Here is a 55943-nt window from a genome sequence, read left to right as displayed (position 1 = left end):
AGACAGGCCGCCTGGTCATCACCCACGAGGCGCCCCGCACGGGGGGCTTCGCCGGAGAAATCGCCGCTGCCATTCAGGAGCGCTGCTTTCTTTACCTGGAGTCGCCGATCCAACGGGTGACCGGCATCGATACACCTTTTCCGCTGACGCTGGAGAAGGAGTATCTGCCCGACCATCTGAAGATCTACGAGGCCATCAAGACCTCACTCCACTACTGAGACGGCGCCGGGAGCCAAGACATGACAGAGTTCAAGCTGCCTGACATCGGCGAGGGCATCGTCGAGTGTGAGGTGATGGAATGGAAGATTGCCGAGGGTGATACCATCGCCGAAGACCAGCCTGTGGTCGAGGTGATGACGGACAAGGCGCTGGTGGAAATCACCGCCCCGGAAGCCGGCGTCGTTACCAGGCTGCACGTGGCGAAGGGTGAAATGGCGCGAGTCCATGCGCCCTTGTTTGCCTATCGTGGCGAGCCTCAGGGCGGCGATGGGCAGGGCGGAGAGGCCCAGCGTGATGAGGGTCAGACTGAAAGCGAAGACAACACGCCGGTGCAGGCGGAGAGCGCCGCAGAGGCGTCTGTCCAGGAGCCGGCAGAGCCAGTAGAGCCGCCGTCGAGCTCCAGCGAAAAGGGCGGTGCGGGGCGACGGGTAGACTTTATTCTGCCCGATATCGGTGAGGGCATCGTCGAGTGCGAGATCGTCGAATGGCACGTGGCCCAGGGTGACGAGATCAGCGAAGACCAGCGACTGGTCGATGTCATGACCGACAAGGCCATGGTCGAGATCACTGCGCCGGAGGACGGGGTCGTTGCCGAGCTGTATGTGGCCAAGGGCGAGATGGCCAAGGTCCATGCGCCGTTGTTTGCCTATCAGGTTGCGGGTGCCGCCGCTGGTGAAACGCCGGCGGTCGAGGAGGCGTCGCCCCCGACCCCGACCCCAAAGAGTGACTCTCCCGTGCACAAGGCTGCGTCCGAGGGGGGCAAGGGCCCCTACGGGCGCATCCCGGCGAGCCCGGCGGTACGCCGACTGATCCGAGAACACCAGCTGCGACTCGAGGACATTCCCGGTAGCGGTCGCCAGGGCCGCGTGTTGAAGGAAGACGTGCTGAACTTTCTCGATGGCGCTCGACACAGCGGTGCCGCTTGCGCGGCCGATTCCGGGTCCGATTCCGGGGTCGAGTCAGCAGGGGCGGGCTCTCCCGCCGGCACCGATGCAACAGCCCGCGACGAAGGAGAGGTGCGAGTGGAACCGCTGCGCGGGGTCCGGGCGGCCATGGCGCGCCAGATGGTGGCGGCAGCCAGCAGCGTGCCGCACTTCCAGTACGGTGAAGAGATCGACGTCACCGACCTGCTGGCCTTGCGCGGCCGGCTCAAGCCCCAGGCCGAAGCCAGGGACGTCAAGCTCACCCTGATGCCGTTTTTCATCAAGGCGCTGGCGCTGGCGATCGATGAACATCCCCTGGTCAATGCGCGTCTCAATGACGAGGCCACCGAAATCCACTATCCGCCCCACTGCAACGTGGGCATGGCGGTGGACGGCAAGGCCGGCCTGATGGTGCCCAATATCAAGGGCTGTGAGCGCCTGAGCCTGCTTGAGATCGCCGCCGAGGTGCAGCGCCTGACCGAGGCCGCGCGCGAGGGTCGGGTGACTGCCAGCGACCTCAAGGGAGGCACGATCAGTATCTCCAATATCGGTGCCCTCGGCGGGACCTATGCAGCCCCCATCATCAATATCCCCGAGTCGGCGATCGTGGCCATCGGCAAGACCCAGTGGCTGCCGCGCTTCGACGAGGCAGGGCAGGTCGTGCGTCGGGGCATCATGACGGTGACCTGGGCCGGTGATCATCGCTTGCTGGATGGCGGCACCATCGCGCGTTTCTGCAATGCCTGGAAAGGCTATCTCGAGGACCCTGAAAGCATGCTGCTTCACCTGTCCTGAACGGTTGTGACGGCGTGCGCCCGAGGCGCCGCCGTGGCATCGTGTATCGGTGGAGGATACCGCCATGCCCCAGGCCCCGTTGCAGCAGTTCTACATCCCGGAAGATCAGTCGATCTACCTGCTCAGCCAGGACGACGCGCGCAAGCTCAAGGAGTGGGTCGCGCTGTGTCGTACCCAGCTCGAGCAGCTGGGCTATCGGCGCATCGAGCTGGTCGGCAAGGGCGCCTACGGTTTCGTGTTTGCCGGGGTCAGTCCCGACCAGCGCCATCACGTCTTCAAGTTCAGCCGGGTCACGTTGCCGCAGCACCTGCAGGATCGCCTCGAGGAAGAGGCCTTCATGCTCGAGCAGGTGGTGCATCCCCGCGTGCCGGCGCTGGTCGCCTATCAGCGGGTGCGCCACCAGGCGATTCTGGTGATGGAGCGGGCTCCGGGGCTCAATCTGGAAGAGGTATCGCTGCGTCAGGGTCGGCTGTCACCACGGCTGGTGGTGCGTATCGCCACCCAACTGGCCGATATCCTGCGTGAGCTGAGGCGTGAAACCACCCCCGCCGGCGCCCCGAGAAAGCCGGTGGTCCATGGCGACATCAAACCGTCGAATCTGGTGTTTGACGCTCGCGACGAAACGGTGGCGCTGATCGACTGGGGGTCGTCGGTATTTGCACAGCTCGACGCACGGCTGCAGTTCGTCACCGCCAACGTGATGGAGCTTATGTCCGACAATCTGCAGCAGACCAATGCCAGGCTCGGGGACGTCTATTTCATCGGCGAGGACCAGCTTGGGGGCGCGCTGTCATCACCGCGCTTCGACGAGCAGGGCGTCGCCGGGACCCTCTACGCGCTGGCCTCGGCGCAGTCCTGCCGTTTCGGACATCGCGCCATTCCCGCCACCTCGCTGGGTCTGCCGATGGAGTTTGCCAGGACCCTGGACGGGATGCTCGATCCCGACCCCGAGGTGCGATTGAGGGCCGGCGACCACTTCATTGCCGAAATGCCGCGTCTGGGACGGTTGGTGATGCTCGATCTGCCGCGGCCCCAGGAAGTGGCACAGGTGCCGGTGTGGAGCCGCGCGCTGAGTCGCGAGATCGATACCGTGGTGTACAGCTCGCGCAAGGCATTTCTGAGGGAAGAGGGCGTGGAGGAGACGCTCAATGACGTCAACGATGTTCAGCTGGACCGCTACTATCGCAACTTCATGCAGGGCATGGGGGAGACCGAAAAGGCCTTTCTGGCCGCCGTCAGCCGGCTGGGCAAGTACCCGGTGGTCGGAGGACTGGCGGTGCGCTGGGAGGCCGATGGCGTCTATATCGACTCGTCATTGAATCTGCACGATGCAGGGCTCAAGCGAGCCTTCGTGGCGGCGGTCAACAACATGGTGACCCTGGCGCGGGCGATCCATCGGCGGGGCATCTTCAAGAGCTGCCTGTTCAATGCCCGCGATACCCTGCACCTGGAACGGACCAGTCCGGATCACCCCTTCGTGGTCGATCCGTCGCTGAAACTGTCCTATGAGGTCAGCGCGGTGCCGGAACTGGAGGATCGTTCCCGTCTGCACAGCTATTTCGAGGACGGTCCCGACCCTGAGGAATTGCTGATACTGCCGGAGGCGATCATCACCTCGTTGCAGGCGCTCAATGATATCCACCACACCGGCATGATCATCTTCGAGGTGCTGCCGTCGCATCTCAAGATTCACCACCACTATCGGCTGCTCGATCCTTCAAGGGAGCAGGAGTTCCATGACTGTCTCGAGGACATCGTCGATGCGGTGAAGCTGATCGAGGGACTGGGTATCTCCGGCTTTATGAAGATGCCCTACAAGGACACGCGGTTCTTTCCCCACGTGGCACGCCAGCCGGAACGCTACTATCCTCGCGACCCCAGAGCGGCGCTGGCAAGAGCGATGTCCGAGCAGCCGGTCGGGGGGGAGTCAGAAGCGCTGCGAGAAGGTCTGCACCAGGCGCAGCGCTAGTCTCTGTCCGAAAAGTTGACGAGCGAAGGTTAGACAAGGCAAAAATCGGTGAGAAAGCGCAGTTTACGGGGTGTAAATGAGCATTTTAACCGGGCTGGCGCACCAGCCGATTTTTAACGCCGTATTACCGAGCGCAGGCACTTTTCAGGCGAGTCGTCAGGCGCCGAGCCCGCTTTCGCGCAGAAGTTGATCGATGGAGCGCTCTGCACGCTGGCTGCCGGCGCCCTCGTGGGCCAGCTCGGCTTCGAGGACCTCGGCGCCTTCGCTGACCAGACGTTCGATCAGTGCAGCCTTCGACAGGCCGGTCTTTTCGGCCAGGAAATCCAGGCGTGCCTCCAGGTCCCGCGAGAATCTGAGTAGATGGGGCATGGTATTCCTCCGGTGGCAACGCGTACGGCTATCAGATTTATGAAAAGTCTAGGTGTTACGGGTGACAGTCCGGTGACAATCCCGGGCCCTGTCTAGACGGTGCCGCGCCCATCGAGGTTCAGGACCAGGCCCGGTGCACTTCCAAGTGTGCAGCTATCCGTCTGGCGCTGTCGCTCTCCCTTGGGGAGTAGCTCACTGCGCGCCGAGGCGGGAGTGTGGCCCTTCTTTGAGCGCAGGTGAGCGCAGGCCAACTGCCTTGCTCAAGCGTAAGCGCCGTCATGGTGACTCAATCCAGGCCGCGCCGGGCCATCACTTCGGTGATGATCGGTACCGGCGTCATCAGATGGTCACGCATCATGCGCCGGGCCTTGCCGGCGTCCCGACTCAATACCGCCTCGGTCAGTGCCGCATGTTCGTCACGCTTGACCGCCAGGGCCTCGCTGGAAAACACCGTCTCGCGAAGCCACAGGTGACGGTAGCGCTCGACCTGGTCGAACAGGGTGTCGCGCACCTGCATCAGATGAGGCGAGTTGCAACCGGCCACGATGGCACTGTGGTAGGCCTTGTGGCGACTGTCCCAGATATCGAGCAGCTCCTCGGAAGAGCTGACGCTTTCGACCTTGGCCAGGGTGTGCGCGGTAGCGATGATATCGGCTTCCCAGCGATCGTCACCGCGTTGGATGGCCAACTCCAGCATCAGCCCCTCGAGCTGGGCGCGGGCATCGTACAGATCCTCGAGCTCCGCCAGCGACATGGGGGCCACCCGATAACCGCGTTGACTGATGGCAACCACCAGACGGTCGGCAACCAGCTGGGACAGGGCTTCGCGCAGCGGCCCCACGCCCAGGTCGTAGCGTTCTTTCAGCCTTGCCATCAACAGCTTTTCGCCCGGGGCGAAGACGCCACGAATGATGTCCTGCTTGAGCCAGCGGTAAGCGCTGATGGCGAGGTTCTGCTTGGGTGAGTCTTCCATCTCGTGGCCCGTCCATGTATCACCGGGCCATCTTACCGCAATGCCGACAATGTCGATATTCTCCTAAGGCATCGGTCGGCACCCAGTTGTGTCGATGGCAGCAGGTCCGGCTTTTCTATCTGCGGCAACGATGGCTCGAGGCGGGCCCTTTGACCCGCAAGATCGACACGGCTCCAGCCTCGCCTGGTGGTTGTCGGGCAGCTACCGGGCAGATACCGGGCAGCTACCGGGCAGCTACCAGGCATCGTCCGGCGAGGCGAGTCTGGTGGATCAGTCCCGGGTGCGTCGAAGCTCCGTCCAGGCGGCATAGGTACTCAGGAACACGCGGCCGGTCAATTCATCGAGAAAGTCGGAATGCTTCAGCCGGTCCATCACCGGCCCCTTGACCTCGGCCAGGTGTAGGGTGACGCGAGAGTCCTTCAGACGGGCATTGATCGCGTCCAGGCTTTCCAGCGCCGAGGCGTCGATCAGATTCACTGCAGAGCAGATAAGTACCACGTCGCTCAGCTCGGGGCGCTGGGCCACCAGTGTATAGAGGGTGTCTTCGAGATAGCGGGCGTTGGCGAAATAGAGGCTTTCGTCGACCCGGAATAGGGCGAGATGGCTGACGGTCTCGACCTGATGCCGGGTGATCGAGCGGAAGTGCTCACTGCCAGGGATGCGACCGACGATGGCGCTGTGGGGGCGACTGGTACGGTACAGGAAAAGCGCAATCGAGAGACCTACCCCGGCGATGATGCCGGCTTCGACGCCCTCCACCAGCGTCAGCAGCATGGTCACCGCCAGGGCCGAGAAGTCGCTGCGGGAGTAGCGCCAGGTCTGGCGAATCAGCGGGATATCCACCAGCGTCAGTATGGCCACGGTGATGGTGGCGGCGAGGGTGGCGATCGGAAGATGTTCCAGCAGGGGAGTGAGCGCCAGGGTCACCACACCGATACCGATGGCGGCAAACAGACCGGCCATGGGGGTGCGTGCACCAGACTGCTGATTGATCACGGTGCGCGACAGTCCGCCGGTGACTGGCATGCCGGCGGTGACAGCAGCGGCCAGGTTGGCGCCGCCGAGTCCGATCAACTCCTGATTGGGGGAGACGCGCTCGCGGCGCTTTGCGGCCAGCATCTGGGCCATCGAGATGGACTCGACAAAGCCCACCACACTGATCAATAGCGCCGGCACCAGCAGCGCGTGCCACAGGCCCAGCTCGAATGTCGGCAGACCGAAGGCTGGCAGGCCGGCGGGGATCTGCCCCACGGTCGCAACCCCCCTGGAGGCAAGATCCCATCGCCAGCTGATCAGCGTGGTGATGACCACCGCCGCCACGGGACCTGCGCGTACCAGCATGCTGGCAGGCCCCCTGGGCAGGCCCAGTGCCGTCAGAGCGTGTTGCCCATAGCGGCGGGTCGCCCACAGGAAAAGCAGGGTCGAGGCGCCCATCGCCAGGGTCATCAGGTTAGTCTGGTCGAGGTGGGATAGCTGGCTGTAGATCAGTGCCAGGGCGGTATAGCCACCGGCCTCGATGCCCAGCAGGTGAGATAGCTGACTGATGGCGATCAGCAGTCCCGAGGCCGAGAGAAAGCCACCGATGACCGGGTGGCTGAGAAAGTTGGCGAAAAAGCCCAGGCGCAGCATGCCCATGGCGGTCAGCATCAGTCCCGACAGCAGTGCCAGCACCAGCGCCGCCTCGACGTACGCGGCGCTACCGGGAGTGGCCACCTTGGTCAGAGCGGCGCCAGTCATCAGAGCGATGATCGCCACCGGGCCCACCGCCAGCGACCGGCTGGTGCCCAGCATGGCGTAGACCACCGCCGGTAGCAGACTGGCATAGAGTCCGACCACGGCAGGCAGACCCGCCAGAATGGCGTAGGCCAGCGACTGGGGGATCACCATGACGGTGACGATGATACCCGCCAGCAGATCGCCCCCCAGCAGACGCGGCGTATAGTGTGGCAACCAGGCAAGAATCGGAAGGTAACGCTTGATCATGGAAATGCCGACGTCCTAGTCAGGGTATTGGAGGGCCTGGCGCAGGCGCTTGCCGAGAAACCTCTAGCCTAGCCGAAAGCGGTGAGCGAGTAGAGTCTTGTCAGCGCAGACGCCTGGTACGCTGCATGAAATTCAGGTCCAGATGACGTTTCAGGCGGCTGGCCAGTCGTCCGCCCCACCAGGCGTTTCCGTAGAGCGCCAGGGCTTCGCCGTGGCCGAGATTGACGATGGACAAGGCCCGCGCAGGCGGGCGGTAAGAGGTCAGTGACGCCTGCGGGTCCAGCGATGCGATCAGGTTCCGGGCCAGTACGGGGCCCTGACGAACCCCGTGGACGCCCAGCCGTGGCAAGGGATGGTCGATCAGTGCAGCACAGTCTCCGCTGGCAAAGACGCCGTCGGTCCCCTGGACCTCAAGCGACGGGTCGATAGCTATGCCGCGACCATCGATCGTCGGCAGGCCGAACCTCTCGAGTCCTCGCGGAGGACCCAGCCCAGTGGCGTCGACGATGTCGGACGCCGGCAGATGTCGGTCATGGCGGCTGTCGACGACAAGGATTCCGCGACGCTCCAGGGCTGCCAACAGGTAGCGTCGGGCTCGCGCGGGCGCTTCTGGCAAGGGGCCAGAGCCGCGATGTCGCAGGCGAATGGTCAGAGCACCAGCGGTGAGCTGGTGGCGGCGGCCGAGTGCTTCGATGGCGCAGGCGATCTCGACCCCGCTGGCGCCGGCACCGAGAATCTCGACGCTCACCGACTGTCGGCGCTGAAACCGACGCTCGAGGCTGCGCCGCAGCCGGACCAGATGGGGGATGGGCTTGATCTGCCAGTGTGTCTGCTTGTCGCCTGGTAGCGAGGCTGCGCTATCGCTGCTGGCTTCATCATCGCTCGACCGCAACACAGGAGCAGAGCCCAGATTCAGCCCCAGTCGATCAAACGCCAGAGAGGTCCCGTTGGACAGCAGCGCCTGGCGCGCGTCGGTGTTCAGCGCACAAAGACGCGCCCTGACCAGTGCAACCCCTCGCCCATGACAGAGCGTCGCAGGATCGATCCTGTCGGTCGCAGGTGAATGGTCGCCGGCCAGCACGCCGCTGGCCAGGCCCGAATACCAGAAGGCGCCGGGGTCGACCAGGGTGACATCGAAGCGCGACAGCAAGGAGCTCTGATGCAGCAGATGCAGATGGGCGTGGCCTGCCCCGATCAGCAGCAGCCGTGGCTTGCTGCCGATAGCGGTAGGGCGGGATCGCGCGGTGGTCGAGGACATGGGCGGCCGTCATCCTGAAAGCGAGTAGCGATCATCCCGGCTGACATGCGCGAGGTCAAAGACGGTGCGCGCTGGACCTATCCCTATCTTCAGTCCATCGCTACCTCCAAAGGGAGCGCGAGGGGAACATCGGTGGCTTCTAGGCTTCATCTACGGGGCGAGACAGCACTTGATCGAACGTCGCCAGCAGACGCTCCCGTGGGAGCCTTACTCATGCACATCCTGCTCGGGCCGTGCCCTCTCCCGTGGTTGAGGTCACTGCTACTGGTGAGACTCAGGAGACTTGTGCCGACCACCCTTGGCCTGGTGGCCATGGTCGCTTCTGCGATGCTATCGGGTGATGAACTGGACGAGTCGCAGGGTGCTTCACTGACACTGTTGACCTCTTACCACCAGGGGTACCGGTGGAATGACGATGTGGTCAGCAGTGTCGAGGCGCGTTTTCGTCACGAAGCCAGCGCAGACCGACAACTGCTGGTGGAGTATGTCGATGCGCTGCGCCTGGCGCGGCCGCTGGCCCATGAGGCCCTGCTCCAGCGATTGACCGCCAGCACCTTGAATGAAAGCGGCAGTCTGATCATTGCCGATGACCCCGCCATGGCCTTCTATCTGGAGTATCGTGACGAGCTCCCCTGGCCGCGCAAGGTGGTAGCACTGGGACTCAATGATGACCGCTTCAGGGAGCAGGCCCAGGCGCTTGGAGTGAAACTGCTCAAGTCCTACCCGGTCATGGCGCAGTCGCTCAATATGCTGGTGGAAACCTTTGGCTCACCGGTGCCTTTGATGCTGCTGGCCGAAGACTCCGAACACGCCTTCAATGTCGTCGATGACATGGTGGAGGTGATCGGCAGTGTCGCCGATGTGACCCTGGTCGATGTGGTCACTGGCTGGACCCCGGAAGAGGTGATCGAGCGATTATCGCGAAGCCCGCCGGGTACTCGACTGTACATGCAAGGGGGGCAGGACTCCGGTTGGTCCGAAGGGGCGGGAAGTACCGCCCATCGACTGGAAGCGCTGGCCGCCCAGGGCTATCCGGTGTTCTGCCATTTCGAATTCCAGATGGCGATAGGCTGTGCCGGCGGGGCGATTCTCGATGTCGACTTCCTTGCCCACGCCGCCGTGGAACTGGCGCTGACGCCAGCCTTTGACCTGGTACCGGCCAGTTCCTCGGTGATGGCCCAGCGTCACCTGATCGATGCCCGCTGGTACCGTCTGTTCGAGGGCCATGACAACCTCCCGTTCCAGTGGATCGGCGTTCGCGGACGGCTGGAGCAGGTCGCGCGGGAGTATCGTCAGGCGTTGTACGGGGTGTCGGTGGTGGCGGTTGGCTCGCTGCTGGGCGTGGGGGCCTTGCTGGTGGCGCGCAACAGGTCGCGACGTCTTCGTCGCAAGTTGATGGTCGATCAGCGTTTTGGGTTGCCTACCAGGCTGGCGTTGGTAAGCGACTATCGAGGCAGTCGATGCGAGGAGGTGGAGTGGCTGTTTGTGCTGGTCTCACCCGAACTCAGGAGCTATCGCAGGCGCTTTGGCAGCGGCAGTCTGGAGGGTCTTCTGCGGATCAGTATCGATGTCTTCAAGGCGCACCTCCCCAAGGGCTGGCGGCTGTATCTGGGGGGCGAAGAGCAGCTGATCGGCATGGTCCCTGCCCAGGCCCACGGACCCGACGTGGAATCCCAGCTCGATAGCTACCTGGCCTTGGTGGGGCAGTTTCAGCAGCGCGACAGCGCACGGGTCCTGCGCTGGCATGCCAGTGTGGTGGTGGTGCCCGGACACTCCACGGACCTGAGCAACTGTCTGGCTTCGCTGGAAGAGGGGGTGCAGCGGCTGGAAAGCGAAGGTTGGGTACGTCCGGTGCTCAGGGTGACCGCGGCGGGTCCCTATCACGAGACTCAGCTGCGTTGGCTGTGCCGGCAGGTCAGTCTGCTGATCGAGAATCCCGGCAATCAATGGCGTCTGGTGGCCCAACCCAAGATGGCGCCCTCGAGCAGAACCCTGGTCGGTGCCGAGGTGTTGATCCGCTGGTGTCATCCCGACGCGGGCAATATTCCGCCGCCGGAGTTTCTTCCGGTCATTCTGATGCTCGGCCTGGCGGAGCGTTTCGACCGTTGGGTGATCGGCCGCACCCTCGACTGGCTGATGGAACTGCGAGGCGCGGCCTGGCTCGGTACCGTCTCGGTCAATGTCCACCTTTCGACGCTCGTGGCCGATGACTTCCCCGATTTCATGGTGACTGAACTGGCGCGACGTCGGCTGCCTCCACGCTGCCTGGCACTCGAACTGGTGGAGCACGAGCATGTCGATGACGTCGAGCGGGTTCAGCGACAGATGAGGCGGCTCCACGAACGCGGTATTGGCGTCGCCCTGGACGACTTCGGTAGCGGCTACACCGCCTTCAACCTGCTTCAGCGCCTGCCCCTGGCGGCGATCAAGCTGGATTATTCATTACTTCACGCCGCGCGGCGTTTCGATCAGGCGCGTCAGGCTTATGCGGCGCTGGTGGGACTCTGCCATCGCATGGAACTGACGGTGGTGGCGGAAGGCGTCGAGACCGTCGAGGACGCAAGTTGGCTGATCACCCTGGGGGTCCAGGAAGGGCAGGGCTACTTCTTCGCGCCACCGATGGAGCTGGAGGATCTGGTCGCGGTCTATGGCGAGAAGCCAGCGGGCCCGATGCCGACGACGGTACTGCGTCAGGTGGGCACTCGGCGCTGCTGACGCAGGCTCGACCAGGAGTAGAGCGCCAGCGCGATCCAGATCAGCACGAAGGTAGTAAGCTGCTCGACCGCCAGGGGCTCGTTGAACACCCACAACGCAATCAGAAACTGCAGCGTCGGATTGATGTACATCAGAAATCCCAGAGTACCGAGGGTCAGCCGGCGCGCAGCGCCGGCAAAGGCCAGCAGCGGCAGGGCCGTCAGCACCCCGGAGGCCATCAGCAGCGCGGCGCTGTAGGGGGCGGTGAAGAATAGCGCCCCATCGAAGTGGCTGACCGGCAGCTGTTGTATCAGCAGCAGCGCCAGTGGAAGGAGCAGCAGCGTTTCGATGAACAGGCCCGACAGCCCGTCCAGCGCAAGCTGCTTGCGCAGCAGTCCGTAAGTGCCGAAAGACACCGCCAGGCACAGGCTCAGCCAGGGCAAGGTGCCCAACTGGAATAGCTGCAGCACGATGGCACCGAGGGCAAGGCCAATGGCCAGGCGCTGCGTCGGCGCGACGCGTTCCTTGAGCACCACCACGCCCAGCGCCACGTTGACCAGCGGTGTCATGAAATAGCCCAGGCTCGCCTGCAGCACCCGGTGAGTCTCTACCGAGTAGATATAAAGGCCCCAGTTGGCGCCGATGAGCAGAGCGCAGGCGAGCGCCGGCAGCAGTTGCCGAGGTGCCTGGCGAATATTGGCGATGACCGACCAGCGCTTGAGCAGACTGATGACCAGTGCCAGAAACAGGCACGACCAGATGACGCGATGGGCGAGTATCTCGAGTGCACCCACGCCGTCGAACAATGCGAAGAAAAGGGGAAATCCACCCCAGGTGCCATAAGCCAGCAGCGCAAAGGCGACGCCCTGGGCCGAGGGAGTGGAGAGTCCTTTCATGCCGCGAATTCCCGTTCAGAGTTGGTGCCGAAGTTGGTGTCGACGTTGGTATCGATGTTGATAGCGAAGGTTGAGCTGATCGCCGCGTCGCGTCAGGCCGGATGACGGTGGGGTTTTCCGGGGCCTGGGGCATTCGACCGTTGCCACCTGCTGCGACAAGGCGCTGTGTCGTTTAGGCTAGGGGGACGACGTCAATTGATGAGATTACCATGACACAGCTGCGTACGACGCTTGTCCAGTGCAACCTTCACTGGGAAGATCCCGAGTCCAACTGCCGGATGCTGGAGGACAGCCTGGCGGACCTGGGCGCCAACGATACCGACCTGATCGTGCTGCCGGAAATGTTCGCCACCGGGTTCACCATGAACTCACGCGAGATGGCCCAGCCCATGGCGGACAGCAGCGTGGTGGCATGGCTTGTGGATCAGGCTCGCCAACGAGGCTGCGTGGTTACCGGCAGCGTGGCCATCGAGGAGCAGGGCGAGTACTTCAACCGCCTGGTCTGGGCGCGACCGGACGGCGACATCAGCTGGTATGACAAGCGCCATCTCTTCCGCATGGCAGGCGAGCATGAACGCTACGACATGGGTCGTGAGCGCGTGATCGTCGAGCTCAATGGCTTCCGCATCCTGCTGAGCGTCTGCTACGACCTGCGCTTTCCGGTATGGCTGCGTCAACGCCAGAACCCATCGACCCACTTCGAATATGACGCCCTTCTATGTGTTGCCAACTGGCCGGCGCCGAGGCGCCATCCCTGGCGCACACTGCTGCAGGCGCGTGCCATCGAGAACCTGGCCCCGGTGATCGGTGTCAACCGCGTCGGTGAGGACGCCAAGGGCCTCGCCTACTCGGGTGACTCCATGTTGATCGATGCCAAGGGTGAGGCGCTGATCGACGAGGCGCGTGATGAGCCCTTTATCAAGACCGGAGTGCTCGACCGCGACGAATTGGCGGCATTCCGGGAGAAGTTCCCGGCATGGCAGGATGCCGATGCCTTTCAACTCGCCGATGACGAGGCCAACTGATGCGTCTGGACCGCTTTCTCAGCGAGACCACCGACCTGACGCGCAGCCTGGCCAAGCGAGCCTTGGTGCGCGGGGAGGTAACGGTCAACGGCGAGCTTGAAAAGAAGGCTGCGCGACATGTGGCGAGTGATGACGAGGTGCGCTGGGAGGGACGACTTCTTGAGCTGGTTGGACTTCGTTACATCATGCTGCACAAGCCCGTCGGGGTGGAGTGCACGGCCAGACGGGGACTCTACACGCGGGCGGTTGACCTGATCGATCTGCCCAAGGCCGAGCGTCTGCAGCCGGTAGGGCGGCTGGACGTCGACACCACTGGCTTGCTGTTGTTGAGCGACGATGGCCAGTGGTCCCACCGCATCACCTCGCCTCGCCATCGCAGCGCCAAGGTATACCAGGCCCTGCTGGCACGGGACCTGGACAACCCTGACGAGGCCGTCGCACGTTTTGCCGAGGGCATCATGCTGGAGGGCGAGGAGACCCCGACGCGTCCCGCTACCCTGACCTGTCACGGGCCGAGGGAGGTCGAACTCGCCATCGTCGAAGGGCGTTATCATCAGGTCCGTCGCATGTTCGCCGCCATCGGCAACCATGTCGAAACGCTGCATCGCCACACGATCGGACCCTTGACACTGGATGCGTCACTCGAACCCGGCCAATGGCGCGAATTGACAGCCGAGGAACGCGAGCTGTTTTAACAGCGCTGGTTTGGATTGCAGCAGCGGGCGCTGGTGTGACAGCGCTGGTTTGGATCGCAGCAGCGGGCGCTGGATTGACTGCGCGGGGCCGGGCGCTGTAGCGAGAGCGCTTCAGGCCCCTCCAGGCGGCTTCCCCGGCCGGCTAGTCGTTCTCGTGAGGCGTGGCGAGTGCGATGCGAGCCCGCCCTGCGTGCTTGGCCCGATATAGGGCGCTGTCTGCCATCGCCAGCAGGCAGCTCGGATCGTCGCTGGTGGCCGGGAAGCTGGCGATGCCGCAGGATACCGATACCGTACCCAGGCTCTGGCCCTCGTGGCGGAAGCTCGCGCTGGCCAGGGCGTGGCACATGCGCTGCATGCGATGGTGAGCGTCGTCGGCCTCGGCGCCGGGCAGCAGCACGACGAACTCCTCTCCACCAAAGCGACAGACCACGTCGATGTCACGAAAGCTGTTGGCCAGCATTCTGCCAACCCCTTCAAGCACCGTGTCACCCGCCGCATGACCATAGCGGTCATTGAATTTCTTGAAGTGGTCGATGTCCAGGATGACCACCGCCAAGGGGCTCTTCTTGCGCAACGAAATAGCCGTCTCGTGGGCAAAAAGCTCATCGAAGTAGCGACGATTGTGCAGTCCGGTCAGATCATCGCGATAGGATAGCGCCGATAGTTCTTCCTGCAGGGCGATGCTCGACAATACCAGGGCCAGGCGGCTGACGCCGAGTTCGATGAAGCTGCGGGTGCGATCCCAGTACTGCGGGCGCTTGACCAGTGGCCCGTCGGGCACGACGCAGATCACGCCCAGTCGGCGGTGCTGGCGATCCGGGCCGGTCAAGTCCAACGGAAAGATCCAGTGAGGCAGGTTGTCGGCAGGGGAAGGTGCCGAAGGGTCCGAGGGCGGCCTCCTGGTGGAGATCGTGAGCAGGTCGTCCAGGGCGGGCAGGCTTTCTTCCGTGCGCGTTCGAAGCGGCGGAATCGCGGTGGTGTCCAGCCAAGCCGGGGGGCGATAGGTGGTGGGCCAGAACAGTTCCAGCGTCATGTTGTCCGGCTGATCCTGAGGCCGGTAGAAGGCGCCCTGCATCGGTTCCAGTATCTCCGGCATGGCCCGCTGGGTCAGGCATAGCGCTTCCTCGAGGCTGGTGCATGCCTGCAGCGTGTCGATCAGACTGGCCAGTCGCTGGGTCTTGTGGTGTTCGGTGGCCAGCACCAGGGCACGTTGTCTCTCCTGTTCTGCGAGGCTTTCCAGTTGCCGGGTACGCTCGGCCACCTCTTGCTCGAGGTGATCGTTGAGTCGCTGCAACTGGCGTTGGGAGCGAGCATAGTGGCGCGTGGAGATGACGATCATGGCGACGATGAAGGCCAGGGCACCAAGATGCACCGGTACACTGATCCAGCCCACCAGGCCGTGGGCCACCAGCATGTCGGTGATGGCGATGGCAGCAAAGATGGCGTAGCTCGCGACGATCAGGCGTTGGTCGCTGTCGAACTCTCGTCGATAGCGAAACAGCCAGCGTGCCATATAGGCCAGCGCCCCGAGCAGTATCAGGTCGAACAAGGGAAAGGTCGGAGGAAGCGATACCACGTCCAGCATCGCCAGCGCCGGGGCGATGATGGCGTAGGCCAGCAAGCCTAGCCACAGACGTCGCATGCCCTGTCGCGGGATCTGCGGAAACCAGTGCTCGAGGATCAGCGCCATGGACACCGGCAAAGAAAAATAGGCGATGGCGGCGACATAGTCCCACGCCAGGGGCGCGAACACGATCAGTTGGCTGGCGTCGCTCTCGGCCAGCACCATGAGTCCGACCGCCAGCGAGAAGAGCCCGAGGCTACCCAGCCGCCAGCGTTCGGGCTGGGTCAGGATCAACACGAGCGCCAGGGCTGCGACGATCAGGCAGGCAAGCGCGATCACTAGTTCGCCCTTGGTGGCCTCGAGAATCGAGGGCAGTATCCGTGACTGTTCCATGATCACGACCTTGCCCCAAAGCCCGATGTCCTTGTAGGACGACTTCAGGCGCAGGTACAGGGTCTTGCCCTGGGTGGGCGAGGGCAGCTCGATGGCGTGCCAGGTCCAGCCGGCGAAGGCCCCGGCGTCCGGTCCTTCGAGCTGACCGTGGCGATAGACGTGTTGCCCATCGACATAGGCTTCGGCCACCAAGTTGAGGCTTGAGACGAACAGCGCCGGCTGAAGCCAGTCACCGGCGGGCAACTCCCGACGCAGCCAGAGGCTGTCGCGACCGTCACGACCCGGGGGATTGCCGATGCCCTCCAGGGACTTCCATTCCCCTTCAGCGGCGGTGAGCCACTCAAGCTCTCCGTCAGGAGTGCGGGGCGAGTCCCCCCAACGATATTGCCAGTCATCATTCAACGCGAGCTCGCCAGCCAGTACCTGACTGCCGGGCAGCCAGAGCAGGGCGAGTACAAGAAGCGTGATGCAGCGGAACATGGCGAGACCTATGGACGGTAACCCGGCCAGTATAGAACGAGGTGGCAATAACAACATTCGACGGCATAGTCGAAAGAATAAACGTTTGGGGCCTGGACGGCCCCAGTACCGGCATGAACCGCCATGGAGCGCATTTGGCGGCAACCGCGCACAGATGCCATGCCTTCTACCGCCCCCCTGTCGGGACACCTCCTGTCAGCCTTGCTTCATCCCTGGGGCTCAAGCCCCGCCGCCTTGACCAGAGCCCTGGTGTAGGGATCGGCCGGCCGGGAAAGTACGTCCATGCAGGCCCCCTGTTCGATCAGGCGGCCTTCCTTCAGCACCATCACCCTGTGGGCCATGGCGCGCACCACCGCCAGGTCGTGGCTGATGAACAGATAGCTCAGTCCGCGCCGTGCCTGGAGGTCCCTGAGCAGGGCGATCAGTTGTTTCTGCACTGTCCTGTCCAGTGCCGAGGTCGGTTCATCGAGTACGATCAGGCGCGGCTCGAGGATGATCGCTCGGGCCACCGCGATGCGTTGGCGCTGGCCGCCGGAGAACTCGTGGGGATAGCGTTGGGCGACGTGTTCCGGGAGCTCCACCTCACGCAAGGTCGCACGGACCCGAGCGCTGACTTCCTGCTCGGAAAGCTCAGGCTGATGATAGCGAAGTCCCTCGCTGATGATATCCGCCACCGGCATTCGCGGAGAGAGAGAGCCATAGGGGTCCTGGAACACGATCTGCAGATTTCTGCGCTGCTGGCGCAGCGCCTTGCCCGATAGCTGATCCAGCTTGGCGCCGGCGAAGTCGATGACTCCCTTGGCCTGGTTCAGGCGCAGCAGAGCGGAGGCCAGGGTGGTCTTGCCGGATCCCGATTCGCCGACCACGCCCAGGGTCTCGCCGGCGGCGATGTGCAAGTCCAGCGGAGCCAGCGCCTCGAAGCCAGGCTGGCGACGCTGGAACAGGCGTCGGCGTCGTTCGAAGGTGACGCTTAGCTGGCGGGCCTCGATCAGGGTCGGGGCATCGCCACAGGGGGCCGGGACACCTTCCGGCTCGGCGTCCAGCAATTCCCGCGCGTGGGCGCTCTGGGGCGATTGGAAGACCCGCTCGACGGTCCCGGTTTCCTGGCGCTCGCCATGACGCATGACACACACACGGTCGGCGTGCCGACGCACCAGATTCAGGTCGTGGGTGATGAACAGCATGCCCATGCCGTGGTGATCACGCAGCTCGGCCAGCAGGGCGAGTACCTCCTGCTGTACGGTCACGTCCAGGGCGGTGGTGGGTTCATCGGCCACCAGCAGCTCAGGCTGGTTGGCGATGGCCATGGCGATCATTACCCGCTGACGCTGCCCGCCGGACAGCTGGTGGGGCCAGGCATCGAGCAGTTCCTCGGCTCGCGGCAGTTTTACCTGTTCCAGCAGTTCGCGGCAGCGGTGGCGAGCCCCACGGCCTCGCAGGCCCTGATGCAGGCGCAGGGTCTCCGCCAGCTGTCGTCCGATGGTGTGCAGCGGATTGAGCGAGGTCATCGGCTCCTGAAACACGAAACCGACGCGGTTGCCGAGCAGCCCCTGCCATTTGCGCGGCGTCAGCCGCGACAGGTCGGTGTCGCCGAGCCATCTACCGCCTTTGATTGTGGCGTTGGGCGGCAGCAGGTTGAGCGCGCCAAGCGCGGTGACTGACTTGCCGGACCCCGACTCACCCACCAGCGCCAGGGTCTCTCCGCGCCTGACGTCCAGCGACAGTTCCTTGACCACGGTGGTGTCGCCGAAACCGATCGACAGCCGATCCAGCGACAGCAGGGTGTCATTGTTCATGCGCGGGGCTTCCTTGCGGTGTCGTGTTGCCGCTGGCGCTTTGGACGTGGCGCGGATCGAAGGCGTCGCGGATCCCCTCGCCGATGAACACCAGCAGCGACAGCATGACCGCCAGGGTCATGAAGGCGGTAATCCCAAGCCATGGCGCCTGGAGGTTGTTCTTGCCCTGGGCCACCAGCTCGCCCAGGGAAGGCGAACCTGGCGGCAGCCCGAAACCGAGAAAATCCAGCGCCGTGAGGGTGGTGATGGCGCCGGTGAAGAGGAAGGGTATGAAGGTCAGGGTCGCCACCATGGCGTTGGGCAGCACATGGCGCCACATGATCAGATGCGACGGCAGCCCCATGGCCTTGGCGGCCCGTACATACTCCAGATTGCGCGCACGCAGAAACTCGGCACGCACGATATCCACCAGTCCGAGCCAGGAAAACAGCAGCATGATCCCGAGCAGCCACCACAGATTGGGTTCCACCAGGCTGGCCAGGATGATCAGCAGGAACAGCACCGGCAACCCCGACCATATCTCGGTCAGGCGCTGGCCGATCAGGTCGACCTTGCCGCCGAAATAGCCCTGCACCCCACCGGCCAGCACCCCCAGCACCAGCGACCCGGCGGTCAGCACCAGAGCAAAGATCACCGACAGGCGAAAGCCGTAGATCACCCGCGCCAGCACGTCACGACCCTGGTCATCGGTACCCAGCCAGTGGCGGCCATCCGGGGGTGACGGCGCAGGGTGGTCGAGATACTCGTCCAGGGTGTCGTAGGAGAACGGAATCGGCGCCCACAGCATCCAGCCATCCGACTCGATGGCGTTGCGGGTAAAGTCATCGTGATAGTCCGCCGCGGTCGGCAGAAAGCCGTCGAAGACGGTATCCGGATAGTCGACCAGCATCGGGAAGTACCATTGCTGCTGATACTGCACCAGCAGCGGCTTGTCATTGGCGATGAGTTCGGCCCCGAGGCTGAGCAAGAACAGTAGGCCGAAGGCCCACAGTGACCACCAGGCACGGCGCTGGTGGCGAAAGACGGCGAGGCGACGGCGGGTGATGGGAGAAAGGCTAGGCACGATCAGGATTCCCGTGTCTCGAAGTCGATGCGCGGATCCACCCAGACGTACGTCAGGTCGGATACCAGTTTGAGTATCAGGCCGATCAGGGTGTAGAGGTAGAGGGTGCCGAAGATCACCGGATAGTCACGCTGCATGACCGCCTCGAAACCGAGCAGGCCCAGCCCGTTGAGCGAGAAGATCACCTCGATCAGCAGCGAGCCGGTGAAGAAGATCCCGATCAGCGCCGACGGCATCCCGGCAATGATGATCAGCATGGCGTTGCGGAAGACGTGGCCATAGAGCACCCGCCTGTCGCTGGCACCCTTGGCACGGGCGGTCAGCACGTACTGGCGGTGGATCTCGTCGAGAAAGCTGTTCTTGGTCAGCATGGTCAGGGTGGCGAAGCTGCCGATGGCCGAGGCGCTGACCGGCAGCACGATATGCCACAGGTAGTCCTTGACCTTGCCCCAGGCGCTGAGCTCGGAAAAGTCCGGTGACGTCAGCCCTCGCAGCGGGAAGACGTCGAAGTAACTGCCGCCGGCGAACAGCACGATCAGCAGGATAGCGAACAGGAAGCCGGGAATGGCGTAGCCGACGATGACCAGGCCGGAGGTCCAGACATCGAAGGCGGAGCCGTGTCTCAGGGCCTTGCGTACCCCCAACGGGATCGACACCAGATACACCAGCAGGGTCGTCCACAGACCTAGCGAGATCGACACCGGAAGTCGCTCGAACATCAGGGTGGTGACCGCCTCGCCGCGAAAGAAGCTCTCGCCGAAGTCGAAGGTGGCGTAGTCCACCATCATGTCGATAAAGCGTTCATGGGCCGGCTTGTCGAAGCCGAACTGCTGCTCAAGCTGGGTGATGAACTGCTCGGGGATCCCGCGGCTGCCGCGAGACTCGCCGCTATCGATGGTCTCGCCGCCACCGCCCTGCAGGCGGGTACTGGCCTCGCTGGAAAAGCCCTCGAAACGTGCCAGCAACTGGTCGATGGGCCCGCCCGGCGCGGCCTGGACGATGATGAAGTTGAGCAGCATGATCCCCAGCAGGGTGGGGATCATCAGCAGCAGACGGCGCAGTACGTAGGCACCCACGGCATTTCCTTGAGGATTGGGTTTGCCAAGGCGAAGCGTCGTTTCGCACGACGCTTCGCACCACCAGAAACATTTTCTGTATCAGGGCCGCCGGCGTGGTCGGGCCTGCCGTTCGGGCTGGACACGTGCGCCTGCCCTCTGAATCTTTGACCTTCTTACCACAGCACAGCGCCCTTTGGCCGCCGTTGAATCAACGGCTACGCTGACGATCCTCGATGACCGCCTCGCGTTCCGGGTCTACCCACCAGGCGCTCAGGTCCAGCGTGTACTCGGGGAAGGGCTCCTGCCAGGCAAACTTGTCCCACACCGCGATGCGGTGGGCGGCCAGATGGAACTGCGGGACCACGTAGAAGCCCCAGCGCAGCACTCTGTCCAGCGCCTGGGCGGCGGTGTCCAGTGCCTGGCGCGAGTCGGCGGCGATCAGGCGATCGACCAGAGCGTCGATGACGGGATCCTGAAGGCCGATCAGATTCCGGCTCTGGGGGCGTTCGGCATACTCGCTGCCCCAGAACTCACGCTGTTCATTGCCGGGACTCAAGGACTGCGGAAAGCTGCCCACCACCATGTCGAAGTCGAAGCTGCGCAGACGATTGAGGTACTGATTGACATCGACGGTACGGATATTGCCCTGCACCCCCAGTCGGGCCAGCCTTCGCAGCAGCGGTTGGGCGATGCGCTCGAACTGGGTGCTGTAAAGCAAGATCTCGACGTGCAGTGGCTCGCCATTCTCGGGGTCGATCATTACCCCGTCACGGGCCTCGTAGCCGGCCTCACGCAGGAGTTCCAGGGCCTTCCTCAGGCGTGGACGCATCTCCTGGGGCTGCTGCATCGGCAGTGGCTCGCTGAAGACGCTCTCCGGCAGCTGGTCGCGGAAGGGCTTGAGCAGTGCCAGCTCGTCTTCGGACGGCAAGCCGGTGGCTTCCATCTCGGAATTCTCGAAGTAGCTGTCGGTGCGCGCATAGGCGTCGTAGAACAGGTTTCTGTTCAGCCACGGGAAGTCGAAGGCAAGAGTGATCGCCTCGCGCACGCGGCGATCCTGAAACTTGGCCTTGCGCAGGTTCATGACGTAGGCCTGCATGCCGGCGGGCTGGCCGTCATGGACCTGAAGCTGCCTGACAAAGCCCTGCTCGCGCGCAGGGAAGTCGTAGGCCGTGGCCCAGTTGCTCGCGGAATTCTCGAGACGGAAGTCGAGATTGCCGGCCTTGAAGGCCTCCAGTGCCACCGTCTGGTCGCGATAGTAGTCGTAGATCAGCCGTCCGATATTGTGTCGGCCGACGTTGACCGGTACCTCGCTACCCCAGTAGTCGTCGACGCGCTCGTAGACGATGCGGCGGCCCGGATCGACCTCGGCGATCCGATAGGGGCCGGAGCCGAGCAGCGAATCGCGGGTCACCGCCTCGAAGTCGCGATCACGCCAGTAGTGCTCGGGCAGGATCGGCATCTGGCCCAGGATCAGCGGCAGTTCACGGCTTTCGCTGTCACCGAGGTCGAAGTGCACGGTGTCGCTGTCGATGGCGGTGACGCTGTCGACATCGCTGTAGTAGGCGCGGTAGAAGGGCTGCCCCTTGGTGGTCAGCGTCTCGAAGCTGAATACCACGTCCTGGGCGTCCACGGGTTCGCCGTCATGGAAGCGCGCTTCGGGGCGCAGGTCGAACTCGACCCAGCGCCGTTCGGGGTCCAGGCGGATACCCTCGGCCAGGAGCCCATACATGGTGAAGGGCTCTCCCGGGTTCGATTCGAGCAGGGTGTCGTAGATCTGTGTAAGGCCAGAGGCTGGCGTGCCACGAACAATAAACGGATTGGTCGAATCGAAGCTGCCCTGGGCGGCGCGAATCAAATCACCGCCTGACGGAGCATCAGGATTGGCATGGGGAAAGTGGCGAAAGTCAGCCGGCAGGGCCGGCTCACCATAGAGCGGAAGGGCGTGCACGGTGGGCACGCTGGAAACGTCTGCGGCCTCGCTGGCGGTCGCCAGCAGGGCGCCCAGCAGGCAGGCGCCAATTGCCACCTGTCGCATGGCGGTGGAGTCCTTGTCCTGAGGGGCGCCACCGTGGCGCCCGCTTTACCGACCGGAAAGTGTCAGTTGCTGACCGGGTTGAAGAGCCTGCGGGTTGTCGATGCCATTCCAGCGTGCCAGGTCCCGAGGCGAGATGGAATGAAGCATGGCGATGCGGTTCAAGGTGTCTCCGCTCTCGACGACATGGGTCTCGTCGGAGGCGCTGGCCACTTCGATCTGCCCCAGGTTGCTCAAGGCATTGCGCAGGGTGGCGGCGCTCTCTGCCGGCACCAGAATCTGACGGGTGTGACGCGGGTTGACGTTGCGCGACTTGAGTCCGGGGTTCAGTTCGCTCAGCTCGTGGGTGGTCACTCCGGCCAGAGCGGCTGCCTTGTTCAACGAGATCGGTGCGGTGACCGAGACCTTGGCAAAGGCCGCCGAGCCGCTGATCTCCGGAAGGTTGACGCCATAGCGCTCGGGATCATTGATGATCCGCGAGATGGCCATCAGCTTCGGCACGTACGCCATGGTCTCCGAGGGCAGGTTGAGATCCCAGTAGTCGCCGGCGAGTCCGCGGGCCTGCGCCGCACGGCGGGCATTGTTGACGGTGCCGGCGCCGGCGTTGTATGCCGCGAGTGACAACTGGAGGTCGCCCTCGTACCACTGATCCGCCTGCATCTCGATGTAGTCCAGGGCGGCGCGGGTGGAGGCCACGACATCATTGCGGCCATCCCAGGCACCATTGCGCTTGAGGCCGAGGGCGTCACCGGTACGCGGCATGATCTGCCACAGTCCGACGGCGCCAAAGTGGCTACGTGCCTTGGGATCGAAGGAGCTCTCGACGAAGGGGATCAGCGCGATCTCGCCCGGCAGACCACGTGATTCGACCTGCTGGGTGATCCAGGCGAGCCAGGGGCGGGCGCGCTCGGTGATCTCCGCCACGTTATGGGGGCTGTCCTGGTAGTAGTCGATCCATTCCTGCACGCGGGCATTGACCGGCTGGTCCTGCCACTGGAAATCCGCCCTCAGACTTGTCCAGGCATCCTGCGGCTCGAGTTCCAGGGCATCCCAGAAGTGGCGAGTCAGGTGTTGATGCGAAGGCGCGGCGCTTGCGTCAGCGCTGGTTCCGCCATATGGCATGGCGCCACCGGGGGGGAGTGGCGAGGCCTGGGATGTATAGGCACCGGCCATCAACGAGCCAAGGAGGGCCAGACTGCTGGCCGCGCCAAGAAGTCGTCTACGGGTCGTGTGAAATGTCATGCGTACAGAAACTCCTGGCCCGCGATGCTTATCGCGGGCGTCCTGTGGGACGATGGTTCAGGACGCCGAGCCGTTCAGAAGGAATCCTTCCAGGCTCTTAGCGTGGCAAAGGTGGCGTCCGTGCTATCGGTCGACCCATGGGCTGAGGCAGCGCGCTTGACATCTTCATCATCGCAACGAAGGAAGGGATTGATGCGGCGCTCACGTTCCATCGTTGTAGGCAGCGTGGGTCGGTCCAGATCTCGTGCCTTCTGACATTCGTCGAAGGCGGTGGCAACGTCGGGGTTGCCGGGGTTGGCCGCCTTCGCAAAAGCGAGGTTGGCCAATGTATATTCGTGCGCGGAGAATACCAGTGTATCCGCCGGCAGGGAATTCAGTCGGTCGAGGGACCCCTTCATCTGCTCCGGGGTACCTTCGAACAGGCGTCCGCAGCCACCGCTGAACAGGGTGTCCCCACAGAACAGCAGCGGCGGGATGCCTGCGGTAAAGAAGGCCAGATGGTCCAAGGTATGCCCAGGCACCGCCATCACCTCGAACAGGCGGCCCATGACGCGAAACTCGTCACCGTCACGCACGATCTCGTCGACGCCTGCGATCTCGGGGTTGTCCGGCCCGATCACCCGGGGCGAATAGCGCTGGATCAGTTCGGCAACGCCGCCGGTGTGGTCATGGTGGTGATGGGTCAGCAGGATGCATCCCAGGCTCAGCCCTTCACGTTCGAGAAAGCGCAGAACAGGCTCGGCGTCACCGGGATCCACGACGCAGACCTCTTGACTCGAATCCTGGCGCAGCAGCCAGATATAGTTGTCGCTAAAGGCTGGAATCGGTGTCACGCTTAACATGGTCGGCAGGGTCCTCGGAGCGAGCCTTGAGCGGGCAGCATCTAGCTGGGCGGCCGGCGCAGACTTCAGTAAACTTCGTTTTTTCGCCTTGCAAAATCAGACACTTTGGAGGCACAGGTCCACTATGTCAAATGCGTCGGAGCCGATGGAGCTCGCGTGCCTGGTGCGGCACGCTCGACGCTATTGGTCCAGTGACAGCGGATGCGCCGTGCGGCGTTCCGAACGAGCCTGCCTGGGCCCGCTGGCCGAACGCTGGTGCGGCCAGCACGGTCTTGAAATGTCACTGGCCGAGCCACTGGCCGACATGAGCGCGGTGCGCCACTGGATACGGTGGTCTCCGACCAGGGAGCTGGCGGAAAGTTCCAGCACGCTGGTTTGCCGTCCTGAGCGCTTGGCTCTGCCCGATGGGGCGATGGACGTGGTGGTGCTCAATCACTTGCTGGAGGTGGTGTCCCACCCCCACCAGCTTCTGCAGGAGGCCGCCCGGGTGGTCTCGCCGCAGGGGCGACTGGTGCTGCTCGGCTGGTCTCCGCTGTCATCGTCGGGCTTGATGAGGGTTCGGCCTCGCCGCCGGCGGCAGCTGCCGGGGCAGGGCGTATGGCGAACGCCGCGGACGATGAAGGACTGGCTTCAGTTTGTCGACTTCGAGATCGAGCGGGTAGACTACTGCCGATTTCGCCTGCCGGGGCTCGCCGGTGGCAATGGCATGCTGGAGACCCTTGGCCGGCGCCACAACCTGCCCCTGGGCGATTGTTATATCATCCAGGCTCGCTGCCGCTCGCAGCTGGCCTGTACCCAGGGAAAACGCCCGCTGTTCGGCTTGCCGGTCGGTAACACCGCACTCGGCACCACCAGGCTCGAGCCCAGTGTGCGGCAGACCCCCAAGCAGAAGAAGGTAGCAATGCGTTGACCACTCCCGATTCACTCCCTGTCGTGACCATTTACACCGACGGGGGTTGCCGCGGCAATCCCGGACCCGGCGGCTGGGGAGCGCTGCTGGAAAGCGGGGATCACCGCAAGTCGCTCAAGGGCGCCGAGCGTGATACCACCAACAACCGAATGGAGCTGACCGCCGCGATCATGGCGCTGAAGACGCTCAAGCGCGAGTGTCACGTGGATCTCTGGACAGATTCGGAGTATCTGCGCAAGGGCATCACCGAATGGATCCATGGCTGGATCAAGCGTGGCTGGAAGACGGCTTCCAGGCAGCCGGTGAAGAACGCCGATCTGTGGCGCGAGCTGCATGAGCAGACACGCCGACACCAGGTCAGCTGGCATTGGGTCAAGGGGCACAGCGGCCACCCTGGAAACGAGGCCGCCGACGCCCTGGTCAACGAGGCCATCGACGAGTTGCTGGAAGGCGCCTGACGCCGTCGGCCCACACCCCACAGCCCATCCGACTTCAGGGACCCAGAATGCGACAGATTGTACTGGATACCGAGACCACCGGTATCGAGACGCGCGACGGCCACCGTCTCATCGAGATCGGCGCCGTGGAGATGATAAACCGGCGTCTGACCGGAAATTCCTACCATCAATACATCAACCCCGAGCGTGAGATCGATGCCGAGGCGATCGGTGTCCACGGCATCACCAACGAGCGGGTCGCCAATGAGCCGGTGTTCGCCGAGGTGGCGGCCGACTTCTGGGAGTTTATTCGCGGGGCCGAGCTGGTCATCCATAACGCGCCCTTCGATGTCGGCTTCATCGACCACGAATTCAAGCTGTTGAAGGCCACCCACCCCGAGCTATATGCAGGGCCCGTCAAGGATCACTGTCGTATCCTCGATACCCTGACCATGGCACGGGGACTGCACCCGGGGCAGCGCAACAGCCTCGACGCCCTTTGCAAGCGCTACGATATCGACAATGGTCACCGCGTGCTGCACGGGGCCTTGCTCGATGCCGAGATCCTGGCAGACGTCTATCTGGCGATGACCGGTGGGCAGACCGCCCTGACCCTGGATGCGGGCAACGACAGCGACCAGCAGGCGGCGGTGCCCGGCGAGCTTTCGGTGCGTCGGTTGTCATTGGAGCCGGGGCGGTTGAGCGTGGTACGCCCGACAGAGCAGGAGATGGCGGCCCATCTGGCCAAGCTCGACAAGGTGCGTGGCAAGGCAGGAGAGTGTCGCTGGGACGACCTGGACCCTGCCTACGCCGGCCCCGGCAGCGCCACGCAGGACGGTGTCTGATGCTGCATCGGGAGCTGCCAAGAGGTGTCGAGTCGGGGCGTATCATTCGCCTGGCGAAAGGCTGTATGGCGCCTGGCCTGGACAATACGCCACTGGGGCCGGTCGAGCCCTGGGATGAGCGTGTTCAGCCGTTGTGCTGGTGGTCGGACGAACCGGTGGGGCTGCGTCTTGAAGACAGCCCAGGCGCCGACTGGCCAGACGGCCGTAGCTGGCTGTCGAGGTTGCCCGAGTCATGGTACGGGCTGGTGTCAACGGCGCTGCAGGTGGGTGCCTGGATGGGCAATCACCGGTTTTGCGGGCGTTGCGGCAGCCAAGCGAGGCGCCTGGAACACGAGTTTGCGATGCACTGCGACAATTGCGGCCATCGCAACTACCCGCGCATCTCGCCCTGCATCATCACCCTGGTGACCCATGGGGAGTCGCTGTTGCTGGCTCGTAGCCCGCGTTTTCCACCCGGACGCTATTCCACCCTGGCAGGATTCATCGAACCGGGGGAGTCTGCGGAGCAGGCGGTGCATCGCGAGGTCCACGAGGAGGTCGGTCTGAAGCTGGGGCGGCTGCGTTATATTCGCAGTCAGGCCTGGCCTTTCCCCCACTCCCTGATGCTGGGCTATCTGGTCGAGGCGGCAAGCCGACGCATCGTGATCGACGGCCACGAGATCGAAGACGCCGCCTGGTTCTCGCCACGACAGCTACCGCAGTTGCCGCCGCTTTATTCGATCTCGCGGGAGTTGATCGAGTTGCACCTGTCGGAGGTGCGTGACGGTCGGTCCTGACGGGCAGTCGCCGGGAGGAGCCACTGCCCATTTGAGCATCACTTCTCGGGAAACAGCTCGGTCAGGCGGGTCGCCAGCATGATATTGCCGGTCGCCTTGAGCTTGCCGGTCATGAAGGCTGTCATGCCGTTGATATCACCGGTCATGATGCCCTTGAGGGTGTCGCTGCTCATGCTCAGGCTGACAGAGGGATCGTCGTGCTCGCCCTGCTGGATGTCCAATGCGCCATCGTCGATGACGACATAGTGATCCTCGGTATCGCTGAAATGGAACTGGAAGATCTCGTGCATGCCCTGGGCTGCGTCGGGATTGAAGCGAGAGCGTAGCGTATCGAGTGTCTGTGACATGAGAATTCCTTGCAGTTGTGTGAGTCGCTGTCAGGCAGCGTATTTCAAACGAATGTTTCAATCAAGGCCGGGCGCCGTTCAGGGCCTATGACCGTCAAGGTCCAGGTCTTTGCAGAATTGTGCCGGCTGACAGGGAGAGAGCGATGGAAGACTGGCTGGGTGAGATCCTGACCTTTTTTGTTCAGCTACTGCTGGTGGCAGGGGTCGTGCTGTTGGCGCTGATCGTGCTTGCCCGGGCCAAGGGTGGCGGCAGTGTACCCAGGGAGCAACTCAGGATCGAGGACCTGGGTCAGCGTCAGCGTCAGTGGCGCGAGCGTTTGGTACAAGCCAGGACAGGCACAGAAAAGCGGTCTCGTCTGCGCTGGCCGTGGCGTCGGGATACCAAGCCCAGGCAGGACGAAGGCGTGGCATCGAACGCCACCACCTGGGTGATCGATTTTCATGGCAACCTCAAGGCCAGCGGCGTGGACCGCCTGGCTCGCGAAGTGTCCTTGCTGCTTGGTGTGGCTAAGGAAGGGGACGAGGTGGTCATTCGGCTGGAGAGCCCCGGAGGCCTGGTCCACACCTATGGGCAGGGGGCGGCGGAACTGCACCGGCTCACCGAGGGGGGCCTCAAGACGACGGTCTGCGTGGACAAGGTGGCGGCCAGCGGCGGCTACCTGATGGCGTGCAACGCACAACGCATCCTGGTGGCCCCGTTTGCGGTAATCGGCTCCATCGGGGTGGTGGCCCAGATCCCCAATATCCACCGCCTGCTCAAGCGCCATGACGTCGATGTGGAGCTGGTGACCGCCGGGCGCTACAAGCGCACGCTCACCGTGCTGGGCGAAAACACCGAGGAAGGCAGAGACAAGCTGCAGGCGGACCTCGACGCCATCCATGCCAAGTTCAAGGACTACGTCGACCAGCGCCGCTCCGGCGTGGATATCGACGCCGTGTCTACCGGCGAGGTCTGGTACGGAGAAGAGGCCGTGTCCAGAGGGTTGGCGGATGAGGTCACCACCAGCGAGGCTTATCTCAGCAAGGCGATGGAACGTGGCAAGGTGCTGAGCCTGAGGCTTGCGGCGGTGCCATCACTGGCCGAGCGTCTTGGTTTTTCCGCCTCTGGCATGGTCGAGCAGGCGCTCGATCGGGTGGAAGAGCGTGTCGATGCGTCCGGCTGGGAGCATCGGTAGGCGAAGCCCCCGTCGTGGTTCGTAATATTGGATCACAATGCTGCCTGACCTGAGCCGCCCCAGCTCCGCCTGCCCGTGTCGTTCTGTCCATCGAGCGAGCCCGATGCCCTCCAGCGAGGGCTATCGGGTGCGAAGCGCCTGCAAAGTCTGTGGTCGCGCCTCAGTCGTCGTTGGCTGCGTTCATCTTGACGATGGCGGCGATCATGATGCTCGCGCTGTCGCCTTGCAGCGAGTAGTAGATGGTCTGGGAGGAGCGCCGAGTACTGACCAGCTCGGCTCGCCTGAGGATGGCAAGGTGCTGGGATAGGGCCGACTGGCTCAGGCTCAGGCGTTGATTGAGCTCTGTCACGGACAGCTCGTTGCCTTCAAGTAGACACAGGATTCTTAGGCGATTGTCGTTGGCGATGGCTTTCAGCAGGCCGCTCGCTCTGTCTACCACGGCATCTCCACCCTCAAGCAGGCGGCCGGCAACACGTTGTGAGCTGTTCATCAGCACTCTCCCTTGCAGCGGTGACTGACACGAATTTCACCCGTTGGACGTCGTGGCGCTAGGCGCCACCCGAGATGGACGGCAATAGGGATCGAAGTGTTGTGCATGGATGGCTTGTCATCCTCATCGAAGAGATCCGCTAGTCGGATTCGGCGTATCCGGCTCCTCGGAATAGTGTTGGTCCGGGGCGCAGGACTCCTTTCATTTGGTCGCTGATGAAAGCCGAAGCCTTTCTTTCCGTTAGTGATTAAGAAACTTCTCAATAATAGCGCATTGTTGAAGTAAACGCGTCTTAAACGCGTGTTTGTGACCGTTTCGGCAGAATTAGATAATAAGTTTTTCAAAGTGTTTCCATCGCGTTGTTTCTTGTATTTGTATTTAGCAGACTGACAATATTGTGCAATATCAGGTTTCTCTAGGTATCCTGTATGGCACATCTGGTGCCTGGATCTGCAGTTATCTGATTTTGCCCGTCTACCCGGGGTGGCCTGTGGGTAAAGGGGAAGGGGTCGAGCAAGGGAGTGCTGGCAAGGCGCAGGCTTGTCTCGTATAATTTCTGCCGCAAAATTTGCACCCCACGCGGTGGCGCGAGACTTATCGCCATACGGCTCGAAATCTTGCGCCATCCAGAGGTATCGCAGCCAGGCGTGCCTGTAGCCGTATTGTGGTTGTTCCCAGGGTTCCCTCACCCCTTGCGAAAAAGGAATCATGATGTTCACTCTGTCCTTCGAACAGCGCCGTCGCCTGCTGGCGCTGATGGTCGTTTTCCATATCGTCGTTATCGCCGCCAGCAACTACCTGGTCCAGCTGCCGTTTACGGTATTTGGCTTGCACACGACCTGGGGCGCTTTCAGCTTTCCCTTCATCTTCCTGGCCACCGATCTGACGGTACGCCTGTTCGGCAAGGGGCCGGCGCGCGCCATCGTGATGCGCGTGATGCTGCCCGCGCTGGTGGTGTCGTACGTTGTCTCGGTGGTCTTCCCGCAGGGCGGCTTCGCTGGCCTTGCAGCCTTCGATGGTTTCGATCTGTTTGTCGCCCGGATCGCACTGGCCAGTTTCATGGCCTACCTGCTCGGACAATTGCTCGACGTGCAGGTCTTCGACCGGCTCAGGCGACTCAAGCACTGGTGGGTGGCGCCGGCGGCGTCGACCCTGGTCGGTAATCTGGTGGATACCGTGGCGTTCTTCTCCATCGCCTTCGAGGCTGGCCCTGACCCGTTCATGGCGCAGCATTGGCCAGAAATCGCAGCGGTCGACTACGCCATCAAACTTGCGATCAGTCTGGCCTTTTTCCTGCCCCTGTACGGCGTGCTGCTGCGTTATCTGAGCCAGCGACTGGTGGCGGTGACCGGCAGTCAGGACGTCTGGCCGGAGCAGGTCGCTCGGGGAGAGGGACGCTGATAAGGGCCTCGATCCCCGGCGGTTGAGCCTGCTGGGCCGGTGTTGCGATCTAGCCCCGCCCTGGTTTGCTATGGCTGTGCTTGCTGCCTGGCTCCGCGCCCCGCCTGGCACGTTCAGTACTATGCTGGTGTCGTGAAGTACGACGTTCTACCGGCTCTCTACCAACCTTCGATCGCTCAAAGGAGTGCAGCTATGACGGTTTCCCTGGAATATACGGACAGTGGTGGTCAGGGAGAGCCATTGGTCATCGTTCATGGCCTGCTGGGTAGCGCCGACAACTGGCGCTCCCATGTCAAACAGTGGTCGGGCGAGCGCCGTGTGATCGCCCTGGATCTTCGCAATCATGGCCGTTCTCCTCATGCCGAGGGTATGGACTATGACCAGATGGCCGAAGACGTGGCAGCGGTGATGGACCGCTGCGGCGTCACCAGAGGGCACCTGCTTGGCCACTCCATGGGCGGCAAGGTGGTGATGACCCTGGCCAGGCTTCATCCTGAGCTGGTGGCGTCGCTGATCGTTGCCGATATCGCGCCGGTCGCCTATGAACACCGTCACGATAGCGTCTTCAGCGCACTGCGGCGTGTCGAACAGGGTGAGCCTACCGACCGGCGAGAGGCCGATGCCTTGATGGCTGAGGTGATCGACGACAAGCCCACCCGCATGTTTCTGGCTACCAATCTGGTGCGCGACGACGATCGCGTACTACGCCTAAGGGTCAATCTCGATGCGATCGAAGCCGGCTACGGCCAGATCATGGCACCGCCCGGTGGCGAAGGAAGCATCGATGTGCCGACGCTGGTGTTGCGCGGTAGTCGCTCCGACTACGTCGCCGATGACCTGCTTGAGTCGCTGCGCGCCGTCCTGCCCAGGGCCGAAGTCAAGACCCTGGACGCTGGTCACTGGCTGCACACCGAGCGGGCGCAGGAGTTTCAGGAGCAAGTGGCCGAGTTTCTGGCCTCTCTGGACGACTAGCCACTGCAATCAAGGCGTCTGTGGTTTAGCCGGGGTCCTTGCCCAGGCGCGAGATCGGGGTCAAGCGTTCGACGATCTTCTGGTCATGTAGATAGCGCTCCAGGCGACGATAGCGGCCGTGATCCATGGCGCCGGGGCGCAGGCTGAGTCGGCGCCTGATGTCGGGCCAGGCCTCGGCATTGGCGGGGCTGTCCATGGTCGGCTCGAGTCGAGTCATGATCTCCCAGCTCGCGGCGGGATGGTCGATGATCCAGCGTGTGGCTTGTTCCAGTGCGTCGACGAAGGCGCGAATGGCGTCCTTCTGTGCCTGAAAGTGGTCTTGGTTGGCCACGACGACCAGGCCGTCATGCACCGGGATACCCAGTGTCTCGGTCGGCATGGCGCGGGTAGCGATGCCGAGATCGGCGAGCTCTCGCGGCAGAGACAGTGCCGCGCCGCCGATAAAGGCATCGATCCAGCCTTCGTTCATCGCGCGTATCACGCTGAAGTGCACGTCCTTGGCCTCGACATGGGACAGGTTCAATCCTTCGTGTTGAAGGATGGCCCTGAGCAAGACGTCTTGTCCCGCGCGCTGCGCGTAGCCGATCCGGTGATCGATCAGTCCCAGCACCGAGTCGATGTCCGCATCTTCGCGTACCAGCAGCGCCGACAGTGGCAATTCGCTCAAGGTGGCTACCCTGATGATGGGGCGCCCCTGGTCCACCAGCCGGTGCAGGGTCAGCTGGTCGGTCAGTGCCAGATCCGCCTGGGATGCCGCCACCAGCTTGGCAGGTACGTCGGGATCGGCGGGGGTCTGCAGCACGACGTTCAGTCCGCGCCGCGAGAACAGCCCCCTCTCCTGAGCCACCAGCAAGGCAGCGTGCTGCGGCCCGGGTGACCATTCCAGCACTAGAGTCAGCTCGGTGACCGGTGGCGGTGCGATCGGATCGGCAGGAGCCGCCGTGGCCGACGGTGCCACCGGCATCGCGGGCGTGTCGATACCGGGTCCACCAGGCAATCCACGGTAGCGCTCGAGGATATCGCTCACCACCGCCGCTTCGGCGCTTGTAGGGGGCGTTCCGCCAATCTGCTCGGAAGAAGTCTCGACCTGTTGCTCCTGGGCAAGGGGCGGCGCTGCCTGTTGCTGCGCTGCGGCTTCAGCGGGCGCCTCCGGCTCGGCCAGGGCAGGGGGCAACGCGCCGAGGCTTGCCAGCAGCAAGCTCAAGCCCGCAAGCCGGATTAGCCGGTGTTGCCTGGGCGACGACTTGGGCATCAACAATCTCCATGGGTCAGGCATTCGTACCAGCGCGCTAGTGTATCCAAGGGCGAGCTTCGTTCACCAGCGGCATCCATCAACATCCTGGTAATTCGAAGTGCGCTCGATGAATCACGTTACACTCGACAGATCGCGGCGTGGGGCCGGGCATGAGACAATCATGATGAACGTTGCAAGGGATGCGCATGGATTCGATCAATAGTCTCTTTCTTCTGTGTGGAACGCTGATTGCGCTGAGTGTGCTGGCCAGTCGGCTTTCCGCTCTGGCCGGTGTGCCACTGCTGGTGCTGTTCCTGATACTCGGCATGCTGGCGGGTGAAGACGGCCTGCTGGGTATCGACTTCGACAATTACTCGCTGGCCTTTGTCATCGGCCATCTCGCCCTGGCGATGATCCTGCTGGATGGTGGCCTGAGGACACGGCTCAAGACCTTTCGTGTCGGTTTCAAACCCGCCCTGGGGCTCGCTACCGTCGGGGTCTTCATCACCAGCGGTCTGGTCGGTCTGCTGGCGATGTGGGTCTTCGATCTATCGTTGCTGCAGGGCCTGCTGGTCGGGGCCATCGTCGGTTCTACCGACGCTGCGGCGGTCTTCTCGATGCTCAGTGGCAGAGGGCTCAACCTCAATGAACGGGTCGGCGCCACCCTGGAAATCGAGTCCGGCACCAACGATCCCATGGCGATCTTTCTCACCCTGGTGCTGGTCGAGGCGCTGGTGGGGGACCTCGGTGGCCCCATGGACATGCTGCTGTTCTTTGTTCAGCAGTTCGCCATGGCCATCGCCATCGGGCTTGGCGCGGGCTGGCTGATCGGTCGCTTGCTGCGCTATGTGGATCTTGCACCGGGACTTTACTCGCTGCTGGCCCTGGCGTTGGGGTTCTGCGTCTTTGGCTTGACCAGTGCCCTGGGGGGCAGCGGCTTCCTGGCGATTTATCTGGCCGGATTGATGATCGGCAATCAGCCGGGGCGGCACCTCAACTTCATCTTGCCGGTGCATGACGGACTGGCCTGGCTAAGTCAGATCGGGCTATTTCTGGTGCTTGGCTTGCTGGTGACACCTTCGGCACTGCTGGAGGTGCTGTTGCCTGCATCGGTGGTGGCCCTGGCGCTGATCTTCGTGGCGCGTCCGTTGGCGGTGGTGCTGACGCTCAAGCCGTTCTTCCATTTCCGCTGGCGAGAGGTAGGGTTCATTTCCTGGGTGGGGCTTCGCGGTGCCGTTCCCATTGTGCTGGCGATCTTTCCTGTCATCGGTGGCGTCGAGCAAGCCGGCCTCTACTTCAATGTGGCCTTCGCGGTGGTGTTGCTGTCGCTGTTGATCCAGGGCGGAAGCTTGCCCTGGATGGCACGCCGCATGAAGGTCATGGTGCCGGACAGTGCCACTCCCAATCATCGGGGGCCACTTGGCATCCTGCCTGAAAACGACTTCGAGATGTTCGTCTACAAGGTCGAAAATGCCGATCTCGAAGACGTCCCGATTCGGCTGCTGCGCTTTCCCTCAGGTGCCTTGATCTCTGCCCTGTTCCGCCAGCACGTGATGCTGCACCCCAAGGGCAGTACACAGTTGCTCATCGACGATATCATCTGTGTCATCGGCAAGAGCGACGATCTGCCAGCATTGAACCGGCTGTTCAACGGCGACGCCAAGCATCGCCAGCAGCGCGCCTTCTTCGGCACCTTCACCCTGGATGCAGACGCCAGGATGGGCGATGTGGCCGATGCCTATGCGTTGACCCTGAGCCCCGGCGAGGCCTCGCTGACACTGGGTGAATTCATGGGACTACGCTTGGGCGGGCATCCGGTGGTAGGCGACGACGTCGACTGGCATGGCATCCACTGGGTGGTGAGCGAGATGGAAGGCAACCATATCACCCATGTGGGTCTGCGCCTCTACTGAGGCGCAGCGTTCCAGTATCGGAAAGAATCGAGCGGAAAGCATCGAGCGGAAATAACCGGGCGGAAATTATCGAGCGGGGTCTGTCGAGAAAGCCCCTTGCCAAGATGCCCTGGAAGAGCCCGTCAGGGCACCAGCAACTTGAACTGCAGCGAAAATTGGTCTTCGGGCACGGCGTAGTCGTCGGCGAAGTTGTGTTCATACAGACCACTGATCTGCAGCGGGGAGTCTCCCAGCTTTACCAGTTTGCTGAGTCGGCCACCCACGGGCAGGCTGCTCCAGTCGCTGTGCTCCCAGTCGTAGGTGATGTTCATCTCCGAAGTGCCCACTGACCAGCCCTGGCCGAGCCCGAGATTGATGATGGGCTGCAGGATGCTCAGGTTGACGTCCTCGCGATCGTCCTCACCGGCGACACTTAAGATGTTCTGGTTGAAGGCGCCATACAGGAAGGAGCCCCGCGAGGCCGCAAACCCGACCGCCGGACCCAGACCCCACTGTTCGGCGCCACGATGCTCACCGCCGGTCGGCAGAAGGGCGACCACACCGAAGCCAGAACGACCCCAGGAGTGTTCGAAGGTGGTGAGGTCGAACACCGTAGAATCGCTAAGGCCGGTGGAACCGCCGGGATCCTCGGTCAGTGAGGGCACCGTCAGGCGAAAGATGTGCTGGTGGCCCGCCAGCCGGTAGGGCAGCGCCGTTCTGAACTGGACGATGTTCTGTGAATCATTGGTGCCGTGGACTTCCGGGCTCCAGGAATTCTGTAGCTGGAAGTTCATCAGTGGTGCAGTGGGGTCGGAGGCGGCCTGTCCGAGTTCCTGCTCGGCCAGGACGCCGGGGCTGATCGCCAGTGTGCCGATCAGCAGCGCGGCACCAACGGATCTGCTGGCTAACGGAACGTTCACCCTCAGGCCATTCTGTTCGCAGAGCTCGCCGCCCCGAATCCTGACTCTTCCCTGATGCATCCCGACATTCCCCCAGCCGATGAGAGAGCCCCTGCAACGCGGGCTCGATTGCTATTTCGGCATAGTGTAGTCGGTCTTGCATGTAATATGCGCTTTTGTGCTTATCTGCCGGCGGTTAGATCGGCAGGGGCCTTGTTGCCAACCGTCCCCCGGACAAACCTGTCCCAGGATTTACCAGGCCCCCTGGTCGATCATGGCATTGGCGACGCGCCTGAATCCCGCAATGTTGGCGCCCAGCACCAGGTTGTGGGGCTCGCCGAATTCCTCTGCGGTGGACGCACAGCAGCGATGGATATTGGCCATGATCGCCTGGAGGTGGGCATCGACCTTCTCCAGCGGCCAGATCTGCATGCTGGCGTTCTGCGCCATTTCCAGTTGACTGGTGGAGACGCCGCCGGCGTTGGCCGCCTTGCCGGGGGCGTAGGCGATGCGGGCCTCCAGCAGACGGTCCACCGCCAACGGCAGGGTCGGCAGGTTGGCCCCCTCGCATAGACACTCGAGCCCATTGGCGAGCATCGCCTCGGCGTCGGCCAGGGTGACCTCGCCCTGGGTCGCGCAGGGAAAGGCGACCTGGCCAGGGATGCGCCAGACGGCGTGGCCGTCGGCGGGGTAGTCGTCCAGCGCAATGAAGCGGGCCCGGGGGTGATCCTTCAGGTAGCCTTCAAGCGAGACGCGCTCGACCTCCTTCAAGCGCTTGAGAGCCTCCAGATCGATGCCGTCCGGGTCGTGGAGGCAGCCACCGGAATCGCTGCAGGTGACCGGCAGGGCATCCAGCTGATGGAGCTTCTCGATGGTATAGATGGCGACATTGCCCGCGCCGGAGACCAGGCAGGTCTTGCCGCGCAGTTCTTCACCCCGGGCTGCCAGCATGTGCTGGGCAAAGTAGGCGGCGCCGTAGCCGGTGGCCTCCTTGCGGCCCAGCGATCCGCCCCAGTCCAGCCCCTTGCCGGTAATCACCCCTTCGTGACGTCGCGTCAGTCGCTTGTACTGGCCATAGAGGTAGCCGATCTCTCTGGCGCCGACGCCGATATCGCCCGCAGGGACATCCACGGTGGGCCCAAGATGATCCACCAGTTGGGTCATGAACGCCTGGCAGAAGCGCATGATTTCCCCGTCGGAGCGTCCGCGCGGGTCGAAGTTGGCGCCGCCCTTGGCGCCACCGAGCGCGAGCCCGGTCAGAGCGTTCTTGAAGATCTGCTCGAACCCGAGAAACTTGATGATGCTGGCGTTGACGCTGGGGTGAAAGCGAAGGCCCCCCTTGTAGGGGCCGAGAGCCGAGTTGAACTGGACACGGTACCCCTTGTTGACCTGGATCTTGCCGTTGTCGTCGGTCCAGCAGACGCGAAACATCAGCTGGCGCTCGGGCTCCACCAGTCGCTCGATGATGGCGTGCTCGAGGTAGCGGGCGTCTGACTCCAGCAGGGGCCTCAGGGACGCCAGGATCTTCTCTGCAGCGGCATAGAACTCCGCCTGGGCGGGACTGGTGGCTTTCAGCCCTTCCAGAGTGTTGTGCAGGTAATCCACGGCCGCGTCTCCTATCTTGAGGCTTCCTTCGGCGTTGTGCCGTCGCTGGCTCGTTCACTATAGGAGTGGGGCGGCTTGTCAGACAGCAGGATGCGCTTTATGGCGAATTCCAGATGCGTCTGACGTCGGCCGTAGTCAAACACCGTGACAAACGGCATCATTCAGACGATAGGGCGATGGTCGCCCAGCAGCTTTTCATGAAAAGGTCAGGCTCGATGAAACGATCCTATTTTCCCGTGGTACTGACGCTATTGCTGGCCGTCGGGCTGGGGGGCTGCGACGAGACACCCACCGGGCGTAGCCAACTTGCCTTGGTGCCTGGCTTCGTGATGAGCGACATGGGGGGTGACGCCTTTGAGCAGATGCGAAGCCAGCTACCGCTTTCCACCGATGCCGCCATCAAGGCCGAGGTTCAATGTGTCAGCGACGCCTTGATCAAGTCGGCGCGGCTTGTCTACCCCAAGGTCGAGATGCCTGACGACTGGCAGGTGGTCGTGTTCGACAATCCCTCGCCAAATGCCTTTGCCTTGCCGGGAGGGCGCATTGGCGTGCACTCGGGGCTGTTGCAGGTCGCTCAGACGCCCGCCCAGCTGGCCGCGGTGGTCGGTCACGAGATCGCCCATGTGCTCGCCGACCACGGCAACGAGCGATTGACCCAGCAGTTGGGCATCAAGGCCGTGCTGCTGGTGGTAGGACTGATGAGCGAGGGCGACGTGGGTCAGGAACCCTTGCTCCAGGCGCTGGGCATCGGCAGCCAGCTCGGTATCGCCTTGCCGTTCAGCCGTGCCCATGAGTCCGAAGCCGACGTGATGGGGCTGGCCATCATGGCGCGCGCCGGATTCGATCCCGGCGAGAGCGTCGCCCTCTGGCGCAACATGGCATCGGTTGGCGGTGATCAACCGCCGGAGATCCTGTCCACCCACCCGGGGCATCAGTCACGTATCGAAGGGTTGCGTGCCGAGATGGTGCAGGCCAAGGAGGTTTACAGAGGCGTTTCGCCCAGCCGCTGCTAGGGCTTGTCTGAAAAGTGCCTGCGCTCGGTAATACGGCGTTAAAAATCGGATCAACATGCTCATTTACACCCCGTAAACTGCGCTGTCTCACCGATTTTTGCCTTGTCTAACCTTCGCTCGTCGACTTTTCGGACAGCGCCTAGGGCTTGTGCGAAAAGCGCCTGCGCTGGGTAATACGGCGTTAAAAATCAGATCAACAGGCGCGTCAGACGTTGGTAGGCGTTCGACCGAGCTTGTCTTCAAAGGCCAGGGCCGCGGCGGCGGCCCTGGCTTCGTCCTGTCCATCGTGGCGAGAGACCACCCGCCGTGAGGCGTTGGGAGAGGAATCCGAAAATGCCACCACCGCCCAGCGAGTGCGCTTCATCGTTCTTGTCTGATAACTCTCCACACGATAATGCTTCATGTCCATCCATCTCGGCATAGTTCACGGGTATGACCCTGATTGCCGACGTAAAGTTCGAAAGCCTCACCAATTAGAGCAGCTCGATCGTAAAGGCTTCTATCTTGCCGCCAAAGGCGAAAGGGCGTCGATCTGCGTAGTGGCGTGAGACGGGGGACCCCAGATCGCGGCCCACGTCGAAGGTCTCGCTGGCGCTGAAGGCCAGGGGAACCGTCGTGGGCACCTGACCTTCCGCCGCGGTCTGCCCATCCACCTCGATCGTCACCTGCGCCGCTTTACCGGGCACCGGGATCCGGGTGGTGATGACGATGTCGTGGCTGCCCGGGGCCAGGGCGGCTGTGTGAATGCGGGTATTCTCCATCAGCAGCATATTGTACTCGTAGGTCAGCCTGCCCTGATCAAGATAGACGCTGAGCCCGCCGCCGGCACCTCCGATGGCATACAGCACGCCCTCGGCATCGCCCTGGCCAGTGTCGATACGCAGGCTGGCCCGGGTACTCTGGCGACCAACGCCGGGGGCCGAAAATTCCGGCATGCGTTGGGTCGTCTGGGTAAAGGTCCAGTGATCGTAGCGCGTCTTGACCCGGTCCTCGGGGTGGACGCGAAGCCAGTTGCCCGCGCCGGTGGGGAAGGCCTTGTTGTCCTCGGCGATATCCATGAAGCGTTGTTTCATCATGGCCAGTCGCTCAGGCTGAGCATCGGCCAGATCTCTGGCCTGGGAAAAATCGCTTCGCAGGTCGTAGAGTTCCCACACATCTTCGGCGGAATCCCAGTCGGCGATCCGCTGTGCCGCGCTCGAGGTATCCCAGGGAACCAGCGGGCCAAAGGTACCGGCAAAGTAGCCATCCAGGTAGAGCCCTCGACTGCCGTTATTGTCGAAGAACTGGTGTTGCTTGCGTCCGGGGGCATCGGCGTCGCCGAAGGTGTAGGCCAGGCTGATACCGTCCATCGGCATCTGCGGGTAGCCGTTGATGACGTCCGGCAGCGGGATGTCCAGAATGTCGTAGAGGGTCGGGGCAATATCCACCACGTGGTGGAACTGGTGACGTACCTGCTCATCCGGTGCGATATGGCCGGGCCAGGAGATGACCATGGGATTGCGGGTCCCGCCGAAATAGGCACCGAGCAGCTTGGTGCCCTTGAAGGGTGTGCTGCCTGCCCAGGCCCAGCCGGCGTGGTACATGTTTTCGGTCTGGGGGCTGCCGAGAACGTCGAGGCCGCCCATGCGATCCAGTACCTCCAGCTGCTGGGCGACACTGCTGCCGATATTGTTCTGGGCCAGCAGTTCGCTGATCGAGCCGTGCTGGCCTTCGGCGCTGGAGCCGTTGTCGCCGACAATATAGATGACCAGGGTATTGTCTCTAAGCCCCATTTCCGCCATGCCCTCGAGCAGACGCTCGACCTGGCTGTCGGTGTGCTCCACGAAGCCGGCGTAGATTTCCATCAGGCGAGTCTGGAAGTCGCGTTGGCTCTCGGGAATCTCGTCCCACCCTTGCAGGCTGTCGTCGCGTGGCGTGAGTGCTGTGCCCGGCGGGATGATGCCCATCTCGAGCTGTCGCTGGTGGGTACGCACGCGGTAGGCATCCCAGCCATCGTCGAACTGGCCGTCGTAGCGATCGGCCCATTGCGGTGCAACGTGATGGGGGCCGTGGGCCCCGCCCGGCGCCCAGTACATGAAAAACGGCTTGTCCGGATCGAAGGCGCGGTAGTCGGCGAGCCACGCGAGCGCCTGGTCGGTCAGGTCCTCGGTCAGGTGGTAGTCGGGGTCGTCTTCGGGGGGCTCGACATGCAGGGTGTCCACGGTCAGGCGTGGCTCCCACTGAGAAGTCTCGCCCCCCAGAAAGCCGTAGAAGTGCTCGAAACCATAGCCGGTGGGCCAGCGATCCTTGGGGCCGATCGCTGTCGTCTCGACCGCCGGGGTGTTGTGCCACTTGCCGAAGGCGGCGGTGTGGTAGCCGTACTGCTTTAGCACCTCGGCCATGGTGGCGGCATTCTTCGGAATCACGCCGGTATAGCCGTCGAAGGCCACCGCCCGTTCGGCAATGGTACCGGAGCCCACCCGGGTATGATTGCGACCGGTCAGCAGGGACGCCCGCGTGGGAGAACAGATGGACGTGGTATGAAAGCCGGTGTACTCGATGCCTTCATCGGCCAGGCGCGACAGCGCTGGCATCCTGATCTCGCCACCGAAGACCTCGGACACCCCGAAGCCCACATCGTCCAGCATGACGATCAGAACATTGGGGGCGTCTTCCGGCAGGTGGGACGGCTGGTCCGGCCACTGCATGGTGGCGTCCTGGAGGCGAGGTGGTACATCGCTCGGCATGGGGGCGGGGGCGAAGGGTAATAACGCTCCGTCCGTCTCGGGCCGACCGGTCTCGGGCTGGCTTGCCCCAACCGGGCCCGATACGGGAGAGAGCAGTACCAGGCCGGCGAGGACGCCGACCATGACTTGCATGGACCTCTGCATGACACACCTTCCTCGATAGCGGATTGCTGCGCATGGAAACGCTGGCTCGACGGGCGTGTCCCTGGCGACAATCGTTGCTGTGTTTCGGTAGCGACTCGTTCAGAAATCGTTGAGCGCCTATCACAGCAGGCCGAGCTATCGGCGGCGATAACACTGAGGGGAGATGACGCGACGTTATCTGGGGTGATTGACCCCGGTCAGGATTGTCGCATGGTCCTGGCAGGGGCATGGCTTATGCCGGGCATAGCGCTATTTGGGGCTGCGCCGTGGGTCAGCCCCGTTCTTCTTTATGGCTGTGTTCAAGACCGGCGGTCGGCTCATCTCGTGGGTCTTCTCCAGCCAAGTATTCAGGGTCCTCCAGTGGCTCGCCCGCTTCGTTCTGAAGCTGTAGATCGTAGGCGGACTGGAGGCCCGGCGGATCTTCCACCTCTTCATCGCCCACCTGATGAATATGGCCTGGGTACAAGGGCGACAGCAGGGCAACCAGGATGCCGATTGACGCGAAAATGGCGAACCCCTCGGCATAGCTGACGACATTGAGCAGAGCGCCGATGACCGGCGAGCCGGTGGCCTGGCCAAGCGACACGGCCATGAAAGGCAGCACCGGCCCCATCGCCAGGCGTCCGGGCAGCAGGCGAATGCCGGTCATCAGGTAAAGACCCGTCAAGCTCATGTAGGCGAGGCCAAAGACCAGAGCGGAGAATGCCGCCAGCACGGGTTGGGCGGGGCTGGCGGCAAGCAATGCCAGGCTTGCCGCCAGCATGGTCAGCATCAAGGCCTGGGTGATGGGCGGATTGTTGCGGTCGGCCAGATCCGCCACCACCGCACCGCCTAGACCGGCGATGCCGACGGCGAGCCACAACCACCCCGTGGCGCTTGGTGACAGACCGCCAAGCGTCACCACCAGGTCCGGAGCAAAGATCCAGTAGGCGGCCGAGATGAAGCCCATCGCGTAGGAAAACAGGGTGAGCCTCACGAGCCGTGACCACGGCAGTTCACGCAATGCAGGTGGGTCGGCGGCGTTGGAAGGCGTGATGCGCGACACCGAGGGTAGGTACAGCCAGGTAGCGCACACGCCGATGACCGTCAGCAGGGCGAAGGACAGATAGGCCAGTCGCCAGGCGTCGGCCATGAACAGTACCGTTGGTACGGCGACGATCACGCCGATACTGGTTCCCGCATTCATGACCGAACTGACACGAGCATGCAGTGAGCGTCTCACCAGCGCCTGCATCCCGGCGGTGAGTGCGGGCATCATCAGGCCGGTACAGATGCCGCAGGCGAACACCCCGATGCTGAGCATGGTCGCATCGGCCGCTCGGCTGATCAGTGCCAGGCCGACGATACCGAAAAGCCCGGACAGTACCGCTGCGTAGCGGGCGCCAAGACGATCGGTGGCGTAAGGCGCCACCGCCGTGGACAGCAGGAAGCTGATGAGGGGAAGGGCGCCGATGATGCCGATGGCATCAGGCGTCAGCGACAGCTCATCGCGAATCTGGGGGACAAACAGGCCGAAGGCAAAACGGGCGAGTCCGTAGCTGATGGCGACCAGGGCCGCGCCGAAAATCGCAAAACCGGTGCTGGAAAGAGACCTCATGCTAGCTCCTCCGACATGCACGTTGCGCCACCTGAAGTGCTCTGGCGCCTTGATGCATCGTGTCTGGTTCGTCCCTGTCGTGCTGCCTGGAGCAACAGATGCAAGCAGGGTGCACGATTTGCGGCGTTGTCGCCAATCCATCAACGACAATCGGTGACCTTTTCACGACAACCGGTGAACAAACCTTGCTGCTGGGGGGCTGGTGTACAGAACCAGGTGTGCAGTAGCTGGTGTGCAGTCCCTGGTGTGAAGAACCATGGCGGGGCAGCGCCTCGAGACCGTCGAAGGACTGGCGTGCCGACAGGCAGGGAGCTGTTGTAGGAAGAGGGAAGAGGGAAGAGGGAAGAAACGAAGAAGGGGATCAGTCTGTCGACTGATCCCCTTCTGGATTCGAGGTGGCGGAGGGACAGGGATCGCCCTCATCAACCCGAAAACCCATTTAAAATCAGCAGCTTGGCTGTGTTGATTCCTCCTCAATGTAGCGTTTTCCTGTAACAGAAGCAATGAGTTCGTACTTGGAGCTTGGCGGTAACCATCGTCCAGCGCTACTGTAGGTATTCGCGTAGAGCGAGAGGTCATAACAGTGCCTCTGGGAGAAAGCTAGACGTCGGATCAATGGGGTTGAAGGAAAAGAACATGGATAGACAGCTTTTGCTGGAACATGCTGAATCGATGCAAAACATGATGGTGGCCCGTGCCACAGGTGGTGATGCTAGCGATTTCGAATACTCTCAGATTCGAGCCGCTTTGCTAGATGACCCAAGCATAGCGCAGCTTGTTCCTCAAATGGTTAAGACATGCCGTTCACCAAGCCAGCTCTGGAGCTTCATCAAGAAAATCGAGCAGTATGAACCGAGAAGACAGTTCATCTGGAGCGAGTTTAGGCCCCTCCTCGACAAGCTGGAGCAAGTAGGTGCTCCATCTGATATGGCTATTACCGATACACTCGAAAACTTTGACTCAACCCATGTTCATATAGCATGGCAGAAGACGTTGTCTCGAAGAACATCGGACCCTGAGGGTGCTATCACAATGGCCAAGTCCCTAATTGAAAGTGTCTGCAAGCACATCATAGAAGAGGTGGATGGAGAGGAGTGCTCGGGCAGAAGCGATGACCTGCCAGCTTTATATCGTAAGGCATCACAAGCACTGAACCTTGCTCCAGAACAACACATGGAGGAAACCTTCAAGCGTATTCTTGGAGGATGCTCTAACATAGTTACTGGTCTTGGTGAGCTTCGTAATAAAGTTGGAGATGCTCATGGCCAAGGGCCTCGGCCAGTTAAGCCGAGTCCTCGACATGCTGAATTTGCAGTCAACCTTGCGGGAACCATGGCTGCTTTTTTGATTGCTACACTCGAGGTAAGGAAAAATCCCTAATTTCCTGATCTAAATCTTCCAGAAGCATGGTTTCGATTGAGTCTTTCGCAGCACCGTCGTGACCTGGAAAGAGTGTCGCTGTAGTCACTCCTAACATTTCTATCTGTCGCATCAGATTGTATGCTTCCGAAAGAGGAAGAAGATGCCTTTTTAGATAGCTCCGGGAATGTCTATGATTCAAAAGATCAAGATCGCCAAGATCAAAGCCTTTGATGAACGTAAAGCGCCCCTTCTGAGCGGCTAAGTTCTGGCTGGTGGAGCCTGGAGCATTTCTAATCCTAAAGGTTTCCTTGAATCCTGCTGCTTGCATTGTGTCAAGTTCTACAACGGCAAGCATCCACTCTGAAAGATTTGCATCTTCTCTCTGTGAAAGCAGCCTTCCCCTTTCATGTATGGCCTGAGAAACAGAGAAGTAGCAAGCAACTAATGGTGAAGTTGTCCAGTCTAAAAGTCTTGTAGGAACCCCGTGGTGCTGTGCTTGTGCGAGAAAGTGAAATACAGCATTGTCGTCTGACGGCCAAAGGCTTGGGTACTTAAATAAATCTACGACGCGCCCATAACTGTTTGTCCCTCTTGGCTCTAACAGAAAATCTCTTAGCTGGTCGCTATCTCCAGCCACTTTTATCCCAGCATCGTCGCAAGCATTTACAAATCTTGCTAAGTACGCAATTTCCTTAAATGCTCTTGAGTCATCAGCATAGATGGCATTCAACTTGCGAGACCCTGTGGCCCTTGAAATTGATGGACTGAGAGTCCAGGACTGATGGCCTAGCCCTCTATAAATAATGCCCGCACTTTGGTTGTCAATAAAGTGTTTCAGAAGTTCTGAAGCATTGTGATGCTCACTCTGAGGTATCTCATCCCACATCGATTATTCCTTCTTATTTTGATGATTCATGTCCATTCCAGATCGAGTGCCTGACATGTCTAGGGCGTTTCGCAAAAATAAACCAAGGCACACAGGTGAACGAATAATCTACAAGCTGTGCGTACCCGGCGTCCATCCTTCGGCTCGCGTCGGTCTGCTGTCAGTGCGGCGTCGATCCGTGACCACTAGGGTGTACCTCAGCGAGCACGTCTCAAGGCGTCCTGTATCCGTATTCACATACATGGGTTGACGACCCTAGCGAGCACACCTACTGTGAACACATCCAAGTGAACACGCTGCTCGACAAGGGAGTGAACGACGATGGCTTACATCCGTGCCTATCTCCGCGCCTCCACCGATGACCAGAACGCCAGCCGTGCCCGTGAGGCGCTGACCAGCTTCACCAGCGAGAAGGGAGTGACAGTCGCGTCGTGGTACATCGAGAACGCCAGCGGGACCAAGGCCGACCGTACTGAGCTGGCGCGACTCATTGACGATGCCCACCCCGGCGACGTGCTGTTGGTCGAGCAGGTGGACCGACTGACGCGCCTGACGAAAGGCGATTGGGACAGGCTCAAGGGCGCCATCCAAAGCGCGGGCCTTCGGGTCGTCTCCCTGGACCTACCGACGAGCCATGCGGCGCTGACCGTGGGCAACGGTGACGACTTCACCGGGCGGATGCTTGATGCAGTGAACGCCATGCTTCTCGACATGCTGGCGGCAGTCGCCCGCAAGGACTACGAGGACAGGCGTAGGCGTCAGGCCCAGGGCATCGAGAAGGCCAAGCAGGATGGCCGCTACAAGGGCCGTCCGGTGAACGAGGAACTACATCGGCGGGTCATGGAGCTTCGGGAGCAAGGCTTCAGTGTCCGCAAGACTGCCGACATCGTGGGCTGTGGTGTCAGCACCGTCCAACGCGCCATGAAGCGAGCCGAGCAGCCCGCTCAGTGAGGGACAACATGCGGTGTGACATCGAGGCAGGGCCTGGCGGTCCTACTTTTTTGTGTCGGCTTGAAGCCATCCCCTGGTGAATCGGTTGTCACCGGGAGCCAGTCAGCGCGGGCAGCCTGAGAGAAGTCCATTCATCCCCTGCCGAACCAGACCCGAAAGCGGGTTAATCCTTTTATAATTAATTAATTATTTATTTATGTATGGCATGGCCTGTAGCGTGCCCGGTGCTGGCGCTCAGAGCCGGGCGCCAAGGACTACCATCAGACAGCAAGGAGACGACGCAATGCGTATTGAGTTCGCTCGCTGGGGCATAGAGCTGGCCATCATGGGATTGATCGTCAGGTTGGTCGCGGGAGATGTCTTCCTGCGGATGCCGATGGTCGGGCTACTGGCCTGGAATCAGTGCGGCCTGTCCCCGGATCGCTGGGCAGATGCCAAGCATGAGCCGGTGCTTTAGGCGCTGACGCTCAGCCATGGGGGATGGGTGCCTTGCTTCGTTCATCCCCCCGTGGGTGCCATGAAGATCGACTTCCAACCGCCACCATGCGCCCGCTCGGGGCGGGGCACGGGGAAGCGCGTTCCCTTTATAGACTCAATTACCGGCTCAGATGTGCGCCACAAAATGGCCGGGGTGGTCGCCTGTAGGAGTCCCTCGGAGTCCCGTTCCTCTGGCTCAGCGACGGACACACGGAGTCAGGCGAACACAGGTAGATCATCTTCCTGCGTGTCTGCTGTCCGCGCCACCGTGGCGATTCCTCGGCGTGGCCACTGGAAATGCAGCCATGTGAGCAACTCGGCAGGGCCAATGCCTTGATGGTCCTCCAGATTTCGCGAGAGAGCGCCAGCGCCACCACCGAGCCCACCAGGAGCAGCCGCGAGATCGCGGAGGTGGTCGAGAAACGTCACGACAAGGTGAAGCTGTCCATCTCACGACTGGCATCCCATGGTGTCATTTCACGTCCCCAATGGGGGGAAGTCAGCATTCAGCAGTCCCGCCGAGCTGAGTCCGCGTCTGTCTACTACGTCAACAAGCGCGACAGTTATGTGATCGTCGCCCAGCTTTCCCCGGAGTTCACCGCCCGCTTGGTGGACCGTTGGCAAGAGCTGGAGAAGCAAGTGGCCCAGCCGCAAGTTCCGCAGTCCTTCGCCGAGGCGCTGCGTCTGGTTTGGACAGTGAAGGCGAGGCATTGCCGAACCATGCCGCTTCAACCTCAACGACCTCCACAAGGCAGCCGGTGGTAATCCGAATGACCAGCCCGCGTTCTTCAACCGCCGGACGGAGACGTATGCCCTTATCGCTGAACTCGCAAACTCTGCGGATTCGCAGAATTTCGAGCCGAGCGTCTCACGGGCCGGCCGCAATGGTGGCACCTTCGTCGTCAAGGAGCTGGTCTACGCCTATGCCATGTGGATCAGCCCCGCGTTCCACCTGAAGGTGATCCGTGCATACGACCAGATGGTCACTGAGCCTCAGCCGCAGGTCCCCCGACGAGCAGATAGAACAGGCCCGCCGCTGCCTCCATGTCCCGTGACTGCGCCTTGAAAGTCTCACTCGCTGGCGCAAGGCATGGGCTGGCCTCCCGGTCGTGCCTGAGGCCGAGCAGCGTACGGAGGGCCTGTGAGTCGCCCTTGTCGAGGTCTTCGGGGCGACGTTGGAGAAGGATCGACATGACAGCGGGCGTGACGTGGATGTCATCATTGGTCAGATGGACATTGATCCCTCGCCGACAGACGGTCTTGTGGAGGTGGTGGAGCTTGGTCCGTGGGCTGGCACCCTTGAGCTGGCGGACAGTGTGAACCTCGATGGCCATGGTGGTGCATGCCTCTCTATCGTCTTGTGCGTCGGAACTTGCCTTCTTCCCAGCGATGGCTCAGATCCACGCCATGCGCCCGACAGGCCCTCCACACGGTCGTTCTCCCGATGCCGAAGTGTCGGGCAGTCTCAGCGATGGATGCTTGCCGGGTCCAGCGCCAATCGGCGACCGTCTTCGGGTCGATCTTGGGCATAGCCCCTGAGGGCACGGTGGACGTGTAGGACAGACCAGCCTCTCGCCAGATGGCCTTGACCTGCGTGTCACTGATACCGAAGTGTTCGGCTGTGGCGCGTCGAGTGGCTCCGTTCTGCTGTCGCCACTGGATGACCTCCTGCCTATCTACCTTGGGCTTCGGGCCGGGCTTCCGTGAGGCTTCAGAGTTCCTCGTATCCGTGTGTGACATGTCCTCCATCCTTGTCCTTGTTCTCAGGTTCTCGGGTTAGCCGTACTCCTTCACCGACGCGCCTTCAGCGCCAGCCACGGCGAGCGAGTCCGCCAGCTCATTCTCCGGGTGTCCGTCGTGGCCACGGACCCAGTGGAAGCGGACGGCGTGGGTCTGAAGCAGGGCATCAAGCTGGCGCCATAGATCGGCGTTCTTGACGTGGGCCTTACTGGCCGTCTTCCAGCCTCGACGCTTCCAGCCGCTCAGCCATTCGGTCGCGCCGTTCTGGACATACTCGCTGTCTGTCGTCAGCTCGACATGGGCGGGCCGCTTCAGGGCCTCCAATGCCTTGATGGCTGCCGTCAGTTCGGCCCGGTTGTTGGTGATCGTGTCGCCCTGGAGCTTCCCGGCGATCTTCAGGCGTTATCCGTGGCCGTTCATCAGGACAGCGCCCCAGCCGCCTTGCGGGTTGCTCTGGCCGTTGTTGCTGCAAGCGCCGTCCGTGAAGATGGAGATGGTGGGCCGTGTGTCGTCGGTGGGTGTGGTCGGTTGAACCATGGTGATCGTTCGTCCTCATTGTCGGAGACAGTCGGCCCCTTCAGCCAAGCGGACCAGCAAGACGGACGATACCGCCTGACTGCCCGACTGCCTTCGAGAATGTGCTGGGTTCGATGATGGTGATGATGTATCCCAGACACGCGCCCACGCATTGAGCAGCGAGGGAGTGTCGGAACGTCGGCCCAAGGGGAAAGCCGATAGGTGGTCAGCAAGGGCAGCCGACCGGGAGCACTGGAAGAGGTCCACGGCCCTAGTCTGTCATGGGTGGATCATGGACGATAACGACGCCAGCGATGGCGCCGGGTGTGCTCAGGGGGTGCGTCTTACAGATGGACTAGAAGAGAAGGACCTACGGAAGGGCGCAGGTGCCAGTCTTCTAGATGTCCCCTGCTACCCGTAGGCAGCCCGTCGCTGGCGCGACAGGTCGCCCGGACTGCGCCGGGGGCTACCACCTCCCCGGTGTCCTTACGTCGAGCATCTCCGCGTTCCCAAGCACCCCGACAAGCGGGGCAGTTACTAGCGTCATCTCGAAGGCGATTAAGCTACGGTGAGCAGGGGCGTCGAAGTCGGTCGCAGTATGCCTAGCCTTCTTAGAGCGGTCCCCAGAGAACGGTTGGTTCTCCATAGGTGGGCCGCAATCAATTTGGCGCTGTGTGGCGCTGTGAGCGCTTATGGGGGGGTGAGTCCCGCCCAACGGTAAAAGATCCGTGAGCGGGCGCGCATGGCGATGCGCTGGTTAGTTCAGCTCGAAGTCCACGAAATTATTCCACTCGCTAATAGCTTCTTCGGCTGCACTGCTGTGGTTGTCTATGGCGTCATTCTGTTCATCCACGAAGTTCTGGATGCACATCCGGTAGTTATCTACCTCCATGTTGAACTGATCGACTTGCCACTGGCTGGTGAACTCAAAGGGCTTGATGGGCTGAGAGCAGGAATGATCTGCGCCCCAGCGATCATGAGCGAATGCCGTTCCAGCCGACAGGCTTGCAGCGATGAGTATGGCCAAGGTCAGTTGCTTCATAGATGTCCCGCGCTAATAGTCGACGTACTTGAGAAGGCGGTCTATGGCGCCATTCCCTAAATGGTCAGTTGTTGCTGTACCGTTAGGTCATTTACTTTGATGCAGGTGTCTCAAGTCAAGGCCCCGGTACTCAAGGCGACAGATGGAGTCGTTTAGGGTCTCCAGCTCGTAGCCAGACCCGTACCGTGCTGACATGCCCGCCTCGGCGTGGCCTTGCAGGGCGTCCATCACATACTTATCAACGCCCGAGTTCCGGCAAGCGTCCTCGAAGTTGTGCCGTAGAGAGTGGAAGGCGTTCTGCCCGTGCTTGATCTTGAGGGAGTCGAGCAGCGCCCGGAACCGCTTGGAGTAGACGGACGAGTAGTAGCCGTCGTTCCCCATGGGCATGTCAGGGAACAGCCGCTGGCTCCCTTGCTGGCGCATCTTCTCGACGTGATCGAGGAAGCCCAGCCGCTTCAGCTCAGGGTGGATGGGCGTCTGGCGCCAGCTACTGGTGGTCTTCAGCGACTTGTCATCGCCGTCGCCATTGATGTCGATGAAGTCGATACCGTGCTCGTGCTGAACATCCGAGACATAGAGTTGCAGGACTTCCCCCATCCGGGCCCCGGTGAACAGCGAAACCAGCGGCACCCAGAACATGCCCGAGTCCCGAGGGACCAGCGTACCGGGCTGGCGCCAGTGATGGAGCGACTTGCAGCCGGTGAAGACAGGGGCGCGGAAGATGGCCCGCAGCTCCTCCAGCGTGAAGGGATCGCGTTCTTCGCGGGCACGCTTCTTGATGGCCACTTTCAAGCCGTTCAGGGGATTGGGCGGACACTCGTCATAGTGCTTGGCGGCCCAGTTCCAGAAGGCAGCGGCGTAGCCGATCAGTTTGTTCACGTTCTTGCCCGACATCGGCGCCATGCCCAGCTCGTCGGCTCGTTCGGCAGCCTTGTCGATGGCCAGTCCCTGGAGCGGCTTTTGCTTCGTCCAGTTGCTGGGGAGCTTCATCAGGACCGACTTGAAGGCGCGACCATCGGCCTTCGCGTAGGCGTCCAGCGGCTTGTCACCGACGACCGTGATGAAGTTGTCGAGGGTGGTCCGGTGATCGTTGGTGGTCTTCGGCGCCCAGCTCAGAGACTTCTCCGCGATCCATTCCTTGGCCACGGCGGAGAGCAGCGGGCCTTGTCCATCGTCCGCGAGACTCTGGCGAGCTTCCGACGCTGGGGCGGTGGCCTGTGATGGCAGCGAGTCCACGGTGGGTGTCGGGACTATCTCGCCCTCGTTGCGCGACTGCTGGTCCTTACCGGCGCGAATGTAGGCGGCCTGTAGTGCCCGAGCCAGCGGACGCCAGCTTGGAGAGTCCGGCGACAGGGCAAGCTCTACCCCATTCCATGACAGAATGTCCTCGGCCTCGTCCATAAAGAAGGTGCCCATCCGACCACGGGCGTAGAGGTGGCGGGTATGGCCTATGCTGTCTTCAAGCTCCTCGGCGTACTCATCGAAGTCCCAGCGTTCCCAGTCCGTACCGGGCTCGCCGGGCTCCTCCTCGAAGATGCCTTCCGTCCTTATCTCCTCGTCGGCTTCCAGTAGGGACGCATGATAGAGGGCTGCAAGGTGCTCGATCTGTTCATTGGTGAGGGCGTCGAGGGGCTGGGCTTGGGCTGCCACCCAGCGACGATGATGGTCGAACTTCCGGTCCACCTCGGCGGCTGCCTCACGGACACGGCGTAGCGCCTCCTGATAGTCGGAGGTCTTGAGGGAAAAGGTCTCTTCAGCCTTGGGGTAGCTGGCCTGGATGTCCTGTGGGATGGCGGCCCGGTGATAGTAGCGAGCGCCACGGCGATACAGGCGAGGATGTCCGGTGACTTTCACGGTCTTCATGGCCTCCCAATGTAACACTTCAATGGGACAGCCAAGCAAGAAAAAGCCCCGAGGACAGTATGTTACTGATTCCTCAGGGCCTAGTGTTCGAGTGGCGGAGGGACAGGGATTCGAACCCTGGAAGGGCGTTAACCCTTGCCGGTTTTCAAGACCGGTGCATTCAACCGCTCTGCCATCCCTCCGGCTCACGGCGGTGTACTTTACCAGCTTTTCTCCTCACGTCAACACTTCTGTGCGATCAATGTCTTACGCGATAGAGCGACACCCCTCCCTGATGCCTTCAAAGGAGCTGTTGCAATAGGGTGACTGCGCAAAAATTGTGCAGCTAAGCAATTTTTTGTCGCCGATAGGAAACAGTGTTCGCGCCGCCCATGGCGGGCCCATGGGCCAGTCTGATCGCTTGAATGGCGTTGAAACCCCGTCGCCAGGCGGCTTGCGTCGGGAACTTGCTGGGGGCATGCTGTGTCGAATGCATGTCAACCAACAGGGAGCTCTGGATACATGGCTTATCAAGAGTCACAGGTGAATCGTCAGACCCAGACGCAGGTCGCTGCGACGAACAAGGTTCTGCGCAACACCTACGGCTTGCTGGCGATGACACTACTGTTCTCTGCCATCACCGCAGGGGCTGCCGTGGCCCTCGGTGTACAGCAGATGAACATTCTGGTGTTCTTCATCGGCGCCTACGGCCTGATGTTCCTGGTCCACAAGACCGCCAACTCGGCCCTCGGCCTGCTGGCGACCTTTGCCTTCACTGGCTTCATGGGCTTCACCCTCGGCCCGATCCTGAGCGCCTATCTGACGCTGTCCAACGGTCCCGAGCTGATCATGACCGCACTGGGCATGACCGGCCTGACCTTCTTTGGTCTGTCGGCGGTGGCGTTGATCACGCGCAAGGACTTCAGCTTCCTGGCGAACTTCATGATGGCTGGCGCCATCGTGCTGATCCTGGCCATGGTGGCGGCGTTGATCTTCAATATTCCGTCGCTGTCGCTGATGGTATCGGCTGGCTTCGTGCTGTTCTCCTCCGCGGCGATCCTGTACCAGACCAGCGAGATCGTGCACCGTGCCGGCGAGACCAACTACATCCTCGCCACCATCACTCTCTATGTGTCGATCTACAACCTGTTCATCAGCCTGCTGTCGCTGCTGGGCGTGGTAAGCCAGGACTGATCGTCGCAAGACGTTCTGGCACAACTGTCGTACACTGTCGGCCCCGCCTTGGCGGGGCCGACGTGTTTTTGATGACCCGCTTTCTTCAACTCCCGACATTGGCGGGAGCCAAGGGAATACCATGCGTTATGCCATCCTGCTGCTGGGTGCCCCCTACAGCCATCAGGCCGCACACAGCGCGCTGCGCTTCGCCCGTGCGGTGATCGCCCGCGGTCACCACCTGGAGGCCGTCTTCTTCTATCGCGATGGCGTTCACAACGCCGCGCGCCTGGCATCGCCGCCCCAGGACGAGCCTCATCTGGTCGACGGCTGGACCACGCTGAACCAGGAGCATGGCGTGCGTCTCGAGGTGTGCATCGCCGCCGCACTGCGCCGAGGCATCGTCGACGCCGACGAGGCGGCCAGGCACGGCAAGCAAGGCCACAGCGTCCAGGCGCCGTTCGAGCTGACCGGCCTCGGGCAGCTGGTGGACCTGGGCCTCGAGTGTGACAGGCTGGTAACCTTTGGTGCCTGAACAACACCGAGCTGCTGCCGACTGCCGCCACACAATGGGTCCCGAGCAGGGCAACGCTGAACCGAGAAGAGTGGAAGGTCGATGATTGAGGAACCCAACGACGATTCGGGGGATCTGCTGGTGATTCTTCGTCATGGCCCCCATGGCACCAGCTACCTGAAAGAAGGTCTCGACACGGCGCTGGTGGCCGCCGCCTTCGGACGCCGGGTATCACTGTTGTTTATGGCCAGTGGCGTGGCGGCACTGGTGCCGGGGCAGGGCGCCGGTCCGCTGGGGCAGAAGGGCACCCAGCCGACGCTGGCCATGCTCGAGATGTACGACATCGACCGGCTGTTCGTGGATGGGGCAGGACTTGCCGAGTTGGGCGTGGCGCCCGAGACGCTGACGCCGGATGCCACTGTCATCGAGGGTGACGCCATTGCCGCCCTGATGGCGGAGCACGCATTGGTGCTGACCTTCTGAATTGGCGTCACAGACGACTCGAGACCGCGTCTCTGTCGGGGCTCGCTCCCACCAGGTTTCACCCATCGACGTCAGCCACTGGACTCACCCACGACCACTACCAGGAATCGGGATGATACTGCACACCCTCAATCGTTCACCGCTGGAGTCGACGGTCTATCGGCAGGCGCTACGGGCGTTGGCAGAAGACGATAAGCTGTTATTGATCGAAGACGGCGTGCTTGGCGCTCTGCCGGCCCAGCAGGCGCTGTGGTCCTCTCTGCCCGGTCGTCTACTGGCGCTGGCCGAAGATCTCGAGGCGCGCGGCTTGAGCGAACACTGTGCCACCGGCATCGAAGTCGTAGACGTGGACGGTTTTGTCAGGCTCACCGAAGAGGCCGATAAAGTGGTCAGCTGGTACTGAGGTAACACGATGGCAAGCACTGAAACTGCACGAACCCTGGATCTCGGCCAGGCCTCAGTCCCCCTGGACCCGGAAGGCTATCTGGTCAATCTCGATGACTGGAGTCCCGCCGTCGCCGAGGCGCTGGCTGCGGAAGAGGGCATCACCCTCGGCGACGAACACTGGCAGGTGATCGACGTCCTGCGAGACTTCTATGCGCGCTTCGAGCAGGCACCGGCCATGCGCCCGCTGGTCAAGGCGGTGGGCCAGGCGCTGGGCAAGGACAAGGGGAGCTCGCTGTACCTGATGAAGCTGTTCCCCGGCAGCCCCCCCAAGCTGGGCGCCCGTTTGGCGGGCCTGCCCAAACCAACCAACTGCCTGTAGACGTGCGGCGTTGAACTTTCTCGCCCACGCCTGGCTCGCTCGTGCCGGTGACGACGACTTTCTGCTCGGCAACCTGATCGCCGACGGCGTCAAGGGGCGCGATCTCGGCCAGTGGCCCGAAGGCGTCGCAGCCGGCATACATCATCACCGGCGGGTGGACGCCTTCGTCGATCGCCATCCATCGGTACTTGCCGCTCGACGCCGGGCGCCGGCGGCGAGTCGTCGCGTGGCCGGTATTGCCCTGGATCTGATGTGGGACCACTTTCTCGCTCGGGATCTGGCTACCAGCGACCCGCACGAGCGCGAGGTCGTGATCGAGCGATGCTATCGACTGTTCGAGTACCACGGCGCACCGCAGCGGCTGGCCACCATGGTGCCTGTACTGGTGCGTGAGGACTGGCTGCGCCGCTACGCCAGCCTCGCCTTCACCTGCCGTGCCATCGCCGGCATTGGCTCACGACTGTCCGGGCCCAACCGACTGGCCGAACTGGTACCGCATCTGCGCGATGACTATCGTCAACTGGACGACGACTTCGCGACCCTGTGGCGCGATACCCGCGCGGAACTCGAGACCTCGGGTTCCTAGGGCTCTAACCTTCGCTCGTCGACTTTTCGGACCGCGCCTAGCGACTACCGCGCTGCTTCAGCGGACCGCTACCAGGTCCGCAGCCACAGGCATTCCACCTTGTCGCCCGGCGCTATCTCGCAATGGGGCGGGATCACCGCCAGGGCGTCGGCATCAATGCAGGATGACAGTACCCCGGAATTCTGGTCGGAAAACGCCAGGGCGCTGACGCCCTGTGGGCCGAAGGCGAGGCGCACCCGCATGTAGTGCTGGCGCGGACCGGTGGAGGTGGCAAAGTCGCTGCGGGCCCATAGCCGCGGTAGCTCCGCCATGGACTCACAGCCCTGCAGGGCACCCAGCAGCGGGCGCAAGAATAGCCAGGCACCGACATAGCTGGACACGGGATTGCCGGGCAAGCCGACAAACCGCACCGGCGTGCCGTCAGGTCCTTCCATCTGGCCCAGGGCCAGCGGCTTGCCGGGACGAATGGCCAGGCGCCACAGGTTCAGCGTGCCCAGTGACTCCAGCGCCGCCTTGACGTGATCTTCCTCACCGACGCTGACGCCGCCGGTGGAGACCACCAGGTCCGCTACCTCGGCGGCCTCCTTCAGACAGGCGCGGGTACCCTCCGGGCTATCCGGCACGCTGCGCGTGAGCACTATTTCGGCGCCGAAGCGCTCCAGCAGGCTCTTGAGCATGGGGCGGTTGGAGTTGTAGATCTGGCCAGCTGCCAGGGGCTTGCCCGGATCGATGATCTCGTCGCCGGTGGACAGCAAGGCCACCCTGGGTCGGCGGTGGACGTCCACTTCGACGATACCCTGGCCTGCCAGGTGGCCAAGTGCGGCGGCGTCCAGCCGAGTGCCGGCGTCCAGCAGCGGGGCGCCTGCGCGTACG

At 62.4% G+C, this 55943-nt stretch carries 53 protein-coding genes and 1 tRNA gene (1 of these 54 running past the window's edge); 26 read left to right on the top strand and 28 right to left on the bottom strand.

Features of this window, described 5'->3' with window-relative positions:
- The 3 genes from NH448_RS07430 to NH448_RS07420 all read left to right on the top strand — a co-directional run.
- A protein-coding gene (locus NH448_RS07430) for a transketolase C-terminal domain-containing protein (protein WP_045993737.1) crosses the window boundary here: on the top strand, positions 1 to 218 show its 3' end. The gene continues 760 nt to the left of window position 1, outside the view; only the last 218 of its 978 coding nucleotides appear in the window; its start codon lies off the left edge, out of view; it ends in the stop codon at positions 216 to 218.
- A gap of 21 nt (positions 219 to 239) precedes the next feature.
- Positions 240 to 1937, top strand: coding sequence for a dihydrolipoyllysine-residue acetyltransferase (locus NH448_RS07425; RefSeq protein ID WP_124804786.1), 1698 nt, complete (start codon positions 240 to 242; stop codon positions 1935 to 1937).
- 64 nt (positions 1938 to 2001) lie between these two features.
- The gene (locus NH448_RS07420) at positions 2002 to 3906 is read left to right on the top strand and encodes a protein kinase (protein ID WP_124804785.1); all 1905 of its coding nucleotides are present in this window, start codon (positions 2002 to 2004) and stop codon (positions 3904 to 3906) included.
- Positions 3907 to 4062: 156 nt separating this feature from the next.
- Here NH448_RS07420 and NH448_RS07415 read toward each other — a convergent pair whose 3' ends face one another.
- From NH448_RS07415 to NH448_RS07400, 4 genes are all read right to left on the bottom strand, one after another.
- Entirely contained in the window at positions 4063 to 4275 is a 213-nt protein-coding gene (locus tag NH448_RS07415; RefSeq protein ID WP_045993734.1) for a ribbon-helix-helix protein, CopG family, read from the bottom strand.
- Between the two features lie 286 nt (positions 4276 to 4561).
- A complete protein-coding gene (gene csiR, locus NH448_RS07410) occupies positions 4562 to 5248 on the bottom strand; it encodes a DNA-binding transcriptional regulator CsiR (protein WP_108449393.1) in 687 nt (228 codons plus the stop codon).
- Between the two features lie 270 nt (positions 5249 to 5518).
- Entirely contained in the window at positions 5519 to 7231 is a 1713-nt protein-coding gene (gene sulP, locus NH448_RS07405; protein ID WP_045993732.1) for a sulfate permease, read from the bottom strand.
- 100 nt (positions 7232 to 7331) lie between these two features.
- Positions 7332 to 8489, bottom strand: a complete 1158-nt coding sequence (locus tag NH448_RS07400) for an FAD-dependent oxidoreductase (protein WP_124804784.1) — start codon at positions 8487 to 8489, stop codon at positions 7332 to 7334.
- A 285-nt stretch (positions 8490 to 8774) separates the two neighbouring features.
- Here NH448_RS07400 and NH448_RS23650 point away from each other — a divergent pair, with 285 nt between their 5' ends.
- A complete protein-coding gene (locus tag NH448_RS23650) occupies positions 8775 to 11204 on the top strand; it encodes an EAL domain-containing protein (RefSeq protein WP_124804783.1) in 2430 nt (809 codons plus the stop codon).
- Here the strand turns inward: NH448_RS23650 and rarD are convergent.
- Positions 11180 to 12079, bottom strand: a complete 900-nt coding sequence (gene rarD / locus NH448_RS07390; protein WP_045993729.1) for an EamA family transporter RarD — start codon at positions 12077 to 12079, stop codon at positions 11180 to 11182. The genes NH448_RS23650 and rarD overlap by 25 nt on opposite strands.
- A 209-nt stretch (positions 12080 to 12288) precedes the next feature.
- Here rarD and NH448_RS07385 point away from each other — a divergent pair, with 209 nt between their 5' ends.
- The gene (locus tag NH448_RS07385; protein ID WP_045993728.1) at positions 12289 to 13104 is read left to right on the top strand and encodes an amidohydrolase; all 816 of its coding nucleotides are present in this window, start codon (positions 12289 to 12291) and stop codon (positions 13102 to 13104) included.
- A complete protein-coding gene (locus tag NH448_RS07380; RefSeq protein WP_124804782.1) occupies positions 13104 to 13799 on the top strand; it encodes a pseudouridine synthase in 696 nt (231 codons plus the stop codon). Before NH448_RS07385 ends, NH448_RS07380 begins: the two co-directional genes overlap by 1 nt.
- Before the next feature lie 142 nt (positions 13800 to 13941).
- Here the strand turns inward: NH448_RS07380 and NH448_RS07375 are convergent, their stop codons facing one another.
- From NH448_RS07375 to gloB, 7 genes are all read right to left on the bottom strand, one after another.
- Positions 13942 to 16236, bottom strand: coding sequence for a diguanylate cyclase (locus NH448_RS07375; protein WP_253028638.1), 2295 nt, complete (start codon positions 16234 to 16236; stop codon positions 13942 to 13944).
- A 206-nt stretch (positions 16237 to 16442) separates the two neighbouring features.
- Positions 16443 to 18032 (bottom strand): dipeptide ABC transporter ATP-binding protein, encoded by a 1590-nt coding sequence (locus NH448_RS07370; protein WP_253028637.1) that lies wholly within the window; start codon positions 18030 to 18032, stop codon positions 16443 to 16445.
- A complete protein-coding gene (locus tag NH448_RS07365) occupies positions 18022 to 19095 on the bottom strand; it encodes an ABC transporter permease (protein ID WP_253028636.1) in 1074 nt (357 codons plus the stop codon). The genes NH448_RS07370 and NH448_RS07365 overlap by 11 nt, the downstream gene beginning before the upstream one ends.
- Before the next feature lie 2 nt (positions 19096 to 19097).
- Positions 19098 to 20171 carry a microcin C ABC transporter permease YejB gene (locus NH448_RS07360; protein ID WP_083970510.1) on the bottom strand — a complete coding sequence of 358 codons (1074 nt, stop codon included), beginning with the start codon at positions 20169 to 20171 and terminating at the stop codon, positions 19098 to 19100.
- Between the two features lie 190 nt (positions 20172 to 20361).
- Entirely contained in the window at positions 20362 to 22188 is a 1827-nt protein-coding gene (locus tag NH448_RS07355; protein WP_108133385.1) for an extracellular solute-binding protein, read from the bottom strand.
- A gap of 45 nt (positions 22189 to 22233) precedes the next feature.
- Positions 22234 to 23307, bottom strand: a complete 1074-nt coding sequence (locus tag NH448_RS07350; RefSeq protein ID WP_308812443.1) for a transglycosylase SLT domain-containing protein — start codon at positions 23305 to 23307, stop codon at positions 22234 to 22236.
- 194 nt (positions 23308 to 23501) lie between these two features.
- Positions 23502 to 24269 (bottom strand): hydroxyacylglutathione hydrolase, encoded by a 768-nt coding sequence (gloB, locus tag NH448_RS07345; RefSeq protein WP_045993722.1) that lies wholly within the window; start codon positions 24267 to 24269, stop codon positions 23502 to 23504.
- Between the two features lie 208 nt (positions 24270 to 24477).
- Between gloB and NH448_RS07340 the strand changes: the two genes are divergently transcribed.
- The 4 genes from NH448_RS07340 to nudC are packed head-to-tail and all read left to right on the top strand — an operon-like array spanning position 24478 to position 27237.
- Positions 24478 to 25179: a methyltransferase domain-containing protein gene (locus NH448_RS07340; protein WP_231498691.1), complete on the top strand. Its 702-nt coding sequence runs from the start codon at positions 24478 to 24480 to the stop codon at positions 25177 to 25179.
- Positions 25176 to 25637, top strand: a complete 462-nt coding sequence (gene rnhA, locus NH448_RS07335; RefSeq protein WP_045993720.1) for a ribonuclease HI — start codon at positions 25176 to 25178, stop codon at positions 25635 to 25637. The genes NH448_RS07340 and rnhA overlap by 4 nt, the downstream gene beginning before the upstream one ends.
- Before the next feature lie 47 nt (positions 25638 to 25684).
- On the top strand, positions 25685 to 26461 hold the full coding sequence (gene dnaQ, locus NH448_RS07330; RefSeq protein ID WP_045993719.1) for a DNA polymerase III subunit epsilon: 777 nt from the start codon (positions 25685 to 25687) through the stop codon (positions 26459 to 26461).
- Positions 26461 to 27237: an NAD(+) diphosphatase gene (gene nudC / locus NH448_RS07325; protein ID WP_045993718.1), complete on the top strand. Its 777-nt coding sequence runs from the start codon at positions 26461 to 26463 to the stop codon at positions 27235 to 27237. Before dnaQ ends, nudC begins: the two co-directional genes overlap by 1 nt.
- A gap of 38 nt (positions 27238 to 27275) precedes the next feature.
- Here nudC and NH448_RS07320 read toward each other — a convergent pair whose 3' ends face one another.
- Positions 27276 to 27584 (bottom strand): SCP2 sterol-binding domain-containing protein, encoded by a 309-nt coding sequence (locus NH448_RS07320; RefSeq protein ID WP_045993717.1) that lies wholly within the window; start codon positions 27582 to 27584, stop codon positions 27276 to 27278.
- A 143-nt stretch (positions 27585 to 27727) separates the two neighbouring features.
- Between NH448_RS07320 and sohB the strand changes: the two genes are divergently transcribed.
- A complete protein-coding gene (gene sohB, locus NH448_RS07315) occupies positions 27728 to 28759 on the top strand; it encodes a protease SohB (protein WP_045993716.1) in 1032 nt (343 codons plus the stop codon).
- 160 nt (positions 28760 to 28919) lie between these two features.
- On the opposite strand, the gene NH448_RS07310 is transcribed toward sohB, so the two are convergent.
- On the bottom strand, positions 28920 to 29249 hold the full coding sequence (locus tag NH448_RS07310) for a metalloregulator ArsR/SmtB family transcription factor (RefSeq protein ID WP_045993715.1): 330 nt from the start codon (positions 29247 to 29249) through the stop codon (positions 28920 to 28922).
- A 711-nt stretch (positions 29250 to 29960) separates the two neighbouring features.
- Here NH448_RS07310 and NH448_RS07305 point away from each other — a divergent pair.
- Positions 29961 to 30650 (top strand): 7-cyano-7-deazaguanine/7-aminomethyl-7-deazaguanine transporter, encoded by a 690-nt coding sequence (locus tag NH448_RS07305; RefSeq protein WP_045993714.1) that lies wholly within the window; start codon positions 29961 to 29963, stop codon positions 30648 to 30650.
- Between the two features lie 192 nt (positions 30651 to 30842).
- Positions 30843 to 31622, top strand: a complete 780-nt coding sequence (locus NH448_RS07300) for an alpha/beta fold hydrolase (protein ID WP_045993713.1) — start codon at positions 30843 to 30845, stop codon at positions 31620 to 31622.
- 25 nt (positions 31623 to 31647) lie between these two features.
- Here the strand turns inward: NH448_RS07300 and NH448_RS07295 are convergent, their stop codons facing one another.
- The gene (locus NH448_RS07295; RefSeq protein ID WP_052704430.1) at positions 31648 to 32874 is read right to left on the bottom strand and encodes an ABC transporter substrate-binding protein; all 1227 of its coding nucleotides are present in this window, start codon (positions 32872 to 32874) and stop codon (positions 31648 to 31650) included.
- Positions 32875 to 33062: 188 nt separating this feature from the next.
- Between NH448_RS07295 and NH448_RS07290 the strand changes: the two genes are divergently transcribed.
- Complete coding sequence (locus NH448_RS07290; RefSeq protein WP_045993712.1) at positions 33063 to 34769, top strand: potassium/proton antiporter; 1707 nt, start codon at positions 33063 to 33065, stop codon at positions 34767 to 34769.
- A gap of 122 nt (positions 34770 to 34891) precedes the next feature.
- On the opposite strand, the gene NH448_RS07285 is transcribed toward NH448_RS07290, so the two are convergent.
- Together NH448_RS07285 and gdhA are read right to left on the bottom strand one after the other, a co-directional pair.
- Complete coding sequence (locus NH448_RS07285; protein ID WP_157033088.1) at positions 34892 to 35728, bottom strand: hypothetical protein; 837 nt, start codon at positions 35726 to 35728, stop codon at positions 34892 to 34894.
- A 171-nt stretch (positions 35729 to 35899) separates the two neighbouring features.
- Positions 35900 to 37252, bottom strand: coding sequence for an NADP-specific glutamate dehydrogenase (gdhA, locus tag NH448_RS07280; protein ID WP_045993711.1), 1353 nt, complete (start codon positions 37250 to 37252; stop codon positions 35900 to 35902).
- Between the two features lie 215 nt (positions 37253 to 37467).
- Between gdhA and NH448_RS07275 the strand changes: the two genes are divergently transcribed.
- The gene (locus tag NH448_RS07275; protein WP_045993710.1) at positions 37468 to 38265 is read left to right on the top strand and encodes a M48 family metallopeptidase; all 798 of its coding nucleotides are present in this window, start codon (positions 37468 to 37470) and stop codon (positions 38263 to 38265) included.
- Positions 38266 to 38470: 205 nt separating this feature from the next.
- Here the strand turns inward: NH448_RS07275 and NH448_RS07270 are convergent, their stop codons facing one another.
- The 3 genes from NH448_RS07270 to NH448_RS07260 form a co-directional block, all read right to left on the bottom strand.
- A complete protein-coding gene (locus NH448_RS07270) occupies positions 38471 to 38668 on the bottom strand; it encodes a hypothetical protein (protein WP_124804775.1) in 198 nt (65 codons plus the stop codon).
- A gap of 70 nt (positions 38669 to 38738) precedes the next feature.
- Positions 38739 to 41135 carry an arylsulfatase gene (locus NH448_RS07265; RefSeq protein WP_253028635.1) on the bottom strand — a complete coding sequence of 799 codons (2397 nt, stop codon included), beginning with the start codon at positions 41133 to 41135 and terminating at the stop codon, positions 38739 to 38741.
- 271 nt (positions 41136 to 41406) lie between these two features.
- A complete protein-coding gene (locus NH448_RS07260; RefSeq protein ID WP_045995203.1) occupies positions 41407 to 42732 on the bottom strand; it encodes an MFS transporter in 1326 nt (441 codons plus the stop codon).
- Positions 42733 to 43368: 636 nt separating this feature from the next.
- Here NH448_RS07260 and NH448_RS07255 point away from each other — a divergent pair.
- Positions 43369 to 44112, top strand: coding sequence for an abortive infection family protein (locus NH448_RS07255; protein ID WP_157033155.1), 744 nt, complete (start codon positions 43369 to 43371; stop codon positions 44110 to 44112).
- On the opposite strand, the gene NH448_RS07250 is transcribed toward NH448_RS07255, so the two are convergent.
- Complete coding sequence (locus NH448_RS07250; RefSeq protein ID WP_083970691.1) at positions 44084 to 44980, bottom strand: FRG domain-containing protein; 897 nt, start codon at positions 44978 to 44980, stop codon at positions 44084 to 44086. The two genes, NH448_RS07255 and NH448_RS07250, sit on opposite strands and share 29 nt — an antisense overlap.
- 321 nt (positions 44981 to 45301) lie before the next feature.
- Between NH448_RS07250 and NH448_RS07245 the strand changes: the two genes are divergently transcribed.
- The 4 genes from NH448_RS07245 (at position 45302) to NH448_RS07230 (ending at position 47474) form a co-directional block, all read left to right on the top strand.
- Entirely contained in the window at positions 45302 to 45931 is a 630-nt protein-coding gene (locus tag NH448_RS07245; RefSeq protein ID WP_045991745.1) for a recombinase family protein, read from the top strand.
- A 283-nt stretch (positions 45932 to 46214) separates the two neighbouring features.
- Positions 46215 to 46388, top strand: coding sequence for a hypothetical protein (locus tag NH448_RS07240; RefSeq protein ID WP_157033004.1), 174 nt, complete (start codon positions 46215 to 46217; stop codon positions 46386 to 46388).
- Positions 46389 to 46744: 356 nt separating this feature from the next.
- Positions 46745 to 47173, top strand: coding sequence for a Rha family transcriptional regulator (locus NH448_RS07235; protein ID WP_083970249.1), 429 nt, complete (start codon positions 46745 to 46747; stop codon positions 47171 to 47173).
- A complete protein-coding gene (locus NH448_RS07230; RefSeq protein WP_083970248.1) occupies positions 47118 to 47474 on the top strand; it encodes a KilA-N domain-containing protein in 357 nt (118 codons plus the stop codon). Before NH448_RS07235 ends, NH448_RS07230 begins: the two co-directional genes overlap by 56 nt.
- Here the strand turns inward: NH448_RS07230 and NH448_RS07225 are convergent.
- From NH448_RS07225 to NH448_RS07205, 6 genes are all read right to left on the bottom strand, one after another.
- On the bottom strand, positions 47392 to 47742 hold the full coding sequence (locus NH448_RS07225; RefSeq protein ID WP_045991746.1) for a hypothetical protein: 351 nt from the start codon (positions 47740 to 47742) through the stop codon (positions 47392 to 47394). The genes NH448_RS07230 and NH448_RS07225 overlap by 83 nt on opposite strands.
- Before the next feature lie 16 nt (positions 47743 to 47758).
- Positions 47759 to 48148 (bottom strand): helix-turn-helix domain-containing protein, encoded by a 390-nt coding sequence (locus tag NH448_RS23645; protein ID WP_366077750.1) that lies wholly within the window; start codon positions 48146 to 48148, stop codon positions 47759 to 47761.
- Between the two features lie 36 nt (positions 48149 to 48184).
- On the bottom strand, positions 48185 to 48541 hold the full coding sequence (locus NH448_RS07220) for an RNase H family protein (RefSeq protein ID WP_311767536.1): 357 nt from the start codon (positions 48539 to 48541) through the stop codon (positions 48185 to 48187).
- Positions 48542 to 49421: 880 nt separating this feature from the next.
- Positions 49422 to 49706: a hypothetical protein gene (locus NH448_RS07215; RefSeq protein ID WP_016854961.1), complete on the bottom strand. Its 285-nt coding sequence runs from the start codon at positions 49704 to 49706 to the stop codon at positions 49422 to 49424.
- A gap of 87 nt (positions 49707 to 49793) precedes the next feature.
- On the bottom strand, positions 49794 to 51569 hold the full coding sequence (locus NH448_RS07210; protein WP_052704268.1) for a site-specific integrase: 1776 nt from the start codon (positions 51567 to 51569) through the stop codon (positions 49794 to 49796).
- A 92-nt stretch (positions 51570 to 51661) separates the two neighbouring features.
- A tRNA-Ser gene (locus tag NH448_RS07205) sits at positions 51662 to 51751 on the bottom strand.
- A 319-nt stretch (positions 51752 to 52070) separates the two neighbouring features.
- On the opposite strand from NH448_RS07205, the gene NH448_RS07200 reads away from it, so the two are divergent.
- The 6 genes from NH448_RS07200 to NH448_RS07175 all read left to right on the top strand — a co-directional run bounded on the left by NH448_RS07200 (position 52071) and on the right by NH448_RS07175 (position 55070).
- A complete protein-coding gene (locus tag NH448_RS07200; RefSeq protein ID WP_045991749.1) occupies positions 52071 to 52742 on the top strand; it encodes a Bax inhibitor-1/YccA family protein in 672 nt (223 codons plus the stop codon).
- A gap of 121 nt (positions 52743 to 52863) precedes the next feature.
- Complete coding sequence (tusD, locus tag NH448_RS07195) at positions 52864 to 53256, top strand: sulfurtransferase complex subunit TusD (protein WP_045991750.1); 393 nt, start codon at positions 52864 to 52866, stop codon at positions 53254 to 53256.
- A gap of 81 nt (positions 53257 to 53337) precedes the next feature.
- Positions 53338 to 53718, top strand: coding sequence for a DsrE family protein (locus NH448_RS07190; RefSeq protein WP_045991751.1), 381 nt, complete (start codon positions 53338 to 53340; stop codon positions 53716 to 53718).
- A gap of 112 nt (positions 53719 to 53830) precedes the next feature.
- The gene (tusB, locus tag NH448_RS07185; RefSeq protein WP_052704269.1) at positions 53831 to 54121 is read left to right on the top strand and encodes a sulfurtransferase complex subunit TusB; all 291 of its coding nucleotides are present in this window, start codon (positions 53831 to 53833) and stop codon (positions 54119 to 54121) included.
- Positions 54122 to 54130: 9 nt separating this feature from the next.
- On the top strand, positions 54131 to 54484 hold the full coding sequence (locus NH448_RS07180; protein WP_045991752.1) for a TusE/DsrC/DsvC family sulfur relay protein: 354 nt from the start codon (positions 54131 to 54133) through the stop codon (positions 54482 to 54484).
- A 10-nt stretch (positions 54485 to 54494) separates the two neighbouring features.
- Positions 54495 to 55070 (top strand): ACP phosphodiesterase, encoded by a 576-nt coding sequence (locus NH448_RS07175; protein WP_045991753.1) that lies wholly within the window; start codon positions 54495 to 54497, stop codon positions 55068 to 55070.
- Between the two features lie 68 nt (positions 55071 to 55138).
- On the opposite strand, the gene NH448_RS07170 is transcribed toward NH448_RS07175, so the two are convergent.
- On the bottom strand, positions 55139 to 55943 hold an 805-nt coding region (locus tag NH448_RS07170), incomplete at its 5' end, for a molybdopterin molybdotransferase MoeA (RefSeq protein ID WP_253028634.1).

It is taken from the genome of Halomonas sp. OfavH-34-E, assembly GCF_024124525.1.
Lineage (GTDB): Bacteria > Pseudomonadota > Gammaproteobacteria > Pseudomonadales > Halomonadaceae > Halomonas > Halomonas litopenaei.
The sequence above is the reverse complement of the archived record's forward strand: the minus strand, read 5'-3'. Positions and strand labels throughout refer to the sequence as shown.

What these genes read in the sequence shown, in the direction of transcription:
- NH448_RS07415 (WP_045993734.1), bottom strand. Translation starts at nt 4,275, where the DNA reads ATGCCCCATCTACTCAGATTCTCGCGGGACCTGGAGGCACGCCTGGAT.
- NH448_RS07210 (WP_052704268.1), bottom strand. Translation starts at nt 51,569, where the DNA reads ATGAAGACCGTGAAAGTCACCGGACATCCTCGCCTGTATCGCCGTGGC.
- NH448_RS07255 (WP_157033155.1), top strand. Translation starts at nt 43,369, where the DNA reads ATGGATAGACAGCTTTTGCTGGAACATGCTGAATCGATGCAAAACATG.
- NH448_RS07420 (WP_124804785.1), top strand. Translation starts at nt 2,002, where the DNA reads ATGCCCCAGGCCCCGTTGCAGCAGTTCTACATCCCGGAAGATCAGTCG.
- sohB (WP_045993716.1), top strand. Translation starts at nt 27,728, where the DNA reads ATGGAAGACTGGCTGGGTGAGATCCTGACCTTTTTTGTTCAGCTACTG.
- NH448_RS07285 (WP_157033088.1), bottom strand. Translation starts at nt 35,728, where the DNA reads ATGCATCAGGGAAGAGTCAGGATTCGGGGCGGCGAGCTCTGCGAACAG.
- NH448_RS07310 (WP_045993715.1), bottom strand. Translation starts at nt 29,249, where the DNA reads ATGAACAGCTCACAACGTGTTGCCGGCCGCCTGCTTGAGGGTGGAGAT.
- NH448_RS07425 (WP_124804786.1), top strand. Translation starts at nt 240, where the DNA reads ATGACAGAGTTCAAGCTGCCTGACATCGGCGAGGGCATCGTCGAGTGT.
- NH448_RS07270 (WP_124804775.1), bottom strand. Translation starts at nt 38,668, where the DNA reads ATGAAGCATTATCGTGTGGAGAGTTATCAGACAAGAACGATGAAGCGC.
- NH448_RS07380 (WP_124804782.1), top strand. Translation starts at nt 13,104, where the DNA reads ATGCGTCTGGACCGCTTTCTCAGCGAGACCACCGACCTGACGCGCAGC.
- NH448_RS07385 (WP_045993728.1), top strand. Translation starts at nt 12,289, where the DNA reads ATGACACAGCTGCGTACGACGCTTGTCCAGTGCAACCTTCACTGGGAA.
- NH448_RS07180 (WP_045991752.1), top strand. Translation starts at nt 54,131, where the DNA reads ATGGCAAGCACTGAAACTGCACGAACCCTGGATCTCGGCCAGGCCTCA.
- NH448_RS07275 (WP_045993710.1), top strand. Translation starts at nt 37,468, where the DNA reads ATGAAACGATCCTATTTTCCCGTGGTACTGACGCTATTGCTGGCCGTC.
- nudC (WP_045993718.1), top strand. Translation starts at nt 26,461, where the DNA reads ATGCTGCATCGGGAGCTGCCAAGAGGTGTCGAGTCGGGGCGTATCATT.
- NH448_RS07355 (WP_108133385.1), bottom strand. Translation starts at nt 22,188, where the DNA reads ATGCGACAGGTGGCAATTGGCGCCTGCCTGCTGGGCGCCCTGCTGGCG.
- dnaQ (WP_045993719.1), top strand. Translation starts at nt 25,685, where the DNA reads ATGCGACAGATTGTACTGGATACCGAGACCACCGGTATCGAGACGCGC.
- NH448_RS07375 (WP_253028638.1), bottom strand. Translation starts at nt 16,236, where the DNA reads ATGTTCCGCTGCATCACGCTTCTTGTACTCGCCCTGCTCTGGCTGCCC.
- NH448_RS07250 (WP_083970691.1), bottom strand. Translation starts at nt 44,980, where the DNA reads ATGTGGGATGAGATACCTCAGAGTGAGCATCACAATGCTTCAGAACTT.
- csiR (WP_108449393.1), bottom strand. Translation starts at nt 5,248, where the DNA reads ATGGAAGACTCACCCAAGCAGAACCTCGCCATCAGCGCTTACCGCTGG.
- NH448_RS07305 (WP_045993714.1), top strand. Translation starts at nt 29,961, where the DNA reads ATGTTCACTCTGTCCTTCGAACAGCGCCGTCGCCTGCTGGCGCTGATG.
- NH448_RS07240 (WP_157033004.1), top strand. Translation starts at nt 46,215, where the DNA reads ATGCGTATTGAGTTCGCTCGCTGGGGCATAGAGCTGGCCATCATGGGA.
- NH448_RS07290 (WP_045993712.1), top strand. Translation starts at nt 33,063, where the DNA reads ATGGATTCGATCAATAGTCTCTTTCTTCTGTGTGGAACGCTGATTGCG.
- NH448_RS07235 (WP_083970249.1), top strand. Translation starts at nt 46,745, where the DNA reads ATGGTCCTCCAGATTTCGCGAGAGAGCGCCAGCGCCACCACCGAGCCC.
- NH448_RS07215 (WP_016854961.1), bottom strand. Translation starts at nt 49,706, where the DNA reads ATGAAGCAACTGACCTTGGCCATACTCATCGCTGCAAGCCTGTCGGCT.
- tusB (WP_052704269.1), top strand. Translation starts at nt 53,831, where the DNA reads ATGATACTGCACACCCTCAATCGTTCACCGCTGGAGTCGACGGTCTAT.
- NH448_RS07320 (WP_045993717.1), bottom strand. Translation starts at nt 27,584, where the DNA reads ATGTCACAGACACTCGATACGCTACGCTCTCGCTTCAATCCCGACGCA.
- NH448_RS07400 (WP_124804784.1), bottom strand. Translation starts at nt 8,489, where the DNA reads ATGTCCTCGACCACCGCGCGATCCCGCCCTACCGCTATCGGCAGCAAG.
- tusD (WP_045991750.1), top strand. Translation starts at nt 52,864, where the DNA reads ATGCGTTATGCCATCCTGCTGCTGGGTGCCCCCTACAGCCATCAGGCC.
- NH448_RS07300 (WP_045993713.1), top strand. Translation starts at nt 30,843, where the DNA reads ATGACGGTTTCCCTGGAATATACGGACAGTGGTGGTCAGGGAGAGCCA.
- NH448_RS23645 (WP_366077750.1), bottom strand. Translation starts at nt 48,148, where the DNA reads ATGTCACACACGGATACGAGGAACTCTGAAGCCTCACGGAAGCCCGGC.
- NH448_RS07370 (WP_253028637.1), bottom strand. Translation starts at nt 18,032, where the DNA reads ATGAACAATGACACCCTGCTGTCGCTGGATCGGCTGTCGATCGGTTTC.
- NH448_RS07245 (WP_045991745.1), top strand. Translation starts at nt 45,302, where the DNA reads ATGGCTTACATCCGTGCCTATCTCCGCGCCTCCACCGATGACCAGAAC.
- sulP (WP_045993732.1), bottom strand. Translation starts at nt 7,231, where the DNA reads ATGATCAAGCGTTACCTTCCGATTCTTGCCTGGTTGCCACACTATACG.
- NH448_RS07225 (WP_045991746.1), bottom strand. Translation starts at nt 47,742, where the DNA reads ATGGCCATCGAGGTTCACACTGTCCGCCAGCTCAAGGGTGCCAGCCCA.
- NH448_RS07190 (WP_045991751.1), top strand. Translation starts at nt 53,338, where the DNA reads ATGATTGAGGAACCCAACGACGATTCGGGGGATCTGCTGGTGATTCTT.
- NH448_RS07260 (WP_045995203.1), bottom strand. Translation starts at nt 42,732, where the DNA reads ATGAGGTCTCTTTCCAGCACCGGTTTTGCGATTTTCGGCGCGGCCCTG.
- NH448_RS07265 (WP_253028635.1), bottom strand. Translation starts at nt 41,135, where the DNA reads ATGCAGAGGTCCATGCAAGTCATGGTCGGCGTCCTCGCCGGCCTGGTA.
- rarD (WP_045993729.1), bottom strand. Translation starts at nt 12,079, where the DNA reads ATGAAAGGACTCTCCACTCCCTCGGCCCAGGGCGTCGCCTTTGCGCTG.
- NH448_RS07350 (WP_308812443.1), bottom strand. Translation starts at nt 23,307, where the DNA reads ATGCCATATGGCGGAACCAGCGCTGACGCAAGCGCCGCGCCTTCGCAT.
- gloB (WP_045993722.1), bottom strand. Translation starts at nt 24,269, where the DNA reads ATGTTAAGCGTGACACCGATTCCAGCCTTTAGCGACAACTATATCTGG.
- NH448_RS07200 (WP_045991749.1), top strand. Translation starts at nt 52,071, where the DNA reads ATGGCTTATCAAGAGTCACAGGTGAATCGTCAGACCCAGACGCAGGTC.
- NH448_RS07295 (WP_052704430.1), bottom strand. Translation starts at nt 32,874, where the DNA reads ATGCCCAAGTCGTCGCCCAGGCAACACCGGCTAATCCGGCTTGCGGGC.